The following is a 56145-nucleotide window of genomic DNA, read 5'->3' on the forward strand; positions in this document are numbered from 1 at the left end:
GGGCGAGCCGGATCAGGCGAAGCACGGCTTCGCCCCGGCGAGCGCCAGCACATGGATGTGCTGGCCGGCGGGCGCCACAGGGATGTGTGCTCGCGGGGCACCGTCCGAAGCCGCGTCGGGCAAGCAAAGAAAAGTAACCCGGCCGCCGGCAGGCGGACGGAACATCCGGCCTGAAAGGCCGGCCAGTTCGCGAGAAACCCGCAAGCGCACGGAACACCCGGCGCAACGCGCCGGCCAGTTCGCGATCAAACCACACGCTGCAAGGCGCAGCTTCAGCCGCGAACGGACAACCACACAGGCCACCGGTCGCGGCTCACACCGTCAGCCCCGGCAAACGACCACGTCGTTCCCGCGACAGTCCGGCGGCGGTTCCTGCATCTGGCTTGACCTGCGTCAACCGGCCGCCATCGCCCCCCCGACGCCCGACGCGCCTTGACCTGCGTCAGGGAAGCCCCTTCCTGGCAGGTCGAGCATTCGTGTCGATTCCCATCGGGAGAACCGTCGCCATGAGTGCAACACGCAAGCTGTGGACGGGCCTGGCGGTACTGCTGGCCGCGTCCTTCGCCGTCCTGCTCTGGGTCGGCAACGAGATCCACCGGCAGATGCCGCCATTGCCCTCGGCGGTGATCACCAGCGAAGGCGAAACCGTCTTCACCCGCGCCGACATCGAGCGCGGCCGCCAGGTCTGGCAGAGCATCGGCGGCCACCAGCTCGGCTCGATCTGGGGCCACGGCAGCTACGTCGCCCCCGACTGGACCGCCGACTGGCTGCACCGCGAGGCCGAGGCCTGGCTCGACCTGCGCACGCAGGCCGTGTCCGGCCAGCGCTGGAGCGAGCTGGAGCCAGCCCTGCAGGCCGCCGAGCAGGCCCGCCTGCAACCGCTGATCCGCGCCAACACCTACGACGCCGAGCGCGACGTGGTGGTGATCGATCCCCAGCGCGCACAAGCCATCGCCACGGTCGCCGACCATTACGTGCGGCTGTTCGGCAACGACCCCGACTTCGTCGATCTGCGCCGTGCCTACGCGATGAAGAACGGCACCGTCGCCGACCCCGAGCGCGCACAGGCGCTCACCGCCTTCATCTGGTGGAGTGCCTGGGCGGCGGTCACCGAACGCCCCGGCAAGACCATCACCTACACGGCCAACTGGCCGCACGAGCCGCTGGTCGGCAACACGCCGCCGCCGCACCTGCTGCTGTGGACGGTGTTCAGCGTGCTGTTCCTGCTCGCCGGCGTCGGCCTGCTCGGCTGGTACTACGCCACCCAGCGCGAGGAGCATCCCGACAAGCTGCCGGCGAGCGATCCGCTGGCGGCGATCGTGGTCACGCCTTCGATGAAGGCCACGCAGAAATACTTCTGGGTGGTGATCGCGCTGTTCCTGACCCAGATCCTGCTCGGCGCACTGACCGCGCACTACCAGGTCGAGGGCCACGACTTCTACGGCATCGCCCTGTCCGAGATCCTGCCCTACTCGCTGACCCGCAGCTGGCACACCCAGCTGGCCATCCTGTGGATCGCCACCGCCTGGCTGGGCATGGGCCTGTACATCGGCCCGGCGATCTCCGGCCACGAACCGAAGTTCCAGCGCCTGGGCGTGAACGTGCTGTTCGTCTGCCTGCTGATCATCGTGGTCGGCGCCTTCGCCGGCCAATGGTTCGCGGTGATGCAGAAGCTCGGCCTGGAGCACAACTTCTGGTTCGGCCACCAGGGCTGGGAGTACGTCGACATCGGCCGCTTCTGGCAGTGGTTCCTGTTCATCGGGCTCGGCCTGTGGCTGTTCCTGGTGGGCCGCACCCTGGTGCCGGCGATCCGCCGGGGCGGCGAGCACAAGTCGATCACCCTGCTGCTGTTCCTCTCCACGGTCTGCATCGGCCTGTTCTACGGCGCCGGCCTGATGTACGGCGAGCACACCCACCTGTCGATGGTCGAGTACTGGCGCTGGTGGGTGGTGCACCTGTGGGTGGAGGGCTTCTTCGAGGTCTTCGCCACCGCGGTGATCGCCTTCCTGTTCGCCAAGCTCGGACTGGTGCGGGCCGGCACCGCCACCGCCGCGGTGCTGTTCGCCACCATCGTGTTCATGGCCGGCGGCGTGCTCGGCACCCTGCACCATCTGTATTTCACCGGCACGCCGACGGCGGTGATCGCGCTCGGCGCCAGCTTCTCGGCGCTGGAAGTGGTGCCGCTGGCCTTCATCGGCTTCGAGGCCTATCACACCTTCAAGCTCAGCCGCGCCACGCCGTGGATGGAGCGCTACAAGTGGCCGATCCTGTTCTTCGTGGCGGTCGCGTTCTGGAACCTGGTCGGCGCCGGTCTGTTCGGCTTCCTGATCAATCCGCCGCTGCCGCTGTACTTCATGCAGGGTCTCAACCTCACCCCGCTGCACGGGCACACGGCGCTGTTCGGCGTGTATGGCTTCCTCGGCATCGGCCTGATGCTGTTCTGCCTGCGCGGCATGAAGCCGCACGTGCAATGGAACGAGGGCGCGCTGAAGACCGCGTTCTGGGCACTGAACATCGGCCTGATCGGCATGGCCCTGATGACCCTGCTGCCGATGGGCATCATCCAGCTCGTCGCCGCCATCGAGCACGGCTACTGGTACGCCCGCTCCGAGCATCTGATGCAGCAGCCGATCATCCAGCTGCTGGTGTGGCTGCGCGTGCCGGGCGATGTCATCTTCAGCGTCGGCGCGGTCGCGCTGGGCTGGTTCGTGCTGCGGCTGTGGGTGGCCCCGCGCAAGGCGCCGCTGCCGGTCAAGGACGCGCTGCCGGCCGAACACTGATCGTCCCCCTGGGTGTTTGCTTCGCTTGGGGCGGCTCCGGCCGCCCCGTTCTTTTCGTCCGGCCGGCACTTGATCCGGATCAGTACGCGCCCGCGTCAGCGCGCCGATGATGGTGGTGTCCCATCCCTCATGCCTGCCATGACCGACCGCACCGCCCTCGCCCGGCGCGCCCTCGCCGCGCTGGACCTGACCCGCCTCGACGACAGCGACACCCCGGAGCGCATCGAGGCGCTCTGCGCTTCCGCCGACACGCCCTGGGGTCGTCCCGCCGCCGTCTGCGTGTATCCGGAATTCGTCGCCACCGCGCGCGCCGCACTGGCGCGGCATGGCCTGACCGGCGTGCGCGTCGCCACGGTGGTGAACTTCCCCGACGGTGCCGACGACAGCGGCCGCGCGGTGCGCGAGATCCGCCGTGCGCTCGGCGCCGGCGCCGACGAGATCGACGCGGTGCTGCCCTGGCGATCGTTCCGCGCCGGCCACCATGCCGCCGCGGCGCGCTTCGTGCGCGCCTGCCGCGACGCCTGCGGCGAACGCACGCTGAAGGTCATCCTGGAAACCGGCGAGCTGGACGACGATGGCCTGATCGCGCGCGCCAGCGGGCTGGCGATCGCCGGCGGCGCCGACTTCATCAAGACCTCCACCGGCAAGGTGCCGGTCAACGCCACGCCGTCCGCCGCGCGGATCATGCTGGAAACGATCCGTGACAGCGGCGGCCGCTGCGGCTTCAAGGCCGCCGGCGGTATCCGCACGCTCGACGAGGCCGCGCAGTATTTCGCGCTCGCGGACGCCATCCTCGGCCCCGAGTGGGCCACGCCGGCGCGCTTCCGGCTCGGCGCCAGCGCCCTGCTCGGCGATGTGCTGGGCACGCTCGGCGGCACCCGGACATCGACGACCGTCACCTACTGACGCCGCCATGGCCATGCCGCTGCCGCAGGAGCTGCTGCGCCGCAAGCGCGATGGGCTCGCGCTGGGCGAGGCCGAGATCCGCAGCCTCGTCGCCGGGATCGCCGACGGCCGCCTGTGCGACGCCCAGGTCGGCGCCTTCGCGATGGCGGTGTGCCTGCGCGGCATGGACGACGACGAGACCCTCGCGCTGACCCTGGCGATGCGCGACAGCGGCGCGCGCCTGGACTGGCGCGACGCCGGCCTGCACGGGCCGGTGCTCGACAAGCACTCCACCGGCGGCGTCGGCGACTGCACCAGCCTGCTGCTCGGTCCGCTGGTCGCGGCCTGCGGCGGCCACGTGCCGATGCTGTCCGGGCGCGGGCTGGGCCACACCGGCGGCACGCTGGACAAGCTCGAAGCCATCCCCGGCTACGACACCGCGCCGTCGAACGAGCGGCTGTGCCGGGTGGTGCGCGAGGCCGGCGTGGCCATCGTCGGTGCCAGCGCCGACCTCGCGCCCGCCGACCGTCGCCTGTATGCGATCCGCGACGTCACCGCCACGGTCGAATCGACGCCGCTGATCGTCGCCTCGATCCTGTCGAAGAAGCTCGCCGCCTCGCCTGACGCCCTGGTGCTGGACGTGAAAGCCGGCAGCGGCGCGACCCTGCCCGACCGGGCGCAGGCGCGCGCGCTCGCCGACCGGCTGGTCGCCGTCGCCCGCGCCGCCGGCCTGCCGGCCAGCGCCCTGCTCACCGACATGAGCCAGCCGCTCGCGACCGCGGTCGGCAATGCGCTGGAACTGCGACTGGTGCTGCGCCTCCTGCGCGGCGAACGGGCCGAACCGCGGCTGCTCGCCGTCACCCTCGCGCTCGGCGTCGAGATGCTGTTGCAGGGCCGGCTCGCCAGCGACCGCGCCGATGCCGAACGCCGGCTGCGCGACGCGCTGTCCAGCGGCCGCGCCGCCGAGCGCTTCGCCCGCATGGTCGCCCTGCTCGGCGGCCCGCGCGACCTGCTCGAACGCGAGGACGCCCACCTCGCCGACGCGCCCTGCATCGCGCCGGTGTTCCCGCTCCAGGAGGGCGTGGTCGCCGCCATCGATGCCCGCGCGCTCGGCCTGACCGTGGTGGCGCTGGGCGGCGGCCGCAGCCGCGCCGGCGCGCGCATCGACCCGCGCGTCGGGCTGGCGCGGATCGCCGCCATCGGCACCCGCGTCGGTCGCGACGCGCCGCTGGCCTGGGTGCATGCCGCCGATGCCGACGCACTGCCACAGGCCGCGCAGCGACTGCGCGCCGCCTTCCGTCTCGCCGACCACGGCGAGGCGCCACCGCTGATCCATGGCCGACTGGCCACGGCCGAGACCCCGACCCGAACGGCCACCGCATGACTCGCGCCATCCTGCTCGTGCTCGACTCGCTCGGCATCGGTGCCCTGCCCGACGCCGACCGTTACGGCGACGCCGGCGCCGACACGCTCGGCCACATCGCCGACTGGTGCGCACGTCCGCTCGCCGAAGGCGGGCGCGGCCGCGCGCTGACGATTCCCAACCTGTGCCGGCTGGGGCTGGCGCATGCCGCGGCCCGCGTCACCGGCCGCGCGCGTGCCGGCCTCGTGCCCGAGGGCGAACCGCTTGCGCGCTGGGGCTTCGCGCGCGAACGCTCCACCGGCAAGGACACCGTCTCCGGTCACTGGGAGATGGCCGGCCTGCCGGTGGATTTCGAGTGGGGCTACTTCCGCGAGCCCGAACACAGCATGCCGCACGACCTGCTCGACGCGCTCGGTGACGCCGCCGGCCTGCCCGGCTTTCTCGGCAACTGTCACGCCTCCGGCACCGAGATCCTGCGCCGACTCGGTGACGAGCACATCCGCAGCGGCCGGCCGATCATCTACACCTCGGCCGACTCGGTGCTGCAGATCGCCGCGCACGAGGAGGCCTTCGGGCTGGAACGCCTGTACCGCCTGTGCCGGCAGGCGCGCCGGCTCGCCGACGACTACCGCATCGGGCGCGTCATCGCCCGCCCCTTCACCGGCAGCCACGCCGACGATTTCAAACGCACCCCGAACCGCCGCGACTGGGCCATGCCGCCCACCGCACCCACCCTGCTCGACCGGCTCGCCGAGGCGGGCGGCGAGGTCGTCGGCATCGGCAAGATCCCCGACATCTTCGCCGGCCGCGGCATCACCCGCGCGGTCAAGGCGCATGGCCTGCCGGCGCTGATGGCGGCCACCCGCGAGGCCTTCATCGCCTGCGTGGACCAGAGCCTGGTGTTCACCAACCTGGTCGACTTCGACCAGGACTACGGCCACCGCCGCGACGTGGCCGGCTACGCCGATGCGCTGGAACGCTTCGACGCCATGCTGCCGCCGCTGCTCGACGCGCTCGCCCCCGGCGACCTGCTGGTGCTGACCGCCGACCACGGCAACGACCCCACCTGGCCCGGCAGCGACCACACCCGCGAACACATCCCCATCCTCGCCTTCGGCCCCGGCCTCGCGCCCGGCCCGATCGGCGGCCGCGACAGCTTCGCCGACATCGGCCAGAGCCTGGCGCGGCACTTCGGCCTGCCGCCGCTGCCACATGGAGACTGCTTCCTGTGACCACCCCGCACATCGCCGCCCGGCCGGGCGACTTCGCCGACACCGTGCTGCTCCCGGGCGACCCGCTGCGCGCCCGCCACATCGCCGAGCGCTTCCTCGAAGACGCCACCCTGGTCACCGACGTGCGCGGCATGCTCGGCTACACCGGCACCTGGAACGGCCAGCCGATCTCGGTGATGGGCAGCGGCATGGGCATCCCCTCGTGCTGCATCTACGCCACCGAACTGATCGCGCACTTCGGCGTGCGCCGCCTGCTGCGCGTGGGCACCTGCGGCGCGGTGCGCGGCGACGTCGCCCTGGGCGACCTCGTGCTCGGCCTGGCCGCCAGCACCGACTCCAACATCAACCGCCTGCGCTTCCGCGGCCTGGACCACGCCGCCGCCGCCAGTTGGCCGCTGCTGCGCGACATCGCGGCCACGGCCGAAGCGCGGGGCGTCGCGCTGCACGTCGGGCCGATCTTCTCCACCGATCTTTTCCACGCCGACGAACCGGCCCTGCTCGACCATCTCGAACGCATGGGCATCCTCGGCATCGAGATGGAGGCCGCCGGCCTCTACGGCGTCGCCGCCGAGCACGGCGTGCAGGCCGCGACCCTGCTCACCGTCGCCGACCACCTGCGCCACGGCGGCGCGATGAGCCCCGAACAGCGCCAGCGCGGCCTCGACCGGATGATCCGGCTCGCCCTCGACGCGCTGCGGCCGGCGACGGCCGGCGTCGCGGCCGTGCCGACGCGGTCGCCGTCCGGCTGAAGACGCGCGGCCGTCAGCGCACCGCGTCCAGCGCGAACGACTGCGGCAGCAGTTCCTCGATCCCGAACCGCAGCACCTCGCCGTCGCGGCCGAGAAAGGCCACCTCGACCTCGCTACCGAACTCGCGGATCAGTTGCCGGCACGCGCCGCAGGGCGGGATCGCCACCGCCGCGTCGTGCACGTCGCGCGCGCTGATCGCCACCGCGCGCAGCCGCATCCCCGGCCCCTCCGCACGCACCGCCGCCGCGATGGCGTGATGCTCGGCACAACCGCCGATCGGAAACGCCGCGTTCTCCACATTGCAGCCCGAATACACCCCACCGGCCTCGGTCAACACCGCCGCGCCGACGCGCAGCTGCGAATACGGTGCATAGGCGCGCTCCAGCGCCTGCGCCGCCGTCGCCAGCAACAGCCCGAAATCCGTCATCGTCTTCCGCCTCGCGAGGGGAAAGGGACGCCATCATCCGCCGCACCCCGCGGCGGGTAAAGCACCGTGCGCCGCCCAATCCCAATCAGGCGTGGCGGTGGCCCTGGCCGCTGCCACAGGACGGTCCCGCCTGCAGCCGGATCCATGCTTCATGGGTGGAAACGATTCCCATTCCCCAGCCTGGTCTGACCTGGGTCAAGGCCGAGCGACCGGACCGCGCCCACACTGTCGCCATGAACACCATGGCCTACTCCCTGCCCTTCTCCCCGCGCCTGCTGGCGGCCGCGCCGCACCGGCTGCTGTTCTTCGTCGGCGCGGCCAACGTGCTGCTGGCGATGGGCTGGTGGGCGTTGTGGCTGGCGGCGGCACGCTGGCAGGTGCTGCCGATGCCGCAGCCGCCCATTCCGGCCGGCTGGGGGCACGCCTTCGTGATGACCTACCAGGTGCTCACGCCGTTCATCTTCGGCTTCCTGCTGACCGTGTTCCCGCGCTGGATGGGGCTGCCGGCGCTGACCCGCTGGCATTACGTGCCGGTCGGGTTGGGGCTGTTCGGCGGCCAGTTGCTGACGCTGGCCGGGCTGTGGGGCCATCCGCACCTGCTGCATGTGGGCGTGGTGTTCACGCTGGCCGGCTGGGTCGCCGGGATGTGCTTCCTGTTCGGCGTGTTGTGGCGCGAGAACGGCCGCACCTGGCACGCGCTGAGCGCGTTCGCGGCACTGGGGCTTGGCCTGGTCGGGCTGATGCTGTTCGCCGGCTGGCTGCATGGCGCGGAGGCGCGCTGGGTGTTCGCGTCGTTCAAGCTCGGCATGCTCGGCCTGCTTCTGCCGATCTATTTCACCGTCTGCCACCGGATGCTGCCGTTCTTCGCCGGCTGCGTGCTGCCGGGCTACCGCAGCTTCAGGCCGATGTGGATGCTCGGCGCGTTCTGGGCGCTGGCGCTGCTGCATCTGGCGCTGGAGCTGGCGCACGGCTACGCCTGGCTGTGGCTGGCCGACCTGCCGCTGGCGGCGCTGGCCGCCACGCTGCTGTGGCGCTGGTGGCCGCGCGCGCCGATGCCGGGGCTGCTGCGGGTGCTGTTCATCGGCTTCGCCTGGCTGCCGCTGGCGATGCTGCTGTATTCGGCGCAAAGCCTGTGGTTTCTGGCGAGCGGCGAGTTCGCGCTCGGCCGGGCGCCGGTGCACGCGCTGGCGGTGGGCTTCTTCGGCAGCCTGCTGGTGGCGATGGTGACGCGGGTGACCCAGGGCCACTCGGGCCGGCCGCTGGAAATGCCGGCAACGGCGTGGTTCGCCTTCGCAGCGGTACAGGTACTGGCGCTGATGCGGATCGTGGGCGAGGTCCTGCCCGACTACGGCGCCTGGCAGGCGCTGGCCGCGGCCGGCTGGCTGCTGGCGTTCGCGCCGTGGGTGCTGCGCTCGCTGGGCATCTACCTGAGCCCGCGCACCGACGGCAAGGCGGGCTGAAAGCGGCAGAGCAGGAACGAGTGAAGAGGAGTGAGAAGTGAGAGAAGAGCAGCGCTTCGGCGAACCGACGCTTTCCCTCGTTTCTCACTCCTCTTTACTCGTTTCTCGCTTCTCGCTTCTCGTGGTCGCGGCTGAAGCCGCTGCTGCAGAGTGAACGAGACAGGGACATCGAATGATCGAGTACTACCTCCAGATCAAGCACGCGCACATCGGGCTGGTGCTGCTCAGCGGCGGGCTGTTCGCGCTGCGCGGCACGGCGGCGCTGGCCGGGATGCGCTGGCCGCTGGCCGCGCCGGTGCGCTACCTCAGCTACACCATCGACACCGCGCTGCTCACCGCCGCGCTGATGCTGCTGGTGGTGCTGCGGCTCAACCCGTTCGCCACCGGCTGGCTGGTCGTCAAGCTCCTGCTGCTGGTCGCCTACATCGTGCTCGGCGTGCTGGCGCTCAAGCGTGCGCGCACGCGCGCCGGCCGCGCGCTGTGCCTGGCCGTGGCGCTGGCGGCGTTCGGCTTCATGTACTCGGTGGCGCGCGCCCACCATCCCCTCGGATTCCTGCAAGGGCTGCTTTCGTGAGCGATCCCGCACTCCATCCCTGCTTCCTCGGTCCCTACGGCGAGAACGACGCGCTGCTGGAAAAACTCGTGGTCGAGTTCCTGCGCGACCACGTGTACTGGCGCCGCAACGTCCATCCCGAGGATCCGCCGGCCATCCCCACCGACGCGGCCAACCAGCCGGCGTTCCGCGAGTTCGAGGCGCGGCTGCGGCGCGAGCTGCATTCGCTGTCGGCGGCGCTCAAGCGCTCGGTGCCGTTCCACAGCCCGCGTTACATCGGCCACATGGTGTCCGACCTGCTGATCCCCGGGTTGGCGGCGCAGATCCTCACCCTGCCCTACAACCCCAACAACGTCAGCGGCGACGCCGCGCCGGTGACGGTAGACCTGGAGCTGCGCGCGGCGCTGCAACTGGCGCGCATGCTCGGTTACGTCGACGATCCGGCGCGGCCGGATTGCGCCTTCGGCCACCTCACCTCCGGCGGCACCACCGCCAACTACCAGGCATTGCGGCTGGCGCTGGCGCTCAAGGCCTTCCCGGTGGCGCTGCGCGCGATCATGCCGCCCGGGCTGGATCTGCCCGGCGACGACTGGGCCGCCTTCAACCTGCGTCCGGGCGATGCCATCGAACTGCTGCAACGCTGGCAACAGTGGCTGGCGGCGCTGCCGCCCGGACCGCGCCGGCGCTGGCGGCAGCGGCTGGAACAGGCGCGCATCGAGCACCTGGGCCTGGCCGGCTTCCTCGCCGCGCACCCGCAGCTCAAGGCGCCGGTGGTGCTGGCGCCGGTCACCGCGCACTACTCGTGGAGCAAGGGCATGAAGCTGCTCGGCCTGGGCCGCGCGCAACTGCAGCTCATCCCCGAGCGCGGCATGCGGCTGGACGTGGAGGCGCTGGAGGGCATGCTGCGGCGCTGCGCCATCGAGCGCCAGCCGGTGCTGCTCGCGGTGGGCGTGCTCGGCACCACCGAGTTCGGCACGCTCGATCCGATCGACGGGCTGGTGTCGGCGCGCGAGCGCTTCGCCGCCGAGGGGCTGGGCTTTTCGGTGCACGTGGACGCCGCCTGGGGCGGCTACCTCGCCACCCTGTTCCGCGAGCCGGACGGCACGCTGCGCGCGCACGAGGACGTGCGATCGCAATTCGAGTTCTTCCCGAGCCCGGAGGTTTACGCGGCCTTCGCCGCGCTCGGCCAGGCCGACTCGATCACCGTCGATCCACACAAGCTCGGCTACATCCCCTACGGCGCCGGCGCCTTCCTGTGCCGCGACCAGCGCGCCGCGACGCTGCTGGCCGAGGACGCCGACTACGTGTTCGATCCGGGCGAACCGGAAGACTACTTCGCCCGCTACCGCCACCTCGGCCGCTACATCCCGGAGGGCTCCAAGCCGGGCGCGGCGGCGGCGGCGGTGTATGTCACCCATCGCGTGCTGCCGCTGGATCACAGGCACTTCGGCCGTCTGCCTCAGCAGACCATCCGCACCGCCGAGCTGTTCTATCAGCGCGCCCAGAGGCTGGCCGAAACGCTGGCCGACCGGGTGCGGCTGCGCGTGCCCTTCGTGCCCGACAGCAATCTGGTGTGCCTGGCCATCAACCCGGCCGGCAACCGCGACGTGGCGGCCATGAATGCCTTCGTGCGCGGGCTGTACGCCGAGATGCGCGCCGACCCGGGCGAGCATTGGCCGCAGCGCGAGTTCTACGGTTCGATCACCACCCTGCGCCCGGAGGCACTGGGGCCGGAAGACACACTGCGCGTGCTGGGCGAGCTGGATCTGGACCCGGCCAGCCTCGACGAGGACCGCGACGACGCCGACCGGCTGGTGATCCTGCGCCACACGCTGATGAATCCGTTCCTGATCGACAGCGAGAACGGCATCAGCTACATCGAGCGTTACTTCGAGCACCTCGAACGCCGCCTGCGCGCGCTCACCGCGGACCGGCCGGCAGCGGGCGCCATCCATAGCGACGTGGCCTGAGCGGTGATGGGCTTCCCCGACCTGCGCGCCTTCCTGCGCCACCTGGAGGCCAGCGGCCGGCTGGCGCGCGTCGCCGAGCCGGTCGATCCGGACCTGGAAAGCACCGCCTTCTGCCAGCGCAGCCTGCGCGCCGGCGGGCCGGCGCTGCTGTTCGAGCGCATCGTCGGCTCCACGCACCCGATGCTCGGCAACCTGTTCGGCCACCGCGACCGCATCGAAGCCGCGCTCGGCGGCCGTCCGCTGGCCTCGCTGAAGGAGCTCGGCGAACTGCTCGCCGCGATCAAGGAACCGCGCTGGCCGTCGAGCCTGCGCGACGCGCTCGAGGTCTGGCCGGAGCTGGCCCAGCTCGCCCATGTCGCGCCGCGCCGCGTCGGCGAGGCGGCGTTTTCCGAGATCGTGCTCGAAGGCGGGGACATCGACCTGTCCACGCTGCCGATCCAGCGCTGCTGGCCGGAAGATGCCGGCCGCCTGATCACCTTCGGCCTGGTGATCACCCGCGGCACCCGGCAGAAGCGGCAGAACGTGGCGATCTACCGCCAGCAGCTGATCGCGCCCAACCGCGTGATCATGCGCTGGCTGCCGCATCGCGGCGGCGCGCTCGATCATGCCGACTGGTGCGCCGCGCACCCGGACCGACCCTTCCCGGTGCTGGTCGCCATCGGCGCCGACCCGGCCACGCTGCTGGCCGCCGTCGCGCCGGTGCCGGACACGCTCTCCGAATACGAATTCGCCGGCCTGCTGCGTGGCGAGCGCACCCGCGTGTGGCGCAGCGGACTGACCGGGCTGGACGCGCCGGCCGGCGCCGAGATCCTGCTCGAAGGCTTCATCCACCCCGGCGACACCGCGCTGGAAGGCCCGTTCGGCGACCACACCGGCTACTACAACGCCCAGGGCACCTTCCCGGTGTTCACCGTCGAGCGCCTGCGCCTGCGCCGGGACGCCATCTACCACGGCAGCTACATGGGCCGAGCCCCCCACGACGAGCCCTCGGTGCTGGCGATGGCGCTCAACGACGTGTTCGTGCCCATCCTGCGCCGCATCTTCCCCGAGATCGTCGACTTCTTCCTGCCGCCGGAAGCGTGCTCGTACCGCATCGCCGTGGTCAGCATCCGCAAGCAGTACCCCGGCCACGCGCGGCGGGTGATGATGGGAATCTGGTCGTACCTGCGCCAGTTCACCTACACCAAGTTCGTCATCGTCACCGACGAGGACATCGACGTGCGCGACTGGGCGCAGGTGATCTGGGCGGTGTCCACCCGCGTGGACCCGGCGCGCGACAGCCTGCTGGTCGAGAACACGCCGATCGACTACCTCGACTTCGCCTCGCCGGTGCCCAACCTCGGCTCCAAGCTCGGCCTCGACGCCACCCGCAAGCTGCCTGGCGAAACCACGCGCGCATGGAGCCGGCCGATCGTGCCCGACGCCGAGGTCGAGCGACGCGTCGAGGCGTTGTGGGCGCGGGTGTTCGGCGCAGCGTCCTGATGCTCCCCGCCGGCGCATGCGCGGCCCATGCACAAGGTGATGCAGCGGGCGCCGCCGGCTGGCTCCGCCGGCGTGGTGCCACCTGCCCACTGATCACCCGCTGCCGCGATGGCGCCGGCCAGCGCCGGGGATGGACCGCCTGCAGTATGTGCAATCCCCGCGCCGGACCATCCACGGCGCACCGCCCGGGCATGGCCGGGCGGCCAGGGATCACGGGCCAGACAGGGGTGGCTTCGACGGAGGGTTCACTCCCCCTCCCGCTCAGGAGAATCGGCGGCGGTGGCTTGCTCCACGGCCTGCTCCACGGCCTGGCCGGATCCGGGCGCAAGCCCGTCCTCAGCCTGCGCAGCGGTGGTGGCGGCCGGGCCGGCATCCTGCGGCTCGGGGCTGGCGGAACCGGCCAGGGGCGCCACGACCGCGGCCTCCGCCACCCGCCGCGCCGCTGGCGGCAGGCCGGCCAGCCGGCGCAGCCGCGCCTCCTCCTCCTCACTCATGCCTCCGTGGACCAGCCCGCCGGCCAGACGCATGACGTACTTCTCGCGCTTGCCGATGCTCATGTCGCCGAAACCGTAGATGGCCGCGATCAGCTCCCGCAGCGCCATCGGCAGCCCCCAGTGCGACTTCAGGCGTTCGGCGAAAGGCCGGGCGTACTGCGCCAGCGCGCGATCGAGCAGGCTCTCGTCGCACTCACCCTCGCGGTTCTTCCAGGCCTGGGCATGGAACAGCACGCACAGCTCACCCAGCCGGTGCAGCAGGGCGGCGGTGTGGCAAGGCGAAGGGTCGGCGCCACATTGCCGGGCCAGACGCTCGGCGTGCTCGCCGACGCGCTCGCACCGTTCCAGCTCGGCAGCCGCACGCGCCGCCAGCAGCGGATCCTGCAGTTCGCTGGCACGACGCAGGGTCATGCTGGCGGCAATGTTGATGCAGTTGAGCCAGCCCAGCCGGATGATCGCCTCCGCCAGCGTCGTGCAGACTACGCCATTGGGGTTGTACCAACTGTTGTTGGAAACCGCGATCAGGCGGGCGACCAGTGCCGGATCATGACCCCAGCGCTGCACCAGTTCCGGCACGCCCGGTGGCGGCTCACGGTCCAGGTCATCCAGGCCGGCGCGCAGGTCGCGCAGCAACGGCAGATCCAGGGCAGCGTCGCCGAGTCCGGCCAGGTAGCCGAGGAAACCGCCAGCGGCGGCCGGATCCTGCGGCCCGGCGGCAGCCGGCGGCTCGTGGGCTGCCGACCCCAGCAGCTGGCGCAGCACCTCGACCAGCCTCGGCACCCGGAACGGTTTCACCACGAAGGCATCCACGGCAAGCCGGCGCGCGGCAAGCACACTGGCGCGATCGCCGCGCTCGCCCAGCAGGAGCACCGGGACCGGGGCCCCAGACTGACGCAGCCTTGCAATCAGCGACAGACCGTCCATGTCGGCCAGCTGCCAGCCGCAAATCAGCAGTTGCGGCGGCTGCCGGCGCCAGGCCCGCTCAGCCGCTTCCCCGCTGGCAAAGACCTCCACCTTCACATCCTCGCGCAGGCTTTCGGCCAGCTGACGCAACAGCTGGGCCAGCCAGCGGTCGGGATCGACGATCATCACGCGCATGCCCGGCCCCCGGTTTGTGGCGTCCCTTCCGCCAGCCTGGCTGACGGCCGACATGCGGACGATTGTAAGGATTCACGGCCCCGTTCAGCCATCGCAGACCTGCCCGATCCGCGACCGGGCTGATCCCGGTCAAGGTCAGGCGCTGCACCGGCGGGCAGGATATGGCGCACCTGTCTGCGCACCCCATGACTCATGCAACTGGTCTGTCCCGCCGGCAACCTGCCCGCCCTCCAGGCCGCCGTGGACGGCGGCGCCGATGCCGTCTATGTCGGCTTCCGTGATCAGACCAATGCCCGCGCCTTTCCCGGGCTGAATTTCAGCGAGGACGAACTGCGCGCCGGGATCGAGTACGCCCACGCGCGCGGGCGCAAGGTCTACATCGCGCTCAACACCTATCCGGACAGCGCCCGCTTCGGCGACTGGGCGGCGGCGGTGGATCGCGCCGCCGGCCTCGGCGCCGACGCCATCATCGCCGCCGAGATCGGCGTGCTCGACTATGCCGCGCGTCGCCACCCGCTGCTGCCGCGGCATCTGTCGGTGCAGGGCTCGGCCACCACCCAGGCGGCGCTGCGCTGGTACCACGAGCGCTTCGGCATCGCCCGCGCGGTGCTGCCGCGGGTGCTGTCGGTGCAGCAGGTCGAGCGTCTGTGCGCCGCCGCGCCGGTGCCGCTGGAAGTGTTCGCCTTCGGCAGCCTGTGCATCATGGTCGAGGGCCGCTGCCAGCTCTCCAGCTACGTCACCGGCGCCTCGCCCAACCGCCACGGCGTGTGCTCACCGGCGCGCTTCGTGCGCTGGGACGAGTTGCCCGGCGGCGAGCGCAGCGTGCGCCTGAACGGCGTGCTGATCGACCGCTTCGCCGAAGGCGAGCCGGCCGGCTATCCGACCGTCTGCAAGGGTCGCTTCGCGGTCGGCGGCGAAGTCTTCCACGCGCTGGAGGAGCCGACCAGCCTCAATACGCTGGAGCTGATCCCGCGCCTGGCGCAGGCCGGCGTGGCGGCGCTGAAGATCGAGGGCCGCCAGCGCGGCGCCGCCTACATCGGCACGGTGGCCAGAGTCTGGCGTGAAGCGCTCGACCGCCACGCCGCCGCGCCCGAGGCATGGACCGTGCAGCCACAGTGGCAGCAGGCCCTCGCCGCACACGCAGAAGGCCACCAGACCACGCTCGGCCCCTACCACCGTGCCTGGCATTGAGCCCCTCCCGTGGGAGAGGTGAGCCCACCGCCCCACCGTCACGAGCCACGCAAGATGAAACTCACCCTGGGCCCCCTGCAGTACTTCTGGCCGCGCCAGCGCGTACTCGCCTTCTACCGCGAGGCCGCGACCTGGCCGGTCGACACGATCTACCTGGGCGAAACCGTCTGCAGCAAGCGCCGCGAACTGCGCACCCGCGAGTGGCTGGCGCTGGCCGAGGAGCTGGCGGCAAGCGGCAAGCGGATCGTGTTGTCCACGCTGTCGCTGCTGGAAGCCGAATCCGAACTCGGCGCCTTGCGCCGGCTGGTCGGCAACGGCCGTTTCCTGGTCGAGGCCAACGACATGTCGGCGGTGCAGCTGTGCCGTGAACAGGGCGTCGCCTTCGTCGGTGGGCCGACGCTCAATGTCTACAACCACCACGCCCTGCGCCTGCTGCGCGAGGACGGCCTGTGCCGGCTGGTGCTCGGCGTCGAGCAGGGCCACGCGCTGATCGCCGACCTGCACGAGGCCGTATTGAGCGAGGGCGAGACCCTGCCCGAACTGGAAATCATCGCCTGGGGCCGGCTGCCGTTGGCGTACTCGGCGCGCTGCTTCACCGCCCGCGCCCATGACATCGGCAAGGACGACTGCGGCTTCCGCTGCATCGACTACCCCGACGGTCTGCCGCTGGCCACCCGCGAGGGCCGGCCCTTCCTCACCATCAACGGCATCCAGGTGCAGGGCCACGCCATCTGCGACCTCGGCCCCGAACTGCCGGAGCTGCGCGCCACCGGCATCGATCTGCTGCGACTGTACCCGCAGGCCGAGGGCATGGCCGAGGTGGTCGAACGCTTCCGCCTCGCCCTCGACAGCCCGACCCCGCCGCCACGGCTGGGCGCGGACAACGGCTACTGGCGCGGCGAGCCGGGCATGGCCGGCGCGTAGCGCGCAGACGCCGGCGGGATGCCGCAGAAAAGCAACAGCACGCACGGAGTGAGCGGAGAAGAGCGGAGACAGCGGAGAGGAATCGACTTTCTCCCGACGTTCTCCGTTTTTCTCCGTGCCCTCCGTGCCCTCCGTGCCCTCCGTGCCTGCCTTGGCTGTTCCCGTCCTTGCCCTGCAAGCGCGGCCGGCGCTCTCCGGGAGCGGCCATGGCCGCGATCGGATGCCTTGCGGGACTGGGAGGCGCGTGTCAGGCCGTCGCCGCGCGCATGTCGTCGGCATCGCAGCGGAAGTGCGCGCCGAGGCTGGCGGTACGCGCCAACGCGGCGGTCAGCAGCTCGCCGGCGAGCGCGCCCTGCCAGCTCGCGCGCAGCTCTTCGTCGTCCCGCAACTGCGCCAACGCGGCACGCAGCCCGGCGCCGTCGCGCAGCGGTCCGGCGCTTTCCCAGAACAGCCGGCGCAGCCGCGCCAGCGCGGCCGGCGCGGCAGCCGGTGCGCGTGCGACCTCGCGCCAAGGGCCACGCGCCGGCGCCGACGGCAGCGCCGCCCCCAGCCGGGCACCGACGCGACGACCGAACACCACACCCTCCAGCAGCGAATTGCTGGCCAGCCGGTTGGCGCCGTGCACACCCGAGCAGGCCACCTCGCCCACCGCGTACAGGCCGGGCAGGCTGCTGCGGCCGTCGAGGTCCACCGCGACGCCGCCCATGTGGAAATGCGCCGCCGGTGTCACCGGAATCGGCTCGCGACGCGGATCGATGCCGTGTGCCATGCAGGCGGCGAACACCGTCGGAAACTGCGCCGCGAAACCATCACCCAGATGCTGCGCGTGCAGGAAGGCGCCCGCGCCGGTATGCCGCGCCTGCCAGACACGCCGCGAGACGATGTCGCGCGGCGCCAGGTCGCCCTGCGGATGCACGCCGCGCATCAGCGGGCGACCGTCACGGTCGCGCAGCACCGCGCCGGCGCCACGCAGGGCCTCGGTGACCAGCGGCAGCCGGCAGGCCGTCTCGTCCGCCGCCAGTGCCGTGGGATGGAACTGCACGAACTCGATGTCGCGTGCCCGCGCGCCGGCCGCCAGCGCCAGCGCCAGCCCGGCGCCATCGACCGTGGCCGGGTTGGTGGTGGCGGCGAACAGCGCGCCCAGCCCGCCGCTGGCGAGCACGACCGCCGAGGCTTCGACCAGCGCGTCCGTGCCATCGTCCGCGCGGACACGCACGCCGGCAACGTGGCCGTCACGCAGCAGCAGCGCCTCGACCTCCACGCCCTCGCGCCATTCGACATGACCGGCACGGCGCACCGCCGCCGCCAGCGCGAGCACCAGCGCACGGCCGCTGGCGTCGCCGCCGGCATGCAGGATGCGCGCATGCCCGTGGCCGCCCTCGCGGCCCAGCGCCCAGCCGCCGTGCTCGCGGTCGAACGGCACGCCCTGCCGCGCCAGCCAGGCGATCGCCGCCGGCGCCTGCGCGGTAAGCAGGTGTACCGCTTCGCGCGCGTTGTGGTGGGCACCCGCCGCGAGGGTGTCGGCGGCGTGCAGGGCCGGTGAATCGTCCGGCCCCAGCGCGGCGGCGATGCCGCCCTGCGCCAGCGCGCTCGAGCCGTCCAGGCCGCCATGGCCGCGGCTGAGCAGCAGCACCCGCCGCGGCGCCGCCGCCAGCGCCACCGACAGACCGGCCACACCGGCGCCGACCACCACCAATGGTGCGCCGGACAGGCTCATGACGCGCCACCGCGGCCACGGTGGACAGAGGATGACGGGCAGGGAGGGCGGTTCATGCAGGCGGCGTGGTGTGGATCACGGCAGGCGGGCGGACGCGGCGGGCCGCGCGGGGGCGCCTATCCTACGGCGGTGGCGGGTGCCGCGTCGCCGGCCGCGCACGGGATCCGGCAGGCCGGTTCACCCGCCGGCCAGCCGGGGTGCCCGGAATGGCGCGGGTCGCCGCGCGAAAGCCCGCGCAGCGGCGCGTCGGCAACCCGGCACCGGTCGTCATCCAGCCCCATCCGCGCAGACGGGGGCGCGTGCGCGGCGATGTGCGCGGCGATGTGCATGGCATGGCCGTCATGCCGTCGTTCCCCGGCCGCGCGGGCATCACGCCGGCGGCGCTTCGCCGCGGTGCGCCGCGCGCGCGGCGCGGGCGAAGCGGGCGAGCCGGTTGAGCGCGATGCGCAGTCCCAGCGGCACGCGTTCCCACGGCAGCCGGTCGAGCGTGTTGCGCGTGGTCAGGCCCAGTTCGGTGTCGCCGGTCAGCACCAGCCGGCGCTGGAAGAACAGCGTGTCGGCGTCCTCCAGCCGGCTGGCGAGCAGCAGCAGGTCGGTGGCCGAACCGCGCACGGTGGCCTCGGCCTCCTCGCCGCGTGCGCAAGTGTGCAGGCGGCCGTCGTGCAGACTCACCACCCAGCGCAGCTGCAAGTCGGATACTTCGATGCCGAGCCGACGCCCGCGAAGAAAGTCGAGGGCACCCTCCGCCAGCGGACCGGCCAGCACACGCTGCATCACCGCTTCCAGCAGTCGGCACTGCAGCCGGTAGGGGAACAGCTGCAGCGCGGGTGCCAGCCGCGCGGGCGGCGGCAGCCACCGCGGCAGGACGGTGGACGGGAGGCGGGCGTGGGGAGACGGCAGTGGCACGAAGTCGAATGCTGGCGGAGGGGCCCTCGAAGCGAGGATGGTGCGCGAGACCGGCATGGACGCGCCTTGATCCAGATCACTTCCCAGGCCCTGCAGGCGGCAGCCGTCGGCGATCAGCAGCTCGACCAGCCCGCGCACGCTGTCGGGCGACAGTGCCAGCCGCGCGCCGAGCGCCTGCGCGCGCGCATGCACGTGTGCCTCGCGCGCGGGGTCGCGCGCCGGCAGACCGGCCTCGCGCTTGAGCCGGGCGGCAGCGCGCACCAACCCGCGCCGGGCGGCGAAGAGCAGCAGCAGCGCATCGTCGGCACGGTCGATCAGCGCCCGTACCCGGGCGAGCGCGACGTGCTCAGGGCGCATCGGCAGGCTCGGCACCGGCGCGCGCGCCTGCGCGCAAAGCCCGCGCCGACGGCAGCGCCGCGCGCTCATACACCGCGCGAGCCTCGGCGGCATCGAAGTCGGCGTGCCTGCGCTTCTTCACGCCGAAGTCGGAAAGCGTGAGGTGGCGGTCGGCGACGACGCCCGCACGCGCCAGGCAGGCCGCCACGCAATGCAGCACGCAGCCGTCCAGGGCCAGGATCGGCCGGCCCGCGCGCGCCGTGCGCACCAGCCCGGCCACGCCGCCGCCGACGCCGGCGATGCAGGACATCTCGGCCTCACCGGCGCGATCCAGCCACAGCGCCAGCTGGTTGGCCATCTGCGCGGCGCTGGAACAACCCGAACAGGCATAGACGAGCGGGAGTTTCGGTTTCATCGCGCACTCCGGACGACAACGAGGAAGCGATCGGCGCGTCGGCGCACGCCGAGCAGGACGAGCCAGGTCGCCGCGTAGGCCAGCGTCAGGGCCAGCCCGGTCAGCGCCGCCAGCCACGGCCGCGGCCACAGCACCGCCGCCAGCAGCAGCGATCCGGCCAGCCCGTGCAGCACGAGCACGCGCGCCTTGTCGCGCTCGGGCAGCAGCGCGTGCACGCCGGGCAGGCGCATGCCGCGGCCGCATTCGCGGTGCAGCCTGATCCAGCCGAGGAAGGCGACGATCTCCAGCAGCATGCCCAGCACCAGCCAGGGCAGCGCGATGGCGACGACCAGCGCGCCGATCAGCATCGCCAGCCGCGGCCCCGGCAACACCGGCGCGGCGACCAGCAGCAGGGCTGCCGCGGCCAGGGCGCACAGACCGGTGCTCCAGAAACGCAGCAGCGTCGGGTTGCGCCGGTACGGCGCCCGCGCCTGCAGACCGAGCGCGGCCAGCGCGAACGGCAACACCGGCGCCATCGCCACCAGCGGTGCCGCCGGGCCGCCGAGCTCGAGCGCGCGCAGCGCGGCACCGGCGATCAACGCCAGCACCATCACCAGCAGCCAGGCCGCGAAGGCGGCGCGCGGCACCGGCGCCGTGCCTTGCAGCATCGGCATGGTCACGCTGCCGACGCTGGCGGTGAGCAGCAATACCCAGCCGAGCACGCCGAAGGCGGCATGGATGTCGGTCCAGCGTGCCAGCGCGACCGCCCACTGCCCGGCCAGCGTTCCGGCCAGCGCGACCCCGATCGTCACGGTCGCCAGCAGGAACAACAGCGCCGCCACGATGCCGGCGCGCACCAGCCGCAACTCCGCCCGGGCGCGGAAACCGGCCAGCGCCGCCAGCGCGAAGCCGCCCAGAGTGGCGGCCAGCAGCGCCGCGGCGGGCAACAGGATCACCCGCTGGCCACTGGCCAGTCCGGCCACCAGCGCCGCCACGCCGAGGTTGTACAGCGCGTGCAGCGCGGGCGCGAAGCGCGCCCCGGCGATGCGGACGCCCGCCACCACCGGCAGAAACTGCAGCAAGCTGCCGAGCATGGCGTTGCCGAGCACGCCGAGCGTGAACGCATGCACCAGCGCGACCGTGACCGGCGACCAGCGACTGAGCAGCGCGGCCTCGCCATGCGCGAGCAGCAGGCCACCCGCCAGCGCACCCCACAGCGGCGCGGTCAGCAGGAAGCGCAGCGGCCGCGTCGGCGGCGGCGCGCGTTCAATCGCCAGCGCCGTCATCGCGGTGCCGGATGCGGATCTGCCCGCCGCCGCCTTCGGCGTCGAGCAGGTCGTACACGCAGGCGCGCGCATCGAGGATCTCCAGCAGCGGCAGCGGCTGACGACACGGCGTGATCGCGCGCAGACTCTGTCCCGGGGCGAGCGCTTCGAGCGCTTCGAGGATGCGGATCAGCGGCTCGGGCGCCGGCAGATGGCGCAGGTCGAGCTTGATCTCGTCCATGGGGCGCGGTGGTGGTCAGCGGTGAAGGTGAAGGCACTCGCGCTATCACACCCGGTTGCCGGCAAGCGCGCCCTGACCTGGATCAACCCGTCGCATGGGAAGGCCTGAACAAGTCCATCCTGGACTTGCCAGCCCACGCCGCATCCGGCGCGTGTCCGGACGCGGCTTCGATGAATCAGGCATTCGCGTGCTTGATTCGCGGGCCAGCCACCCCTGGCCGGCGGAACCTCTGAATCGATCAGAGGTTCGCTTGGGCTTGCATGGGTGCGCTGGAGCCCGTCGCGATCCTGCCGGCACCTGCGTTGGCGTTTGGCAGGCCTGTGAGCTGGTTTCGCGCAATCTGGCCGACCCTTCCGGCCCGAGCGTTGCGTGCGCCTGCCGGCGCCCGGGTTACCTTGCTTGCCAGGCACGGCTTCGGACGCTGTCTCGCCAGACCGTGCATGACGGCATTGGCGGCAGCAAGAGTCCCTGGCTGCCCGCTTCTGCCGCCGGGAAGGGCGAGCAGGCGCCGCCCCTCTCCAGCGAACGGGGAGAGGGGGTTCGCTCTTGTCCGCCCACTCCCTCTGGGAGAGGGGCCTTGGATTGCTACGCCGCCTGCGCCTCGATCTCGTCGAGGCCGCGCACCTCGTGGTCGGCGCGAAGATGCATCAGGTACTCGTGCAGCGCGTTCTGCCGGAGCTGCAGCTCCAGGTACTGCGCGATGCGCGGGTGCGCCTCCTCGAAGGTCAGCGGCCGGCCGCGCTCGATGGCCTCGAAGCGGACCACGTGATGGCCGTAGCGCGACTCCACGGTCAGTCCGGCCAGGCCCTCGCGCAGCATGAACACCTGCCGCTCGAACTCGGGCGTGGTCTGGCCGCGCGTGATCCAGCCCAGGTCGCCGCCGGCGTCCTTCGACGGGCAGGCCGAAAAGCGCATCGCGTACTCGGCGAAACGCTCTGGGTGCTCGCCGAGCTCCGCGATCAGCCGCTCACCCAGCTCGCGCGCGGCCAGGCGCGCATCGACGTCGTCCGGCGCGGCGGCCAGCAGGATGTGGCTCAGCCGCAGCCGGTCCGGCGCGTGCATGCGCTCGCGGTTGCTCGCGTACCAACGCCGGCAGGCCGCCTCGTCGGGCGTGCGCGGCGCCACTTCGGCGTCGAGCAGGGCACGGATCTCGGCCTCCTCGCGGGTCTCCCCAGCGACCGGCTCGACCCGGCCCGCCAACCCGGCACGGGCGATCTCCCGCCGCAGCAGCTCGCGCACCACCAGCGCGCGTGCGGCTTCGGCACGGGCCTGCTGCGGGGTACGGGCCGGGTGATACTGCATTTCGCGGGCAATCTCGGCCTCGCTGATCGCGGTATCGCCGACCCACAGGTTGACCGGTGCCGGCCCCGGCAATGGCTGACCCGGATCGCCGGCATGGTCGTGCGCGTCGGTGCGGCTCTTCGCCGCCTCCGACAGCGCGCCCGCATCCATCACGATCGGGATCGTGCGGCTCGGCATCGTGCGGCTCATGTCACTTGCCCGCGTAGCGCAGCGTGGCGCCACGGCGGCGCACCACCTGCCAGGGCCGGCGCAGGTAACCCAGCGGCACGCTCCAGATGTGCACCAGGCGGGTGAACGGGAAGATCAGGAACAAGGTCATGCCGAGGGCGATGTGGGCTTTGTAGACCCAGTGCACGTCGGCGACGAAATCGGCGGCGCCCCAGCGGAAGGTCACGATGTGCTGCGCCCAGTGGCCGAGCTGCACCATCACCGCGCCGTCCAGGTGGTCGGCCGAGACGACGATGCTGAACAGGCCGAGCAGCAGCTGTGCGAGCAGCAGCCACAGCACCAGCCAGTCGCGTCCGGCGGTGTTGACCCGCACACGCGGCTGGGTCAGCCGGCGAATGATCAGCATCGACAGCCCGATCAGGCACAGCGCGCCGAAGAAGCCGCCCACCGCCATCGCCAGCAACTGCTTGGTGCCGGAGCTGATGAACGGCTTGTAGGCCCACTCCGGCGTCAACAGGCCGACGAAATGGCCGAGCAGGATGGCGATCACGCCGATGTGGAACAGGTTGCTGCCCCAGAACAGCCAGCGGTCGGACAGCAGCTGGCTCGAGCCGGTGCGCCAGGTGTAGGCATCGCGGTCGAAACGGACCCAGCTGCCGATGAGGAACACCGCCAGGGCGATGTAGGGATAGAGCTGGAAGAAGAACTGGTCGAGGTAGTGCATGGTGTTCACCTGGAAACGGTCATCGCCGCGCCGGGCAGTCGCCGCGGCGCGGGTTCGCAATCCCTGTCGGGGGCCTCGGCAGTGAAGCGCACGGCCTCCTCCTCCCAGACCGCGTCGATCGCCGCCGGCGTGTCGTCGCGGACTTCGCGGGCGACGCGCTGGCGCATCGGCCCGAGTTCGACCGGCCGCCCGGAGTACTCGACCAGCATCTCGAACAACGGCGCGTAGGCGCCGTCGCGCCCGGCCGCGCGTGCGGCCAGCAGCTCGAGGATGTGGGCGACGTGCGAAAGCCACTCGCGCGCCTCCTCATCGGGCCGCGTCGACAGGTACTCCAGCAGCAGCGGCAGGTAGTCGGGCAGCTCGCGCACGGCGATCTCGAAACCGTTGGCGCGGTAGGTCTCCATCAGGTCGACCATCGCCTGGCCGCGGTCGCGCGATTCGCCATGGATGTGCTCGAACAGCAGCAGGCTCATCGAACGGCCGCGGTCGAACAGCGACAGCCAGCGCTCCTGGGCCTCGATCGGATCGCGGGCGAGCAGGTCGGCGATGAACTCCAGCAACTGCGTGGTCCGCGCCGCCGGCAGGCCCGCGTCGCCGCAGGCCGCCATCAGCGCGTCGCCGTGCTGCCACAGCTCGTCGCGCGGGTAGTCGAGCAGCACCGAGATCAGCTTGAGCGCGTTCATGCGATCTCCCGCTCGGCTGCCTGGCGGTTCGGCGGCACCTGGTAGACGGTCTGTTTCTTGCCGCCGAACAGCACCTCCGGCGTCGAGCCGCTGCAGCCGTTGCCGAACGAGAAGCCACAGCCGCCACGCTCGCCGAAGGCATCGCCGGCGTACTCGCGATGCGCACTGGGCACCACGAAGCGGTCCTCGTAGTTGGCGATGGCCAGGTAGCGGTACATCTCCTCGGCCTGCGCCACGCTCAAGCCGACCTGGCGCAGCACCTCGGTGTCCTCGACGCCGTCCACGTGCATGGCGCGGCGCCAGGCGCGCATGGCGAGCATGCGCTCGAGCGCGCGGATCACCGGCGCCTCGTCGCCCGCGGTGAGCAGGTTGGCGAGGTAGCGCACCGGGATGCGCAGCGAGGCCACGTCCGGGATCTCGCCGTTCATGCCGATCCGGCCGGCATCGGCGGCCGACTGGATCGGCGACAGCGGCGGCACGTACCACACCATCGGCAACGTGCGGTATTCCGGATGCAGCGGCAGCGCCAGCTTCCAGTCGATCGCCAGCTTGTACACCGGCGAGGCCTTGGCCGCCTCCAGCCAACTGTCGGGGATGCCCTCGGCGCGGGCGGCCGCGATCACCACCGGGTCGTTCGGGTCGAGGAAGATGTCCAGGTGCGCCGGGTACAGGTCCTTCTCGTTCGCCACCGCCGCCGCATCGGCGATGCGGTCGGCGTCGTAGAGCATCACACCGAGGTAGCGGATGCGGCCCACGCAGGTCTCCGAGCACACCGTCGGCTCGCCCATCTCGATGCGCGGGTAGCAGAAGATGCACTTCTCGGATTTGCCGGTCTTCCAGTTGTAGTAGATCTTCTTGTACGGGCAGCCGGAGACGCACATGCGCCAGCCGCGGCACTTGTCCTGGTCGATCAGGACGATGCCGTCCTCCTCGCGCTTGTAGATCGCGCCGCTCGGGCACGAGGCCACGCACGCCGGGTTGAGGCAGTGCTCGCACAGGCGCGGCAGGTACATCATGAAGGTGCGCTCGAAGGTGCCGTAGATCTCGCGCTGCACCTGGTCGAAGTTCTTGTCCTTGCTGCGCTTGGCGAACTCGGTACCGAGGATCTCCTCCCAGTTCGGACCCCAGTGGATCTTCTGCATGCGCTCGCCGGACACCAGCGAACGCGGCCGTGCAGTCGGCTGGTGCTGTCCCTCGGGCGCCTCGTGCAGGTGCTGGTAGTCGAAGTCGAACGGCTCGTAGTAGTCGTCGATCTGCGGCAGGTCGGGATTGGCGAAGATCTTGGCCAGCATGCGGAAGCGCCCGCCGGCCTTGAGCTGCAGCCTGCCGGAGGCGTCACGTACCCAGCCGCCGTTCCACTTGTCCTGGTTCTCCCACTCCTTGGGATAACCGATGCCGGGCTTGGTCTCGACGTTGTTGAACCAGGCGTACTCGACGCCCTCGCGCGAGGTCCAGACGTTCTTGCAGGTGATCGAGCAGGTATGGCACCCGATGCACTTGTCCAGGTTGAGGACCATCGCGATTTGCGCGCGGACTTTCATCAGGCAGCCTCCTCGTTGGCCGGCACCGGTTCGCCGTCCAGCCAGTCGATCTTGTTCATCTTGCGCACGATCACGAACTCGTCGCGGTTCGTGCCGGTCGTGCCGTAGTAGTTGAAACCGTAGCTGAGCTGCGCGTAGCCACCGATCATGTGGGTCGGCTTGACCACCGCGCGCGTCACCGAGTTGTGGATGCCGCCGCGGGTGCCGGTGACCTCGCTGCCGGGCGTGTTGATGATCTTTTCCTGTGCGTGGTACATCATCGCCATGCCGGGCATCACGCGCTGGCTCACCACCGCGCGTGCCGCGATGGCGCCATTGACGTTGTAGAGCTCGATCCAGTCGTTGTCCTCGATGCCAGCCGCCCTGGCGTCGTCCTCGCTCAGCCACACGATCGGACCGCCGCGCGAGAGCGTCTGCATGATCAGGTTGTCGCTGTAGGTGCTGTGGATGCCCCACTTCTGGTGCGGGGTGATCCAGTTCAGGACGATCTCCCTGTTGCCATTCGGCTTCTTGCCGAGGATCGGCGCGATGGTCTTGGTGTTCACCGGCGGCCGGTACTGCATGAAGCCCTCGCCGAAGGCCAGCATCCACTCGTGATCCTGGTAGAACTGCTGACGCCCGGTGAGCGTGCGCCACGGGATCAGCTCGTGGACGTTGGTGTAGCCGGCGTTGTAGCTGACGTGCTCGTCCTCCAGACCCGACCACACCGGCGAGCTGATGATCTTGCGCGGCTGCGCCTGCACGTCGCGGAAGCGGATGGCCTCATGTTCCTTGCCCTCCGCAAGGTGGGTATGACGCCGACCCGTGGCCTTCTCGAGTGCAGCCCAGGCCTTCACCGCGACATGGCCATTGGTCTCCGGCGCAAGGTGCAGGATCACCTCGGCGGCGTCGATCGCCGACTCGATCCTCGGGCGACCCTGGCTGATGCCTTCCTCGGTCACGGTGTAGTTCAGTTTGCCGAGGAACTCGACCTCTTCCCGGGTATCCCAGGTCAGCCCCTTGCCCCAGTTGCCGAGCTTGTCGAGCAGGGGGCCCAGGGAGGTGAATTTCTTGTACAGGTTCGGGTAGTCGCGCTCGACCACGACCATGCCCGGCATGGTCTTGCCGGGGATCGGCTCGCACTCGCCCTTCTTCCAGTCCTTCACCTCGGGCATGGCCAGCTCGCCCGGGGTGTCGTGCAGGATCGGCACCAGCACCAGGTCCTTCTCGACGCCAAGCACGCCGGGTGCCAGTTCGCTGACGGTGCGGGCGATGCCCTTGAAGATGTCCCAGTCGCTGCGCGCCTCCCACGCCGGATCCACCGCCTTTGACAGCGGGTGGATGAACGGGTGCATGTCGGAGGTGTTGAGGTCGTTCTTCTCGTACCAGGTCGCGGTCGGCAGCACCACGTCGGAGTACAGCGCGGTGGTGCACATGCGGAAGTCGAGCGTGACCAGCAGGTCGAGCTTGCCTTCCGGCGCCTCGTCACGCCATTTGACCTCTTCCGGCGGCGTCTTGCCGCGCTCACCCAGGTCCTTGCCCTGCAGGCCGTGGCGGGTGCCGAGCAGGTGCTTGAGCATGTACTCGTGGCCCTTGCCCGAGGAGCCGAGCAGGTTCGAGCGCCAGATGAACAGATTGCGCGGGAAGTTCTCCGGCGCATCCGGGTCGGCGAAGGCGAAGTCGAGCGCACCGGACTTGAACTGCGAAACCGCGTACTGCACCGGATCGGCGCCCTGGCTTTCCGCCTCGCGCACCAGGCCGAGCGGGTTGCGGTTCAGCTGTGGCGCGCTCGGCAGCCAGCCCATGCGCACCGCGCGCAGGTTGAAGTCGACCAGATGGCCCGTGTACTTCTTCGGATCGGCCAGCGGCGAGAGGATTTCGCCGACCTCCAGTTTCTCGTAGCGCCACTGGTCGGAATTGAAGTACCAGAAGCTGGTGCCGTTCATCTGCCGCGGCGGCCGGCTCCAGTCCAGGGCAAAGGCCAGCGGCAGCCAGCCCGACTGCGGGCGCAGCTTCTCCTGGCCGACGTAGTGCGCCCAGCCGCCGCCGGACTGGCCGACGCAACCGCACATCACGAGCATGTTGATCAGCCCGCGATAGTTCATGTCGTTGTGGAACCAGTGGTTCATCGCCGCGCCGACGATGATCATGCTGCGGCCGCGGGTCTTGTCGGCGTTGCGGGCGAACTCGCGGGCGATCCGGATCACCTGCGCACGCGGCACGCCGGTGATCTTCTCCTGCCAGGCCGGCGTGCCGGGCACATCGGCGTCGTAGTCACGGGTGACGTACTTGCCGCCGAAACCGGCATCGACGCCGTACTGCGCCAGCAACAGATCGTAGACGGTGGCAACCAGCGCTTCGCTGCCGTCGGCCAGGCGCAGGCGGCGGACCGGCACGCGCTTGTTCAGCACGTCCTCGAACTTGCTGGCGGTCCACTTCTCGTGCTCGATGCCGCCGAAGTAAGGAAAGCCGACCTCGACCACCTCGTCATGCACGCCATTGAGGCTCAGCCGCAGGCGGGTGTCGCGGCCACGGCTGTCACGCTGCTCGATGTTCCACTTGCCCTGCTCGCCCCAGCGGAATCCGATCGAGCCGGTCGGCACCACCAGCTCGCCGCTGATCTCGTCCAGGCCGAGCGTCTTCCACTCCGGGTTGTTGCCCTCGCCCAGCGCGCCGTCCAGATCGGCTGCGCGCAGGTAGCGCCCCGCCACCAGCCGGCCGTCGTCGCGCCGGTCCAGCCGCACCAGCATCGGCATGTCCGAATACTGACGGCAGTAGTCCTGGAAGTACGGCGAGGGGTTGTCGAGGTGGAACTCGCGCAGGATCACATGGCCGAAGGCGAAGGCCAGCGCCGCGTCGGTGCCCTGCTTGGGATGCAGCCACTCGTCGGTGAGCTTGGCGACCTCGGAATAGTCCGGGGTGATCGCCACCGTCTTGGTGCCGTTGTAGCGCGCCTCGACGAAGAAGTGCGCGTCCGGCGTGCGCGTCTGCGGGACGTTGGAACCCCAGGCGATGATGTACTTGGAGTTGTACCAGTCGGCCGATTCGGGAACGTCGGTCTGCTCACCCCAGACCTGCGGGCTGGACGGCGGCAGGTCGCAGTACCAGTCGTAGAACGACAGGCAGGCGCCGCCCAGCAGTGACAGGTAGCGCGCGCCGGCGGCGTAGCTGACCATCGACATCGCCGGGATCGGCGAGAAGCCGATCACCCGGTCGGGGCCGTACTTCTTCACCGTGTAGAGGTTGGCCGCGGCAATCAGCTCGTTGGCCTCCTCCCAGCGCACGCGGACGAAGCCGCCCAGGCCGCGCCTGGACTTGTAGCTCCTGGCTTTCTCCGCATCCTCGACGATGCTGGCCCAGGCATCGACCGGCGACATGCTCTTGCGCGCCTGCCGCCACAGCCGCAGCAGCGCGCCGCGCATCAGCGGGTACTTCACCCGGTTGGCGCTGTACAGGTACCACGAATAGCTGGCACCGCGCGGACAGCCGCGCGGCTCGTGGTTGGGCAGGTCCGGGCGGGTGCGCGGGTAGTCGGTCTGCTGGGTTTCCCAGGTGACCAGGCCGTTCTTGACGTAGACCTTCCAGCTGCACGAACCGGTGCAGTTCACGCCGTGGGTGGAGCGCACGATCTTGTCGTACTGCCAGCGGGCACGGTAGCCGTCCTCCCAACTGCGATCGTCGCTGCGGGTGACGCCGTGGCCGCCGGCGAACGTCTCGTCGGCACGCTTGAAGAAGGTAAGACGGTCGAGGAAGTGGCTCATGGGGTCGGTGGCTCCGGCGGTACGCTCACGTGGCGGCAGTCTAGTCAGCGACTTCCGCCGCGCCATTGATATGGATCAACTCCAGCGCCAGTCCTGCACGGGACCGGGGTCCGGACATGGGGAGCACAGCGGGCGGCATGCCCGCAGTTGACTGGGATCAATGCCAGTCGTTGAGCGCAGGCCAACAATCGGCCGCAGTGCATCTCCCTCAAGCAAGGACCATGACCATGTCCATGTCCACCCAAACGCGCCCAGGTCCACTCGCGCTGACGCTCGGCCTGTTGCTTGGCCTGCCATCGGTTGCCTCGGCCAATCCGCTGTTCGAGGACGGCAAGCCGCTGCTCGACCTGCGTTTACGCGCGGAGATCGTCGAGGATGCCGCCTTCCCCCGTGATGCCAGCGCACTGACACTGCGTACCCGTCTTGGCTGGCGCAGCGGCACGGTCAATGGCTTTTTCGTCCTGGTCGAGGCCGAGGACGTGCGGGCACTCGACAATGCCTACAACTCCACCGCCAATGGCCGCAGCGGCTATCCGGTGGTGGCCGATCCCGAGGGCAGCGAGTGGAACCAGGCCTATCTCGGCTGGGATTCGGGTGGCGGCACGCTGGTACAGGTTGGCCGTCAGCGCCTTGGCTATGACAACCAGCGCTTCATCGGCAATGTCGGCTGGCGCCAGAACGAACAGACCTTCGATGCGATCAGCATCCGTCATCAGGTCAATCCCGACGTCACCGTGCAGTACGCCTGGCTGGACAAGGTCCACCGGGTGTTCGGCAACCAGCATCCCAACCGGCTGTTGGCCGAGCACGAGCTGGATGCACACCTGCTCAACCTGGGCTGGAAGGGCGCTCTGGGAAGCTTCACCGGCTATGCCTACCTGATCGAAAACCAGGACCTGCCGGCCAGCTCCAGTCGCAGCCTCGGCTTGCGCCACCAACGCAGCTTCTCGTGGGGTGACAGCCGTGAATGGTGGTATGGCGGCGAGTACGCACGGCAGCGCGGCTGGCGCGATGCGCCAGCACACGGCTCGGTCGGCTATCACCAGCTCGAACTCGGCCTGCGCCTGTCCGGTCACGGCCTGCGTCTTGGGCATGAGCAGCTCGGCAGCAACGGACGCCGCGCATTCCAGACCCCGCTGGCCACCGCGCACGCTTTCAACGGCTGGGCAGACCGCTTCCTGGTGACGCCGGCCGACGGGCTGTCGGATCTGCACCTGAAATTCGATGGGCCGCTCGGACCGATGCGCTATCTGATCGCCATGCACCGCTTCGAGGCCGCCCGGGGCGGCGCTGATTACGGCGATGAGCTCGACGTCCAGCTGAGCTGGCCTTTCGCCAAGGGATGGAACGCCATCGCCAAGTATGCCGACTACCGCAGCGACGGCTTCGGCAGCGATGTGCGCAAGCTCTGGCTCAGTGTCGAGTACCGCTACTGAATCCTGGAGAGCGTGCCATGGAAATCATGATCGCCTACGACCACTCCCGCAATTCGCGCATCGCAGTGGATCTGGTCAAGCGGATGTTCGCTCCGCTCAAGCCGTCGCTGACCCTGATCTCGGTGATCGAGGAGCCAGGCAGTGCGACCGGTGTCGAGGACGAGTTGTTCAGCGCGCAGTACCAGGAGCAGAAAGCCGGTGTCGAGCGGGCTGCCGAGGAGCTCTCGGCGGCCGGCTTTCCGGTCAAGGTGCTGATCGCCGAGGGGGATGCACGCAAGATGATCTTGCGCGCCACCGACGAGCGCAAGCCGGACTTGCTGGTTCTGACCCGCCACTCCCACAAGCCCGACGGCAACTTCGTCTCCCGCCGGCTCAATGCGCTGGTCGAGGAGTTCAACCACATGACTTTCGGGGCGGTCAGTGCGTTCCTGGCGCGGCGTGCGCAATGCCCGCTGCTGATCGTGCCGACCCACGACGAAGACGCCTGACCCGGCCCGATACCGGGCCCGCGGTATCGGCACCGCGCGCCCCTGACGAGAGGTTGACCATGCAAGTCAGCGACCTGTTCCGCTTCAGAACTCCGGAGATCCGGGCATTGCACCTGACCTGGATCGCCTTCTTCATGTGCTTTTACGTCTGGTTCAACATGGCGCCGCTGGCCACCTCGATGCTGGCCTCGGTCGACTGGCTGAGCCGCGACGACCTCAAGCTGTTCGCCATTGCCAACGTTGCCCTCACCATCCCGGCCCGGATTCTGGTCGGCATGGCGCTGGACCGGTTCGGCCCACGGCGGGTGTTCTCGGTGCTGATGGTGCTGATGGCGCTGCCGACCCTGGCCTTCGCCTTCGGCGAGACCAAGACGCAGATGTTCGTGGCGCGCCTGGTGCTGAGCTCGATCGGTGCTTCGTTCGTGGTCACCATCCACATGGTGGCGCTGTGGTTCCCGCCGCGCAGCATCGGCTTTGCCGAAGGCTTCGCCGCCGGCTGGGGCAATTTCGGCTCGGCCGCCGCGGCCATGACACTGCCCACCATCGCCCTGCACCTGTTCGGTGGCGACGATGGCTGGCGCTGGGCCATCGCCACGTCCGGTGTGGTGATCGCGGTGTATGGCGTGATCTATTGGTTTGCAATCACCGACGGCCCCCGTCCCGACTCCCACCGCAAGCCGCGCAAGGCCTCGGCGCTGGAGGTTTCCAGCTGGAAGGACCTGGTCCTGCTGTGCCTGTTCATCGTGCCGATGACCGGCATCCTGTCGATCCTGGTCTATCGCGTGCAGTTGATGGGCTACATCGACGGCCTGACCGCGGCGATCTGCTACTTCGCCATCGCGGTGGCGGTGCTGTACCAGATCGTCCAGGCGCTGCGGGTCAACGTACCGATCCTGCGCCGGGGCGTCCCGGAGGACGACAGGTATCCGTTCAAGTCGGTCGCCGCCCTCAACACCACTTACTTCGCCAATTTTGGGGCCGAACTGGCGGTGGTCTCGATGCTGCCGATGTTCTTCCAGGAGACCTGGGGACTGTCGGCCGTGGCGGCCGGCCTGATCGCCTCGGCCTTCGCCTTCGTCAACCTGTTCGCCCGGCCGATGGGTGGTCTGGTGTCGGACCGCTTCGGCAACCGTCGCTTCGTGATGATGGCCTACATGCTCGGCATTGCCATCGGCTTTGCGCTGATGGGGCTGCTCGATTCCAGCTGGCCGCTGATCGTGGCGATCGCGATCACCATCCTGTGCTCGTTCTTCGTCCAAGGGGCCGAAGGCGCCACCTTCGGCATCGTTCCCTCGATCAAACGCCGCCTGACCGGACAGATCTCCGGCATGGCCGGCGCCTACGGCAACGTGGGCGCGGTGTTCTACCTGTTCGTGCTGATGTTCGTCACCCCGCAGCAGTTCTTCTTCATCATCGCCGCCGGCGCCTTCCTGAGCTGGCTGGCCTGCTACTTCTGGCTGAAGGAGCCGGAGGGCGGGTTCGGTGACGAGTACGTCATCTCTTCGGTCGACCATGCCATTGCCCTGGAGGCGCGGCAGCGCAAGGAGGCCGAGGACGTCCTGGCCCGACTGCTGCCAGGCAAGGTCGAGCTGACCGAACGCGGTGATGGCTACCAACTCAACGCACGCTTCCGCAGCCTGGAGGAGTTGCGTGCCGCCCTCGAGCAGCTGACGGCGCCCGGAATCCCGACCGAGTCGGCCTTGCCCCTGAAATCCAACCCCTGAAGGAGCACTCATGTCCACCCATGACAAGGCCGGACCCACGGCCCATGGCACCTGGCTGGAACGCTGGGAGCCGGAAAACCCGCAGTTCTGGGCCAACGGCGGGTCGGCGCTGGCCTGGAAGACCCTGGTCATCACCACGCTCAACCTGACCATGGCCTTCATGGCCTGGTTCCTGGTATCGGCGCTGGTGGTGCGGCTGCCGCAGATCGGCTTCCAGTTCACCCCCAGCCAGCTGTTCTGGCTGGCTGCCATGCCGGGTCTGGCCGGTGGCAGCTTGCGCCTGGTGCACATGTTCCTGACCCCGATCTATGGCACCCGGCACGTGGTCAGCCTGTCCACCCTGTCGCTGCTGATTCCGCTGGTGGGCTGGTTCTATGCCGTACAGGATCCGACGACACCCTACTGGGCGCTGATGCTGCTGGCCTTCCTGGCCGGCCTGGGAGGCGGCAACTTCTCCAGCTTCATGCCTTCCACCAGCCTGTTCTTCCCCAAGCGTCTGCAGGGCACGGCGCTGGCCATCCAGGCCGGCATCGGCAATCTCGGCGTGTCGATCGTGCAGTTCGTCACCCCATGGGTGATCGGCTTCGCCCTGCTTGGCGGCGCGGCGTTCCTCGGCGAAAGCCAGACCATGGTGCGCAACGGCGTCGAGAGCCAGATCTGGCTGCAGAACGCCCCGGCCGTGCTGATCCCGTTCGTGGCCGTGTTCGGCATCACCGCCTGGCTGATGCTGAAGTCGGTGCCGATCAAGGCCAATTTCCGCGAGCAGCTCGACATCTTCGGTTCCAGGCACACCTGGTCGATGACTTCGCTCTACATCATGACCTTCGGTGGCTTCTCCGGCCTGGCAGCCACGTTCCCGCTGCTGATCCGCCAGGTCTATGGCGGTTTCGAGGGCGCGCCCGACCCGCTCACCTGGGCGTTCTACGGCCCGCTGGTGGGTTCGATCTCGCGGGTCATCGCCGGTCCGATCAGCGACAAGTTCGGCGGCGCCCGGGTCACCCACTGGGCCGGGCTCGGCATGGTCGTCTGCGCCGTGCTGGTGGCCTTGACCACGCAGCCGACGTCGCTCGACAGCTTCCCGCTGTTCGTCGCCGCCATGCTGGCCCTGTTCTTCTTCGCCGGGGTCGGCAATGCCTCCACCTTCAAGCAGATGCCGATGCTGTTCGATCCCCGCCGGGGCGGTGGCGTGATCGGGTTCACCGCGGCGATCGCGGCCTACGGACCGTTCCTGTTCGGCATGCTGTTCGCCTGGAGCTTCGAGAGCTTTGGCAAGGCCACGCCGATCTTCTACGGCCTCGCCGCGTTCTTCGCCTTCAATGTGGCCTTGAACTGGTGGATGTACGCGCGCCGCGGGGCGGCGAATCCCTGCTGAACCGCGGGCATACCTGAGGACTGTCCCGGGCCGCTGCATGGACGCCGGCCCGGGATCCTGCGGGCCGGCGGCGTCTGCCCCCCGCAGTCAATCGAGCAGGGCCACCGCCTTGAGGTGCGCATGCACCCGCATGCCCGGCGCCAGTCCCAGCATGGTCGCGGCGCGGCGGGTGATGCTGGCGAACAGGCGCGCACCGCTGCCGCTGCGACAGGCGACCAGCACGGTGGCGTCGGCGCCGTCGTGCATCGATTCGATCGTCACCGGCAGGATGTTGAGCACGCTCAGATCGCGCGCCGGCGCCAGGCCGAGCGCGACGTCGCGGGCCATGATCCGCAACCGCAGCGATGCCGGTGGCGCGGCGCCGTGCCAGGGCAGCCACAGCCGATCCGCACCGAGCGCGACCGCGAGCAGGCCGTCCTCGATGCCCGCCGGCACGCCGTCGAGCACACTGGCCGGCCCGGCCCCGGCATGCAGTGGCGAATCGGGGTCGGCCACGGCCTCGGCCAGGCTGCGCGGCGCGTCGTTGCGCCCATCGCGCATCAGCACGACGCGGTCGGCGAGGCGCTCGACCTCGGTGGCCGAGTGGCTGACCAGGATCATCGGCAGGCCGAGATCGCGCGCGAGCCGACGCAGATCGAGCGCGATGCCGCGACGGGCCGGGTCGTCGAGCGCCGACAGCGGTTCGTCGAGCAGCAGCAGGCGCGGATGGGAGAGCAGCGCGCGGGCGATGGCGACGCGCTGGCGCTGGCCGCCGGAGAGCGCGTCGGTGCGGCGGTCGAGCAGATCGGCGATGCCGACCAGCCGCGCCGCCTCGTCCAGCCCGAGCGCGGGCGATGCGCAGCGCGACAGCGCATAGGCGAGGTTGCCGCGCACGTCCAGGTGCGCGAACAGCGTCGGCTCCTGCGGCACCAGTCCGACCCGGCGACGGTGCGGCGGCAGGTGGAAGGCGTCGTCCTGCCACAGCTCGCCGTTCCATTCGATCCGCGCCCGCCGCGGCCGTTCCAGGCCGGCCAGGCAGCGCAGGGTGAGCGTCTTGCCGCAGCCGGACGGGCCGAACAGCGCGGTCACGCCGCTGCCCGGCAGGTCGAAGTCCACCGCCAGCGTGAACGCGCCGACACGATGCCCGATGCGCGCCGACAGGCTCATGCGCCCACCGTGGCGACGCGGCGGCGGCGCGCGAACACCAGCCACAGGATGACGAACGACAGCGCCAGCAGCAGCGCCGACAGGATGTGCGCGCGGCGATAGTCGAGCGCCTCGGCGGCGTCGTAGATGGCGATCGACAGCACCTGGGTCTCGCCGGGAATGCTGCCGCCGATCATCAGCACCACGCCGAACTCGCCCATCGTGTGCGCGAAGGCGAGCGTGGCCGCGGTGAGCACGCTGCCGCGCGCCAGCGGCAGGGCGACGGTGAAGAAGCGGTCGAGCGGCCCGGCGCCGAGCGTGGCGGCGACCTCCAGCGGCTGCCGGCCGATGGCGCGGAAACCGTCCTGCAAAGGCTGCACCGCGAACGGCAGGGAGTACAGCACCGAGCCGATCAGGATGCCGCTGAAGCTGAAGGCCAGATGCGTGCCGCCGAGCGTTTCCAGCAGACCGCCGACCGGTCCGCGCGGCCCCAGCGCCACCAGCAGGTAGAAGCCGAGCACGGTCGGCGGCAGCACCAGCGGCAGCGCCACCAGCGCCTCCACCGCGGCGCGGAAACGGCTGCGCGTGTGCGCCAGCCACCACGCCAGCGGCGTGCCGAGCAACAGCAGGATGACGGTCGTCCACAGGCACAGGCGCAGGGTGACGCCGATCGCCTGCCAGTCCTGTGGGGCCAGCATGGTGCTCAATCCTCCCGGTCCGGCAGCACGAAGCCATGGGCCGCCAGCACCGCACGGCCCGCGTCCGACAGCACGAAGTCGGCAAAGCGCGCCGCACGCGCGTCGCCGGCGGCGCGGCGGGTGACGATGAAGGCCTGCCACAGCGGCGCGTGCAGCGATTCTTCGACCAGCGTGTAGCCACCGCGTCCGCGCAATTCGTCGCCGAACATCAGCGCCAGCGCGACGATGCCGGCGTCGGCCGCGCCGCTCTGTACCATCTGCGCCGCCTGGCTGACGTTCTCGCCGAACACCAGCCGTGGTCGCAGTGTGGCCAGTCCGGCGCGGTGCAGCGCCTCCTCCGCGCGCTGGCCGTAGGGGGCGTGCAGCGGGTTGGCGATGGCGATACGCGCGTAGCGCGGTGCGGCAAGGTCGGCCAACGCCGGCGGTGCGTCGTCGCCACTCACCCACACCACCAGCCGCCCGAGCGCATAGCGGCGCGGCGCCCCGGCGGCGTGACCGCGCGCGTGCAGACGCTGCGGATAGGCCTCGTCGGCGGAGAAGAACAGGTCGAACGGCGCGCCGTGCTCGATCTGCGCCGAGAACTTGCCGGACGAACCGTAGACCACGCGCACCCGCTCGTCCGGATGCCGCTGCGCGTACTCTACCTGCAACGCCTGCATCGCATGGCGCAGGTCGGAGGCGGCGGCGACCGTCAGCGGCCGCGTCTGCGCGGAAACCGGCGTGGCGAGGCAAAGCAGCAGCAACAGCAGGCGCATGGTCCGGGAATCGGGAATCGGGAATCGGGAATCGCGCAAGAGCATCACAGACTCGTCGTTCCGGCGAAAGCCGGGATGACGGCCATCGGCGCGCCGGCGGCCGCTGCGTCGCGCCGGGTGCCCTACTCCACGCTCCGCCGCCGCGCGCCGCGCACGCGCACGCTGTCGCGCACGTCCACCTCGAAATCGATATTCAGCCGCTGCCCGGCGGCGACTTCGACCTCGCCGGCCACGCCGTCACGGCATGGCAGCCGCTCCCGGTAATCGAGCAGGACCGCGCGCGGCAGCAGCACGGCCAGCGATTCGGGCATGCCTTCGACGGCGAAGCACTCGCCATCGACGGCATCGGCGCGGATCACCCAGGCGGCACCGGGCAGCGGCGTGCGGCAGCACACCGAGGCGCCGTCCAGCAGCCGCGCGAATTCGGCCTCGTCCAGCCGCAGGCGGATCTTGCCGTCGGCGAGCTGGACCTTCATGCCGTCGCCTCCGCCTCGTCGCGCCCGCACAGCGAACAGCCCTGGCTCCACACGCTGTCGCCGTCGGCGTAGTGCTCGCGCTTCCAGATTGGCGCGCGGTGTTTCACCGCCTCGATGACGTGCCGGCAGGCCTGGAAGGCCTCGTCGCGATGCGGCGTGCCGACGGCGACCACCACGGCGATGTCGCCGATGTCGAGCCGGCCATGGGCGTGGCTGACGTGCACGCGGAGGCGCGGCCCCCACTTGGCGCGCGCCTCCTCGCAGATCGCCGCGAAGGTGGCCAGCGCCAGCGGCGCGAAGATGTCGTAGCTGACGCCGGTCACGGCGCGGCCGTGGTTGAGGTCGCGCACGCGGCCGACGAACATCGCGATGCCGCCGAAGGCGGGATCGGAGACGAAGTCCAGCGCGGCGGCCGCATCCAGCGGCTCCCGCGCGATGTCGCGCACGTCCAGTTCTCGCCACACGATGTCGGCGTGCATGCTCAGCCCCCGCTCACCGGTGGCAGCACCGCCAGCTCGCCGAGCCCGGCGACCGGCGTGCGGTCGTGCAGCACCTCGCGCTCGCTGGCGAAGGCCGACACCGCCAGCAGGCCGGGCTGGAACCGCTCGCCCCAGGCACGCAGCCCGAACGCGGCGAAGGCCTCGCGCACGCTGGCGACGGTGGCGTCGTCGGCCACGTCCAGCCGTACGACGCCGGACGGGTCGAGGTCGCGGAAAGCGCCGAACAGGCGCAGGTCGATTTTCATGTCAGTCGTCTCCGTAAGGGATGAGCGTGTCCGGCTGCAGGCCGAAGACCTCCACCGGCGTACCGGCGGGAAGCAGGTCGGCGTCCTCGGGCAGCACCGCCCAGGCGTTGGCGTCGAGCAGCGGGCGGATGCGGAAGGATTCCTGTCCGGGCAGCAGCGTCACGCCGGCGCGGCCGTCGCGGTCGATCCGCAGCGCGGCTTTCTGGAACAGGCGGAAGCCGGGCTTCTTGCGCACTGCGTTGGCGAGCGGGACGCGCAGCGGTCGTTCGCGCGGGCGGCCGAGCATGGCGCGCAAGGCCGGCTCGACGAAGAAGCGCAGGCCCACCGCCGCCGACACCGGATTGCCCGGCAGGCCGAAGTACAGCGCGCCGCCGGGCAGCACCGCGAACAGCAGCGGCTTGCCCGGCCGCATGGCCACCTTGTGGAACACCGGCTCGGCGCCGATCCGCGCCAGCGCGTCGGGCACGAAGTCGAACTCGCCCATCGACACCGCGCCGGTGCTGATCACCACATCGCAACCGGTCGCCATGCCCGCCTGCAGGGTCGCCAGATAGTGCCCGGGGTCGTCCAGGATGGTGACCTGGCCCACCAGCTCCGCACCGGACTGCGCCAGCGCCGCGGCCAGATACGGCCCGTTGGCGTTGCGGATGCGGCCGGGCGCCAGCGGCTGCGCCGGATCGTCGACCAGCTCGCGCCCGGTGCTGATCACCATCACCCGCGGGCGCCGGCGCACGCCGACCACGCCGACGCCGAGCGCGGCCAGCGCCAGGCGCTCGACCGCGCCGATGCGGGTGCCGGCGGACAGCACGCGGGCGCCGGGCGTCACGTCCTCGCCGGCGCGGCGCACGTGCTGGCCCGGTGACACCGCCTCGTTCAGGCGGATGCGCACCGGCGCGCCGTCCGGATCGCGCGCCAGCACCTCGACCTGCTCGACCGGAACCACCGCATCCAGGCCGGCCGGCAGTGCCGCGCCGGTCATGATCCGGCACACGTCGCCGCACGCAATCCGTGCATCGCCGGCCGCACGCACGCCGACCACCTCGAACTCGCGCCCGGCCGCCAGCACCCCACCGCCGCAGGCGAGCGCGAAGCCATCCATCGCGGCGTTGTCGAACGGCGGCAGGGCGACGTCGGCCAGCACGTCTGCGGCCAGCACGCGACCGAGCGCCTGGCCGGCCGGCACCGTCTCCACGGCCAGCGTGCGGCTGCGTGCGACGATCCGGGCGATGGCTTCATCGACGGCGATCATGCGGGATGCTCCTCGCCGGCGATCATCGCCAGCGCATGGGGAAGGATCGGGGCGAGGATCTCCATGCCCTCGCGCACCGCCTTCGGACTGCCCGGCAGCGCAAGGATCAGGGTGCGCCGGCACAGCACTGCCGTGGCGCGGCTCAGCCAGGCCAGCGGCGTGTATGCGGCGCTGGCGTCGCGGAACAAGTCGCCCAGTCCGTCGATCGTGCGGCCACCGAGCGCGGCCAGCGCCTCGGGAGTGATGTCGCGCGCCCCCAGGCCGGTGCCGCCGGTGCACAGCACCAGGTCGATGCCGTCGTCGATCCACGCCCGCAGTCGCGCCTGCAGCACCGCACCATCGTCGGGCAGCACCTCGCGGGCGAGGACGTCCGCACCGAGTCCGGCCAGCGCCGCGACCAGCAGCGGGCCGGAGCGGTCGTCGTACTGCCCGGCATGGGCGCGGTCGCTGAGCGTGGCGACCGCGGCGCGCTTGCCGTCCAGCCGCGCGGCAGCACGCGGCTTGAAGCGCGCTTCCTCATCCGCGGTCATCCCGGCCGGATGCCGCCACAGACCGGACTTGCCGCCCTCCTTGAACAGCAGGCGCGTCTCGCCCAGCGCCAGCGCCGGATCGACCGGCTTGATCAGGTCGTACAGCGTCAGCAGCGCGGCACTGACGCCGGCCAGCGCCTCCATCTCGACCCCGGTCCTGGCCTCGACCGCGACCTCGCAATACACGTGCACGGCCGGGCCGGTGGCATCAAGTTCGCAGTGAACCCGCACCAGCTCCAGCGGCAGCGGATGGCACAACGGCAGCAGCCACGCCGCCTGCTTGGCGCCGTTGACGCCGGCCACCTCGGCCAGCGCCAGCGCGTCGCCCTTGGGCAAGCGGCCGGCGGCCAGCAGTACGAAGGCATCCATGCCCAGGTGCAGCGTGCCGCGCGCCACCGCGCGGCGCGGCACTGCGCGCTTGTGGCGCACGTCGGCCATGCGGAAGCGACCGACTGGCTGGCGCGTCCCGTCCATCTCAACCTCCCACCGATGCCAGATGCGGCGTGATGCCGGTCTTTCCCTCGTGCAGGAAATGGCCGGCGGCCTTGTGTCCGAGCAGCGCACGGATGCGCTGCATGAGCTCGTCGCGCTGGCCGTCCTCGCGCAGCAGCGGGCGCAGCGGCACGCCGAAGTCGCCGAACAGGCACAGCCGCAGGTCGCCGCGCGCGGTGACGCGCAGGCGGTTGCAGCCGACGCAGAAATCCTTGGAGTACGGCGCGATCAGGCCGATCCGCCCGGCGTAGTCAGGATGCGAATACTCGCGCGCCGGGCCGGCATCGGGGGCGCGCGGGCACGGCGTCCAGCCGGCGGCGCGCAGCCTGTCTTCGATCACGTCGGCGCCGAGGTGATGGCGCTCGAAGTATTCGCCGTTGTCGCCGGTGCGCATCAGCTCGATGAAGCGCAGCGCCAGCGGCCGATCGCGCAGCCAGTCGAGCCAGCGCGGCAGTTCGTCGTCGTTGATGCCGCGCAGCAGCACGGCGTTGAGCTTGACCGCGTCGAAGCCCATCGCCAGCGCCTGATCGACGCCGGCCAGCACGTCGTCGTGACGGTCGCGGCCGGTGATGGCGCGGAAGCGTTCGCGGTCGAGGCTGTCGAGGCTGACGTTGAGCGCGGTCAACCCGGCCGCGCGCCAGCGCGGCAAGTGGCGCGACAGCCGGCAGCCGTTGGTGGTCAGCGCGATCTTGCGCACGCCCGGCGTGGCGGCGACGGTGGCGATGATCGCGGTCAGGTCCTTGCGCAGGCTCGGCTCGCCACCGGTCAGGCGGATCTTCCACATCCCCAGCCCGGCGAACGCGGACACCAGCCGCCGCACCTCGTCGGCATCCAGGAAGCGCGGCCCGCCGTCGGCGCGCCAGCCGTCCGGCAGGCAGTAACTGCAACGGTAGTTGCAAGCCTCGGTCAGCGACAGGCGCAGGTAGGGGAAGGTGCGACCGTGGCGGTCGGCGAGCAAAGTCATTTTTCTTCCTTTCCAGAACGGGAGGCCGGTGCGTTTCCGCGCCGACCCTGGTGGCCCGAAGGCCACGGCCGCGGCGCCGTATCCACGCAGGACTTAGGCACCGTGGCTCGGAGGACGCGCACGGCGAGCCGCGCGCGACGGATGCAGTATCCGGGCTTCGGGCGCGGACCGACTTGACCGGCGTCAATTGCAATCCGATCCGTCGACCCGCGCGGCATCGACTCGCGGTCCGGCCACACGAGTCATCCGCTTGCGCCGTCATCGCGGCTTGCGCCCATGACTGCCTTGGGGAAATGTCCGTGGCGAGGATGCGGGACACGGCCACATGGCCATGCAGTCACGATGGCGCAAGGCTCGATCCGGGACGACGGCAGTGACCGCCCCCCCCCCCCCCCCGGATTCCGGCCTGCGGCCTGCATCCGGGCTACGCGCTGTACGCCACCCATGCACGACAGCCTGAGCAGCGTGCGCTCCGCGCACGATCCGCCCCGCCGTCGAAGCGCGCCGCCCGATGCAGCGAAGCGCAATCCGGGAGTGGGCTAGAACGCCACGTCGATGGACAGCGAAGCGCTGCGCCCCGGCCGCGTGTAGAAGCCGAGGTTGGCCGCGTTCGCGGCGATGCCGCGCAGGCTGCCCCAGTCCCAGTAGCGGCGGTCGGCGAGGTTGAACAGGCCGAGGTGGATCCGCACGCGCTCGTGCGGCGCGTACCAGCCGAGCAGGTCGAAGCTGGCGTGGCCGGGCGGCGCGAACAGCGGCCCGGCGCGCTCGTCCAGGCGCGTCTTGGCGCGCACGCCGGTGCCGACCAGCTCCACGCCCCAGCGGCCGTCGCGGGCGTCGTAACCCAGGCCCAGCACAAGGCTGGCCGGGTCGATGCTGTTGAGCGGCACGTCGCGGGCGGTGTCGTCGCCACGGCTCCACGCGGCGCTGACGCGCAGCCGCCAGCCGTCGAGCGATGCGCGCCACGCGCCGAAGTCGATGCCGGCCTCGGCCTCGATGCCGCGGATGCGCGCGCGGTCGCGGTTCACCGACTGGAACACCAGCGCGCCGCTGGCGGGATCGACGCCGAGGTTGGCGCGCGACTCGATCAGGTCGCGGTAGCGGTTCTCGTACACCGACAAGGCCGCCTGCACCACCTCATCCTGCCAGCGCAGGCCGGCTTCCAGCCCGCGACTGGTCTCGGGCCGGAGATCGGGATTGGGCCGCACCTCGTAGTTGAAGCTGGGCAGGAACAGGCCGATGTTGACGTCAGAGAACGGCGGCGCGCGGAAGCCGCGCGCGTACTGCGCGAACAGGCTGGCACGCGGCGACAGCGACCAGCGCAGTCCCAGGCGCGGGGTGACACTGTCCTCGCCGACATCGACCGTTTCGATGTCGGGGTAATCCTCGACGAAGATCGCGTCGGGACGGGCCTTGAGCCGGTAACGCTCCCAGCGCAGCCCCGGCACGATCGCGACGTCGCCGTAGCGGATCTCGTCCTGCCAGAACAGCGCGGCGCGATGCGCCAGCGAATCGGGGAAGTCGCGCACCGGGAAGCGCTCGCCGAGGATCACCGTGCTGGTGGCGCCGTTGACGAGGTTGGTTTCGATGCCGTCGCGCAGGCCGCTGTAGCGGGTGCGTTCGAGCTCGACGCCGAACACCTGCCAGTGGCGCGCGCCGAGGAATTCGCCGCGCGACTGGCCGACCAGATCGAGGCCGGCCTCGCGCTGGGCGAATTCGAAGCGCCGCCAGCGCAGCGACTCGAACGGCGTGGCGCGATCGGGCAGGCGGTACTGGAAGCTGTCCTGCCGGAACTCGCTGCGCTGGCCGTAGGCGAGCAGCTCCAGCCGTCCCAGCCACGGCAGCGGCGCCTCCCACTCGCCGTGCGCACTGAGGCGGTCGCGCCGCGCGCGATCGTCGGCATCCAGCCGCCAGGTGGTGGCGAAGCGGCCCGGCGCGAAGCGCTGCGAGCGCACGTCGGTCTGCTGTTGCTGGGCGCTGTGGTCGAGCACGAACGTCCAGCGGCCGTAGTCGCCGGCGTCGCGCACGAGCTTGGCGAGCGCGCTGTCGCGACGGTAGTCGGCGGGGTTGGGCGCGTCCTGTTCTCGCCAGGCGCGGTTGCCGGTTTCGTGGCCCTCGCGCCGCGCGGCCAGCGCCATCGCCTGCCAGCCGTTGGCCGAGGCGCCGGCCCAGCTCGCGCCGAGCAGGGTGCTGTCGTCGCGCGTGGCATGGGCCGCGCGCAGGCCGAGATGACGCTCACCGTCGCCGCGCGCGAGCAGGTCCTCCGGCGAGCGCGTGCGGAAGGCGACGATGCCGGCCAGGGCATCGCTGCCGTACAGGGTCGAGGCGGGCCCGCGCAGGATTTCCACCCGCTCGATCGCCTCCAGATCGACCAGATCGCGCCCGGCCGAAGCGAACTGGCCGACCGCGAAGGCATCCGGAATCGGCACGCCGTCGATCTCCACCCGCACGCGGTTGCCGCCGAGGCCGCGGATCGCGAACCCCTGGCGGCCGAAACGGTTGGCGTCGGCGTCGATGCGCACGCCGGGCACGTAGCGCACCAGGTCGGCGATGTCCTGCGCCAGTTCGCGCTCGATCCGCTCGCGCTCGATCACGGCAACGCTGGCCTGCACCTGCGCCAGCGGCTCGGGCGCGCGGCTGGCGACCACCACGATGGTATCCAGCCGCACGGCGGCATCGTCGGCGAGCACGGCGGCGGGCAGGCCCAGCGCCAGGGCGATGCCCCAGGCCAGCCCGCGGGAAGAGGGAGAGCGCGTTTGGATGACCATTCTGTGCTCCGTGACGAATCGGTCGGGATGGCGTGCATGCTGGGCGATCGCGGCCCGCCGGAACTTGATCCGGGTCATCCCGCCGGGCACCGGAGACGGCGGACCTGACCTGGATCAGGCGCAGGCGCACATGCGGGCACGATCGTCGCGGGACTTGATCTGGATCAGCCCGCAGGCCGTGACGCAGGCGCAGCCTGAACGCATCCCGCCCGGCCGTCGTCGGCGCCGCGGGGAAGGCTTCTCACACGATGGGGGTAGCACCATGCGCATCAGCAGACTCGCCAGTGCATTGCTCGTAGTGCTCGCGACCGGCACGGCCTGCGGCAACGATGTGGTGAACGAACGCCCGCCGAAACTCGGCGGGGAGGCCGGCAAGGCCGCCTACCTGGCCAATTGCGCCGCCTGCCACCAGCCCGAGGGCACCGGCCTGAAGGGTGCCTTTCCGCCGCTGGCCGGCGCCGACCGGCTCAACGGCATGACCACCGAGCAGGCGATCGAGGTCGTCCTCAAGGGCGTGTCCGGTCCGATCCAGGTCAACGGCGACACCTACAACGGCGTGATGCCGGCGATGAGCCATCTCGGCGACGCCGACGTGGCGGCGATCCTCACCTACATCTACGGCAGCTGGGGCAACGATGGCCGCACCGTGAGCGCCGAGCAGGTCGCCGCCGTGCGCCGCGGCACCGGCGCGCCGACCGATCCGGCCCAGGGCCAGGCCCATCCTGGCACCAGCCAGGCCGAGGCCGCCTACCAGGGGGCGCCCTCGCCCATCGCCGGCGCCGCGCTCGCGCAGGTCCGCACGCCCGGCGCACCGGACATGACCGAGGCCGAATTCGCCGAGGCCACCGACATCTTCTTCCAGCGTTGCGCCGGCTGCCATGGCGTGCTGCGCAAGGGCGCCACCGGCAAGCCGCTCACGCCCGACCTCACCCAGGCCAAGGGCACCGAGTACCTCAAGGCGCTGATCAATTTCGGCTCGCCGGCGGGCATGCCCAACTTCGGTACCGGCGGCGAGCTGACCGCGCCGCAGATCGAACTGATGGCGAAGTTCCTGCAGCACACCCCGCCGAACCCGCCGGAGTGGGGCATGAAGGAAATGCGCGAGAGCTGGAAGGTGATCGTGCCGGTCGACCAGCGCCCGACCCGCAAGATGAACGATTACGACATCGACGACATCTTCTCGGTCACCCTGCGCGATTCGGGTGAAGTGGCACTGATCGACGGCCGCAGCAAGAAGATCATCAACATCGTCAAGACCGGCTACGCGGTGCACATCTCGCGGCTGTCGCATTCGGGCCGCTACGTCTACACCATCGGCCGCGACGGCAAGGTCGACCTGATCGACCTGTGGATGAAGGTTCCCGACCGCGTCGCCGAGATCAAGATCGGCCTGGAGGCGCGTTCGGTCGAGACCTCCAAGTTCAAGGGCTACGAGGACAAGGTCGCCATCGCCGGCGCCTACTGGCCGCCGCAGTATGTGCTGATGGACGGCCCGACGCTGGAGCCGATCAAGATCGTCTCCACCCGCGGCATGACGGTGGACACGCAGGAGTACCACCCCGAACCGCGCGTGGCCGCGATCGTCGCCAGCCACGAGCACCCGGAGTTCATCGTCAACGTCAAGGAGACCGGCCGCATCCTGCTGGTGGACTACTCCGACATCGACAACCTCAAGGTCACCACGCTCGACGCCGCGCGCTACCTGCACGACGGTGGCTGGGACATGAGCAAGCGCTACTTCCTGACCGCCGCCAACCAGAGCGACAAGATCGCGGTGGTGGACGCGCGCGAGCAGAAGATGGTCGGCCTGATCGACGTCGAGCGCATCCCGCACCCCGGACGCGGCGCCAACTTCCACCATCCCGAGTACGGCCCGGTGTGGGCAACCTCGGCGCTCGGCAACGCCAACATCACCCTGATCGGCACCGACCCGGAAAACCACCCGCAATATGCGTGGAAGGCGGTGGAAGTGCTGCAGGGCCAGGGCGGCGGCTCGCTGTTCGTCAAGACCCATCCCAAGTCGCACAACCTGTGGGTGGACACGCCGCTGCATCCGGACGAGAAGATCGCCCAGAGCGTGGCCGTGTTCGACATCCGCGACCTCGGCAAGGGCTACCAGGTGCTGCCGATCGCCGACTGGGCCGACCTCGGCGAAGGCCCCAAGCGCGTGGTCCAGCCCGAGTACAACAAGGCCGGCGACGAGGTGTGGTTCTCGGTGTGGAACGGCAAGGACCAGCGCTCGGCCATCGTGGTGGTCGACGACAAGACCCGCACGCTCAAGGCCGTCATCAAGGATCCGCGCCTGATCACGCCGACCGGCAAGTTCAACGTCCACAACACGGTCAACGACGTGTACTGAGCCCGGCGACGGACGCTCACCGCGGCGGCCTCCCCGGCCGCCGCGCTTTTGCAGGAGCGGCTTCAGCCGCGACCGCTGTGGCGAGAAACGAGTGAAGGAGGAGTGAGGAGTGAGAGAACGACAAGGCTGCGGCCAGCCGATGCTTTCCCTCGTTTCTCACTCCTCTTCACTCATTCCTTGGCTCTCGCGGTCGCGGCTTCCGCCGCTCCTGCAGAAGCGCAACGCGCGGCGGATCCGCCGCCGATGCTCTAGCATTGGCGCATGCCGAACCGCCGCCCCAGCCCCGCCGACATCGACCAGGCCGTGGCCGCCCTGCGCCGCGGCGAGGCCATCGGCCTGCCCACCGAAACCGTCTACGGCCTGGCCGCCGACGCCGCCAACCCCGAGGCGGTACGGCGGATCTTCGCCCTCAAGGGCCGGCCCGCCGACCACCCGCTGATCGTCCATCTGCCCGACGTCGAGGCCATGCCGGCCTGGGCGCGCGACATCCCCGACGCCGCCTGGGAGCTGGCCCAGCGCTTCTGGCCCGGCCCGCTCACCCTCATCCTCAAGCGCCAGCCGCGCGTGCCCGACGAGGTCACCGGCGGCCAGGACACGGTCGGTCTGCGCGTGCCCGCGCACCCACTCGCGCAAGCCGTGCTGCAATCGTTCGGCGGCGGACTGGCCGCGCCCTCGGCCAACCGCTTCGGCCGCATCAGCCCGACCCGCGCCGGGCACGTGCGCGAGGAATTCGGCGACGCCGTGCCGATCGTGCTCGACGGTGGCGAGTGCGAGGTCGGCATCGAGAGCACCATCGTCGACCTCAGCGCCCGCAGGCCACGCATCCTGCGCCCCGGCATGATCGGCCGCGCCGCCGTCGAGGCGGTGATCGGCCCGCTCGGCGAGAACGGCGAGGGCGACGACGACGCGCCGCGCGCCTCCGGCACGCTGGAGAAACACTACGCCCCACGCACCCCGCTGCGCCTGGTCAGCCGCGCCGAGCTCACCACCGCCGGCCGCGACGGCCGCGTGCTGGCGCTCGCCACCGTGCCCGAGGGCGCGCATGGCCTCGCCCTGCCCGCCCATCCCGACGGCTACGCGCACGGCCTCTACGCCGCCCTGCGCGAACTCGACGCCAGCGGCGCCGCGCGGCTGCTGGTCGAGCGCCCGCCCGACGACCCGCGCTGGCTCGCCGTGCACGACCGCCTGCGCCGCGCCGCCGCCGGCGCCGGTCCGGACGCCGAAACCGGCACCTGAGGCCCGCTCCCTCCCGCAGACACGGCATCGGCCGCGACCGCAGTGGCCAGAAACGAGTGAAGAGGAGTCAGAGGACGACCAGGCTGTCGGCCAGTCGATGCACTCCCTCGTTTCTCACTCCTCTTCACTCATGCCGTGGCGCTCGCGGTCACGGCTTACGCCGCAACGATTCCCGGCACATGATTGACCAAGTCAACCATTTAATTGACTATGGCAACCATATCGCCAGGAGCACCGCCCCATGACCGACACCGACCGCGCCGCCGCCATCGCCGACATCCGCGCCTTCAACCGCTTCTACACCCAGGTCATCGGCGTGCTGGAGGAAGGCCTGCTGGCCAGCGAGTACTCGCTGACCGAGGTGCGGGTGATGTACGAGCTGGCGCACCGCGACGAGGTCACCGCCGCCGACCTGGCGCGCGACCTGGCGCTCGACCCCGGCTACGTCAGCCGCCTGCTGGCCCGCTTCGCCCGCCGCCGTCTGATCGCCCGGGTGGCCTCGCCGCACGACGGCCGCAGCCGGCTGATCCGGCTGAGCAAGGCGGGCCGCGCCGTCTACGAACAGCTCGACCGGCGCTCGAGCGCGAAGATCGGCGAGCTGATCGCCGCGCTCGACGGCGCCGGCCTCGCCCGCCTCACCGGCGCCATGCAGACGATCCGCGCCACCCTCGCACCGGAACAGCGCCCGCGCGACTACATCCTGCGCGGTCACTGCCCTGGCGACATGGGCTGGATCGCCCATCGTCACGGCGTGATCTATTCGCAGGAGTACGGCTGGGACGAGCGCTTCGAGGCGCTGGTGGCGCGCATCGCCGCCGACTTCGTGGACAACTTCAAGCCGCACCGCGAGCGCTGCTGGATCGCCGAACGCGACGGCGAATTCCTCGGCTGCGTGTTCCTGGTCGAAAAGGACGCCAGCACCGCCCAACTGCGCCTGCTGCTGGTCGAGCCGCACGCGCGCGGCCTCGGGCTGGGCAAGCGGCTGGTGGACGAGTGCATCCAGTTCGCCCGCGTCTGCGGCTACCGCTCGATCATGCTGTGGACCAACAGTGTGCTGCACGCCGCGCGGCACATCTACGAGCGCGCCGGCTTCGTGCTCGAGCGCGAGGAGAAACACCACAGCTACGGCGCCGAGTTGACTGGGCAGTATTGGACAATGACCCTGCAACCTGTCGTCCCGGCCCGATCGACACACGCATGAGCCTCGACCGTCGCGACTTCCTCCTGATCGCCGTCGCCGCGCTTGCCTCGACTGTCGGCCGTCAACCCGACGCCAACCCCAAGGAGCCCCCACGCATGCATGGACTGATCGGCAAGATGAAGGCCACCCCCGGCCAGCGCGACGCGCTGGCGGCGATCCTGCTCGAAGGCACCGCCGACATGCCCGGCTGCCTGAGCTACGTGATCGCCCGCGACCCCGCCGATGCCGATGCGCTGTGGATCACCGAAGTCTGGGAAAGCCGCGAGCACCACACCGCCTCGCTGGCGCTGCCGGCCGTGCAGCAGGCCATCGCCCGGGGCCGCCCGCTGATCGCCGGCTTCGGCGAGCGCTTCGAGACGCAGCCGCTGGGCGGGCACGGCCTGGCGCGGAGCGGTCGATGAGGGCCGCACTCGCCACCGTTCTCGCACTCGCGCTGCTGGCCACCGCCTGTGCCGCGCGCGGCCCGCATGCCGTCGCCGACGCGGCGCGCGCCGACCAAGCGCAGGCGCAACTGCTGCAGCGGCAGACTGACTTCTTCGCCGCGCTCTCGGCGCGCGACCTCGATGCGACCCTGGCGCTGTTCGCCGACGACGCGGTGCTGCACGTCGCCGGCATGCCGCCGATCGCCGGCCGCGAGGCGATCGCCCGCTTCTACGGCCACCTGTTCGGATTCCTGCGCGAGTCCCGCGCCTCGCCCACCCTGCTGCGCATCGGCGCCGGCGGCGACCTCGCCTATACCGGCGGCGGTGTCGTCAACGAATTCGCCAGCCCGCAAGGCGGCAGCGCCTTCACCGGCAAGTACCTGCTGGTGTGGACGCGCGGCGACGGCGGCGAATGGCGGATCGCCGCCTACAGCGTCAGCAGCGATTCCTCCGACCCGCGCCGCTGAACCACGCGGCCCTCAGCGCCGGCGCATCCGCGCCGCATACGCGGCCAGCATCCACAGCACGCCGAAGTCAAGTGCCGCAAGCGGCCAGGCGTAATAGTTGCCGGGGATGGCATACCGCAGGTAGTAGACCGCCACGTCGCCGAGTTGGAAGGCCAGCCCGAGCAGCGCCAGCCCCAGCATCGCCGTCGCGCCGCGCCGCGGCCGGGCAGGCAGTACCGCCGCCACCAGTGCGCAGGCCCCGGCCAGCATCGCCGGCGTGACCACCCCGACGAACAGAGCGCCGAACACCGAGAACAGCCCGATCAGCACGCCGCCGAGCCGCGCCAGCACGCCCATCACCAGCGTGCCGTCGCCACCCGCCATGGATTTCGCCGATCCCGGATCGCCCATGCGCCTGCTCCCTGTCTGCCATCGCCGCCAGCCTACCGCCGCCGCGCCGCGCCCACCAGCGCAGCGCGGTGCCGTGCGTCGGTTCGCACGCGCCTCGACGCGCGAGGGTCGAAATCCGCCCTCCCCGTTCGTCATGTGCGTAACGGCGTGAAGCCGAAGGACAGGCGGGATGGCTGCGCCTGGGGCCAGCTCTTGAACGCACGAACCAACTGCGCCGGCCAGACGCACCCGGGCGGGCGGCGGTGACGCCCGCACTGCCACCGCGCTACCCTGCCCGGACACCGCATCGCCCCGCCCGGAGGTCGCCATGCCCAAGGTCGTGCTTGCCTCGGCACTGTCGCGCTGGCTGCGCGAGGCCGACGCGCGCGCCACGCGCGAGTTGGCCTTCGAGATCGAGGCCGCCACCGTCGGCGAGGCGCTCGAGCGCGTGTTCGCCGCCCACCCGAAACTGCGCGGCTACGTCCTCGACGACCAGGGCGTGGTGCGCCGACACGTCGCCGTGTTCGTCGACGGCCATGCCATCCGCGACAAGGCGCGGCTCGCCCAGCCGCTGCACGCGCAGTCCGAAATCCACGTCATGCAGGCCCTCTCGGGAGGTTGACCGTGTCCGACCATCTGCTCGTCTCGACCCGCAAGGGCCTGTTCTCGCTGGTACGCGGCAGCGGCGGCTGGCGCGTCGCCCGGCACTGGTTCCTCGGCGACAACGTCACCCTCGCCCACATCGACCCGCGCGACGGCACCTGGTACGCCGCGCTCGACCTCGGCCACTTCGGCACCAAACTGCAACGCTCCGACGACCGCGGCGACAGCTGGCAGGAAGTCGCCGTGCCGGCCTACGCCGAAGGCGAGGAAGTCGTGATGGGCGACGGCAAGCCGCCGCAGCCGGCCTCGCTGCAACTGTTGTGGTCGCTGGCCTGCGGCGGCGCCGACGAACCCGGCCGGCTGTGGGCCGGCACCATCCCCGGCGGCCTGTTCCGCTCCGACGACCGCGGCGACAGCTGGCAACTGGTGCGCGGCCTGTGGGACCTGCCCGAGCGCAGGGAATGGTTCGGCGGCGGCTACGACTTCCCCGGCATCCACTCGATCTGCGTCGATCCGCGCGACCCGCGCACCCTGCGCGTGGCCGTCTCCACCGGCGGCGCATGGATCAGCCGCGACGGCGGCGAGCACTGGCAGGTCGCCTCGCACGGCATGCGCGCCGCCTACATGCCGCCCGAGCGTCAGTTCGACCCGCTGGTGCAGGACGTGCACCGCATGGTGCAGTGCCCCGCCGCGCCCGACGCGCTGTGGGTGCAGCACCACTGCGGCGTGTTCCGCAGCACCGACGGCGCGCAGCGCTGGCAGGAGATCGCCAACGTCCCGCCCTCGGTGTTCGGCTTCGCCGTCGCCGTGCATCCGCGCAAGCCGGACACCGCCTGGTTCGTCCCCGCCGTGAAGGACGAATGCCGCGTGCCCGTCGACGGCCGCCTGGCCGTCGCCCGCACCCGCGACGGCGGCGAAAGCTTCGACCTGCTCATGCAGGGCCTGCCGCAGGAGCACGCCTACGACCTCGTCTACCGCCACGGCCTCGCCATCGACGCCAGCGGCGAGCACCTCGCCATCGGCTCCACCACCGGCGGCCTGTGGATCAGCGAAGACCAGGGCGACCGCTGGCAGGCCGCCCCGGCGCGGCTGCCGCCCGTGCATGCGGTGAGCTTCGTCGATTGAGCGCGGCACGGCGACTCCGTCGCCAAGCCCCTCACGCGGCGCGATTGCGGGAGCCGCCATGGCGGCGATCAACCCGGCATGGCCACCGCACCGGCCACATTGCGACCACCGCATCGCGGCCATGGCCGCTCCCACCCGAGCCGTCCCCGACCACACACACCGTTCGTCATGTCCGGCATCGCCGACCCGCACGCAGCGCGTAGGTCGGGGTGAGCTTGCGAACCCCGACGATCGGATTCGCGAGCGCGGCGCATGTGGTGCCGGGGGTCGCCATCGCGGCGATCGGCCCGATGCAGCCGCTCCACCACAGTCACCACATCGCCGCAGAACCGCGCCTACCCGCGCCGCGCACCGTCGAGCGGACTGCGCACCGCGCCCGCGCCGCGATTGAGCACATGGGTGTAGATCTGCGTCGTCGCCACATCGGCGTGCCCGAGCAGTTCCTGCACGGTGCGGATGTCGTAGCCGTCCTCGATCAGATGCGTCGCGAACGAATGCCGCAGCGTGTGACAGCTGGCCGGCTTGGCCAGCCCGGCGCGGCGCACCGCGGCCTTCATCGCCCGCTGCAACGCCTGCTCATCGACATGGTGCCGTCGAATCTGCCCATCGCGCGGATCCCGGCTGCGCTCCCGGGCCGGGAACACGTACTGCCAGCCCGGCTCGCGCGACGCATTCGGATACTTGCGCGCCAGCGCATCCGGCAGCCACACCGCGCCGAAACCGGCCGCCAGATCCGCCGCATGCACCCGCCGCGCCTCGGCCATCTGCGCGCGCAGCGGCTCGACCAGTGCCGCCGGCAGCATCGTGCGCCGATCCTTGCCGCCCTTGCCGTCGCGCACGATCAGCTCGCGGCGCTCGCAGTCCACGTCCTTGATCCGCAGCCGCACGCACTCCATCAGCCGCAGCCCGCTGCCGTACAGCAGCGCCGCCATCAACCACGCCCGCCCCGACAACTCGCCCAGCAGCGCCGCGACTTCCGCCCGTGTCAACACCACCGGCAACCGCTCCGGCCGCTTCGCGCGGCGGATGTTCTCCATCCACGGCAACTGCTCGCCCAGCACCTCGCGATAGAGGAACAGCAGCGCCGCCAGCGCCTGGTTCTGCGTCGAGGCCGCCACCTTGTCGCGCGTCGCAAGCCTGGTCAGGAACGCCTCCACCTCGCGCGCCCCCATCTCGCGCGGATGGCGCTTGCCGTTGGCGAGGATGAAGCGCCGGATCCAGCCGACATAGGCCTCTTCCGTGCGCTTGGCGAGCCCGAGCCGGCGCATCCGCCCGCGTACCTCGTCGAGCAGGCGCGGCGGCCGCGCCACCGCCTCCGCTGCCGCCCCGATTGCCGATCCGCCCGACCCGTTGTAGGGTGCCATCACCGCCTCGCAGGCAAGGAAAACCGATGGCGATCTTAGGCCTCAGGATTACGCGTCACGATCAGCGATATGTCGCTGATTGGGGTAGGAAATTTCCTACGCGCGGGCGCGAGGACACGACGTTACGCGTCAGCGTTACACGTCACTTTGACGCCGAATAACCAGTTGGGCGTCACTTTCGCGCCATCGAACCATTCTGCCAGGCACTCGCGCATGTACTGCTCAAACTCACCTTCCTCTCCGCCAGGGTCGTTCTCAACCGTCACCGTCACGGCATCGCTATAGCCCCAAATGCCAGCCCCCATTTCGCCGGGATGGTACACATCGAATTTCAGTTCTTTCGCCATTTCAATCTCCTATAGTTACGCCCAACAATGCGCTTCAACTCGGAACGGACAAAGCTACGCTTTGTCCGTCCGGTTAAGCGCGGCGTTAGGTGGCATGGCGGGGGAACTTCTCTGGAAGAATCTGCTAGTGTCGATATCGCGAGAGCACAGAGGGAAGAGATGAATAGGATCGTGATTGTTCTTGGCGTTGCCATTCTGGCGCTCGCCGCAGTGACGATGTTCGGTTCCAAGCAAGACATTCCTCCCGTATGGAAGTATGCGCTGCTTGGAGAAGCGGTGGGCATGACCTTTGTGCCATTCATTGTGACCCTTATTGTTCTCCGGCCGCGACCGAAACTCGTCGGGATCGCTGCGGCCTTTTTTGTGTCGGTTGTATGTTCTTACCTCGTTCGTTACTACTTCATCCTGATCGATCAAGGTCCACGCGAGTTGTATACAGTTGTGACTGTTATCGTCGCAGTAGTTGCGCCTGTCGCCACGCTCATGGTTGCGCGGTCTGTCTCGCGCAGCCCGTCCTCGGATGGGAGGAGTGGCGATGCGTGAACTTGAAGCCGCGGTCGCAGCACTTCGCGAAATATTCGAGCCAGAGTCTGGCTACGCGCATTCCACGAAAGTATGGCTTCCCGGCGAGTCAGAGCCTTGCCGCGAACTTAAGGAACGGGTGATCCGCAAGGCAGCAAGGCTCCTTTCCGTAGGAGAGCAAGCCCTGGCTGGTGAGCAACCGTCGCTTGCATCCATTGATTTCAGCGAAGCTGACTTCGCATCGGTTCAAGAGGAGCTTGCGCAGGATGTGGAGCAGCGAGACTTCCTTGAGTTGCTTTCTCGGTGTGAGCGTGTGGTTGGTGCCCTGCATCGCGCTGACACCTAACTACTCGTTCAAGCCGACCCCGCTTCGCGGGTCGGCTTAACTCTGGTGTTAGGTCGCAGGAGAAGCAGCATGGCGAGCCCCAAATCTTTGTCAGGCCGTAAGGTGATTTTGCTGTCTGCGCTCTCGCTTTCGGCAGGCATCGTTGGCGCAGTGATCGGCAGGATCTTCGGTGCCGTCCTAGAGACCTCGCCTGCCTGGCTTGGCCCCGCAATTCTTATTGGCTCAATCGCACTTGTGTTGGCTGGCGTTCTCTTGTTACCAGCAGCAATTCGAGAGCACAAGGCTGCCAATCGCGGGCCAGCGTCCTAACCATTCATTCAAGCCGACGCCACTTCGTGGCGCGGCTTAACTCAAGTGTTAGATGTGAGTCCGAGCCTTGCGGCAACCTTCACGTTTCCGTAAGCTCGCAGCCGCGCTGGCATGTACCTACGCGCATTGCGGCAGAAGAACAAACAACTACAACTCACTCTGGAGGAATGACGTGCTACGGACCATGGTACTTGCAGGGGTAGCTTTGTTCTCAGGCTCTAATCTCGCACACGCTTGCGTCGCCCCGAGTGGTAGCGAGCAACCTTCAATCTCGTCGACCTATCAGAACGCGGGTCTTTACGCGTGGAATGGCTCCACTTGGGTACTTGTTTCCGCCTTCTACGACCCATACTTTGAGAGCGAGACGATGCTATCGGACGACATGTACGTCTCGCAAAGCACGTTCTGGGGAACCGGTGGCGATGACGGCGGAGGAGGCTCTTATATGCCGCACGGCGCCGGCGACACGAGCCCGTCACGCGGGAATGGGCGAGGTCGTGGCCAAGGCTCTAACGACCCGAGCATCTCTTGCAGCACTCCTACGATGCCGCAAACGACTGTAGTCGGGCACAGTCTGTCGTACGGTGGCACCTTGCTGCAGCTTGCTTGGCGCGGACAGATGCTGTCTAACAGTCACGGTAGCGGTGTCGCTGTCCGCCCAGTTCAGCAAGCACTCAACAACCCTAACAATCCTGTTCCGGCAACGTGCAGCTCCGACGCAATGACGCGAGAAGCCCACGCCCAGGAAGACGGACGTTATGTACGTGCCCAATGGCTCGCAACGGGACGCGGCGTTCCCCGGGCCGGACAAGCTTTTAGAGTGGAGTTCGATGACGGCGGTACCGAGGTTTACATATGGAGTGGAATGAGCGCTCCCTTCAGTCATGCATTGCCAGGATCATTGAAGTGCCCGTGAGGCTGGTGCTATTTGGCGCTATGACCGCGACCCTTATTGGGGTCGCGATCGTCTTCATTCAGGGAACCGAGAGTCCACTCTACTTGGATCACAGCTCGGATTCGCCTGGAGACGC

General features: G+C 70.2%; 49 protein-coding genes and 1 riboswitch. Of the genes, 24 read left to right on the forward strand and 25 right to left on the reverse strand.

Annotated elements, in window-relative coordinates; translation table 11 throughout:
* The first annotated feature begins 506 nt into the window (after nt 1-506).
* From HNQ58_RS11460 to deoD, 5 genes are all read left to right on the forward strand, one after another.
* Nucleotides 507-2780, forward strand: a complete 2274-nt coding sequence (locus HNQ58_RS11460; protein WP_183949065.1) for a nitric-oxide reductase large subunit — start codon at nt 507-509, stop codon at nt 2778-2780.
* Between the two features lie 138 nt (nt 2781-2918).
* The gene (gene deoC, locus HNQ58_RS11465) at nt 2919-3686 is read left to right on the forward strand and encodes a deoxyribose-phosphate aldolase (RefSeq protein WP_183949066.1); all 768 of its coding nucleotides are present in this window, start codon (nt 2919-2921) and stop codon (nt 3684-3686) included.
* A gap of 7 nt (nt 3687-3693) precedes the next feature.
* A complete protein-coding gene (gene deoA, locus HNQ58_RS11470) occupies nt 3694-5049 on the forward strand; it encodes a thymidine phosphorylase (protein WP_183949067.1) in 1356 nt (451 codons plus the stop codon).
* Complete coding sequence (locus tag HNQ58_RS11475) at nt 5046-6260, forward strand: phosphopentomutase (RefSeq protein WP_183949068.1); 1215 nt, start codon at nt 5046-5048, stop codon at nt 6258-6260. Before deoA ends, HNQ58_RS11475 begins: the two co-directional genes overlap by 4 nt.
* Nucleotides 6257-7009, forward strand: a complete 753-nt coding sequence (deoD, locus tag HNQ58_RS11480) for a purine-nucleoside phosphorylase (RefSeq protein WP_183949069.1) — start codon at nt 6257-6259, stop codon at nt 7007-7009. Before HNQ58_RS11475 ends, deoD begins: the two co-directional genes overlap by 4 nt.
* Nucleotides 7010-7022: 13 nt before the next feature.
* Here the strand turns inward: deoD and cdd are convergent, their stop codons facing one another.
* Nucleotides 7023-7436, reverse strand: coding sequence for a cytidine deaminase (gene cdd, locus HNQ58_RS11485; protein ID WP_183949070.1), 414 nt, complete (start codon nt 7434-7436; stop codon nt 7023-7025).
* A gap of 233 nt (nt 7437-7669) precedes the next feature.
* On the opposite strand from cdd, the gene HNQ58_RS11490 reads away from it, so the two are divergent.
* The 4 genes from HNQ58_RS11490 (at nt 7670) to HNQ58_RS11505 (ending at nt 12901) form a co-directional block, all read left to right on the forward strand.
* A complete protein-coding gene (locus HNQ58_RS11490; protein WP_246417322.1) occupies nt 7670-8896 on the forward strand; it encodes an NnrS family protein in 1227 nt (408 codons plus the stop codon).
* Between the two features lie 172 nt (nt 8897-9068).
* Nucleotides 9069-9470 carry a SirB2 family protein gene (locus HNQ58_RS11495; protein WP_183949071.1) on the forward strand — a complete coding sequence of 134 codons (402 nt, stop codon included), beginning with the start codon at nt 9069-9071 and terminating at the stop codon, nt 9468-9470.
* Nucleotides 9467-11419: a pyridoxal phosphate-dependent decarboxylase family protein gene (locus tag HNQ58_RS11500; protein WP_343057301.1), complete on the forward strand. Its 1953-nt coding sequence runs from the start codon at nt 9467-9469 to the stop codon at nt 11417-11419. The genes HNQ58_RS11495 and HNQ58_RS11500 overlap by 4 nt, the downstream gene beginning before the upstream one ends.
* A gap of 6 nt (nt 11420-11425) precedes the next feature.
* Entirely contained in the window at nt 11426-12901 is a 1476-nt protein-coding gene (locus HNQ58_RS11505; protein WP_183949072.1) for a UbiD family decarboxylase, read from the forward strand.
* Between the two features lie 245 nt (nt 12902-13146).
* Here HNQ58_RS11505 and HNQ58_RS11510 read toward each other — a convergent pair whose 3' ends face one another.
* Complete coding sequence (locus HNQ58_RS11510) at nt 13147-14493, reverse strand: HDOD domain-containing protein (protein WP_183949073.1); 1347 nt, start codon at nt 14491-14493, stop codon at nt 13147-13149.
* A 192-nt stretch (nt 14494-14685) separates the two neighbouring features.
* Between HNQ58_RS11510 and ubiU the strand changes: the two genes are divergently transcribed.
* A complete protein-coding gene (ubiU, locus tag HNQ58_RS11515; RefSeq protein WP_183949074.1) occupies nt 14686-15684 on the forward strand; it encodes a ubiquinone anaerobic biosynthesis protein UbiU in 999 nt (332 codons plus the stop codon).
* Nucleotides 15685-15738: 54 nt separating this feature from the next.
* Nucleotides 15739-16608, forward strand: coding sequence for a U32 family peptidase (locus HNQ58_RS11520; protein ID WP_183949075.1), 870 nt, complete (start codon nt 15739-15741; stop codon nt 16606-16608).
* A gap of 247 nt (nt 16609-16855) precedes the next feature.
* Here the strand turns inward: HNQ58_RS11520 and nadB are convergent, their stop codons facing one another.
* The 10 genes from nadB to HNQ58_RS11570 form a co-directional block, all read right to left on the reverse strand.
* Nucleotides 16856-18325: an L-aspartate oxidase gene (gene nadB, locus HNQ58_RS11525; RefSeq protein WP_183949076.1), complete on the reverse strand. Its 1470-nt coding sequence runs from the start codon at nt 18323-18325 to the stop codon at nt 16856-16858.
* 369 nt (nt 18326-18694) lie between these two features.
* On the reverse strand, nt 18695-19588 hold the full coding sequence (gene ubiT / locus HNQ58_RS11530) for a ubiquinone anaerobic biosynthesis accessory factor UbiT (RefSeq protein WP_183949077.1): 894 nt from the start codon (nt 19586-19588) through the stop codon (nt 18695-18697).
* Nucleotides 19578-19982 carry a putative zinc-binding protein gene (locus HNQ58_RS11535; RefSeq protein ID WP_183949078.1) on the reverse strand — a complete coding sequence of 135 codons (405 nt, stop codon included), beginning with the start codon at nt 19980-19982 and terminating at the stop codon, nt 19578-19580. Before HNQ58_RS11535 ends, ubiT begins: the two co-directional genes overlap by 11 nt.
* Nucleotides 19979-21247, reverse strand: a complete 1269-nt coding sequence (locus HNQ58_RS11540; protein ID WP_183949079.1) for a hypothetical protein — start codon at nt 21245-21247, stop codon at nt 19979-19981. The genes HNQ58_RS11535 and HNQ58_RS11540 overlap by 4 nt, the downstream gene beginning before the upstream one ends.
* On the reverse strand, nt 21228-21467 hold the full coding sequence (locus tag HNQ58_RS11545) for a DUF2249 domain-containing protein (protein ID WP_183949080.1): 240 nt from the start codon (nt 21465-21467) through the stop codon (nt 21228-21230). Before HNQ58_RS11545 ends, HNQ58_RS11540 begins: the two co-directional genes overlap by 20 nt.
* Nucleotides 21468-22052: 585 nt before the next feature.
* The gene (locus HNQ58_RS11550) at nt 22053-22958 is read right to left on the reverse strand and encodes a peptidylprolyl isomerase (protein ID WP_221301280.1); all 906 of its coding nucleotides are present in this window, start codon (nt 22956-22958) and stop codon (nt 22053-22055) included.
* 1 nt (nt 22959) lies between these two features.
* Nucleotides 22960-23661: a respiratory nitrate reductase subunit gamma gene (narI, locus tag HNQ58_RS11555; RefSeq protein WP_183949081.1), complete on the reverse strand. Its 702-nt coding sequence runs from the start codon at nt 23659-23661 to the stop codon at nt 22960-22962.
* Between the two features lie 5 nt (nt 23662-23666).
* Entirely contained in the window at nt 23667-24344 is a 678-nt protein-coding gene (gene narJ, locus HNQ58_RS11560) for a nitrate reductase molybdenum cofactor assembly chaperone (protein WP_183949082.1), read from the reverse strand.
* Complete coding sequence (gene narH / locus HNQ58_RS11565) at nt 24341-25885, reverse strand: nitrate reductase subunit beta (protein WP_183949083.1); 1545 nt, start codon at nt 25883-25885, stop codon at nt 24341-24343. The genes narJ and narH overlap by 4 nt, the downstream gene beginning before the upstream one ends.
* Entirely contained in the window at nt 25885-29625 is a 3741-nt protein-coding gene (locus HNQ58_RS11570) for a nitrate reductase subunit alpha (RefSeq protein ID WP_183949084.1), read from the reverse strand. Before HNQ58_RS11570 ends, narH begins: the two co-directional genes overlap by 1 nt.
* A 233-nt stretch (nt 29626-29858) precedes the next feature.
* Here HNQ58_RS11570 and HNQ58_RS11575 point away from each other — a divergent pair, with 233 nt between their 5' ends.
* From HNQ58_RS11575 to HNQ58_RS11590, 4 genes are read left to right on the forward strand one after another with little or no spacing between them, the layout of a single operon-like run.
* A complete protein-coding gene (locus HNQ58_RS11575; protein ID WP_183949085.1) occupies nt 29859-31061 on the forward strand; it encodes an alginate export family protein in 1203 nt (400 codons plus the stop codon).
* Nucleotides 31062-31078: 17 nt separating this feature from the next.
* Nucleotides 31079-31549, forward strand: a complete 471-nt coding sequence (locus HNQ58_RS11580; RefSeq protein ID WP_183949086.1) for a universal stress protein — start codon at nt 31079-31081, stop codon at nt 31547-31549.
* Nucleotides 31550-31608: 59 nt separating this feature from the next.
* Nucleotides 31609-33273, forward strand: coding sequence for an MFS transporter (locus HNQ58_RS11585; RefSeq protein ID WP_183949087.1), 1665 nt, complete (start codon nt 31609-31611; stop codon nt 33271-33273).
* A gap of 10 nt (nt 33274-33283) precedes the next feature.
* Nucleotides 33284-34645: an MFS transporter gene (locus tag HNQ58_RS11590; protein ID WP_183949088.1), complete on the forward strand. Its 1362-nt coding sequence runs from the start codon at nt 33284-33286 to the stop codon at nt 34643-34645.
* 87 nt (nt 34646-34732) lie between these two features.
* Here the strand turns inward: HNQ58_RS11590 and modC are convergent, their stop codons facing one another.
* The 10 genes from modC to HNQ58_RS11640 form a co-directional block, all read right to left on the reverse strand.
* A complete protein-coding gene (gene modC, locus HNQ58_RS11595) occupies nt 34733-35791 on the reverse strand; it encodes a molybdenum ABC transporter ATP-binding protein (RefSeq protein WP_183949089.1) in 1059 nt (352 codons plus the stop codon).
* Entirely contained in the window at nt 35788-36468 is a 681-nt protein-coding gene (gene modB / locus HNQ58_RS11600) for a molybdate ABC transporter permease subunit (RefSeq protein ID WP_183949090.1), read from the reverse strand. Before modB ends, modC begins: the two co-directional genes overlap by 4 nt.
* A 5-nt stretch (nt 36469-36473) precedes the next feature.
* Nucleotides 36474-37223, reverse strand: a complete 750-nt coding sequence (gene modA, locus HNQ58_RS11605; protein ID WP_183949091.1) for a molybdate ABC transporter substrate-binding protein — start codon at nt 37221-37223, stop codon at nt 36474-36476.
* Between the two features lie 122 nt (nt 37224-37345).
* On the reverse strand, nt 37346-37699 hold the full coding sequence (locus tag HNQ58_RS11610; protein WP_183949092.1) for a hypothetical protein: 354 nt from the start codon (nt 37697-37699) through the stop codon (nt 37346-37348).
* Nucleotides 37696-38178, reverse strand: a complete 483-nt coding sequence (locus HNQ58_RS11615; RefSeq protein ID WP_183949093.1) for a molybdenum cofactor biosynthesis protein MoaE — start codon at nt 38176-38178, stop codon at nt 37696-37698. The genes HNQ58_RS11610 and HNQ58_RS11615 overlap by 4 nt, the downstream gene beginning before the upstream one ends.
* A 2-nt stretch (nt 38179-38180) precedes the next feature.
* Nucleotides 38181-38444, reverse strand: coding sequence for a MoaD/ThiS family protein (locus HNQ58_RS11620; protein ID WP_183949094.1), 264 nt, complete (start codon nt 38442-38444; stop codon nt 38181-38183).
* A gap of 1 nt (nt 38445) precedes the next feature.
* A complete protein-coding gene (locus HNQ58_RS11625; RefSeq protein WP_183949095.1) occupies nt 38446-39693 on the reverse strand; it encodes a molybdopterin molybdotransferase MoeA in 1248 nt (415 codons plus the stop codon).
* Nucleotides 39690-40697, reverse strand: a complete 1008-nt coding sequence (gene moaCB / locus HNQ58_RS11630; RefSeq protein ID WP_183949096.1) for a bifunctional molybdenum cofactor biosynthesis protein MoaC/MoaB — start codon at nt 40695-40697, stop codon at nt 39690-39692. The genes HNQ58_RS11625 and moaCB overlap by 4 nt, the downstream gene beginning before the upstream one ends.
* Nucleotide 40698: 1 nt before the next feature.
* Nucleotides 40699-41679: a GTP 3',8-cyclase MoaA gene (gene moaA / locus HNQ58_RS11635; RefSeq protein ID WP_183949097.1), complete on the reverse strand. Its 981-nt coding sequence runs from the start codon at nt 41677-41679 to the stop codon at nt 40699-40701.
* Nucleotides 41669-41803, reverse strand: a riboswitch (molybdenum cofactor riboswitch). It overlaps the preceding gene by 11 nt.
* A 415-nt stretch (nt 41804-42218) precedes the next feature.
* Entirely contained in the window at nt 42219-44444 is a 2226-nt protein-coding gene (locus HNQ58_RS11640) for a TonB-dependent hemoglobin/transferrin/lactoferrin family receptor (protein WP_183949098.1), read from the reverse strand.
* 262 nt (nt 44445-44706) lie between these two features.
* Between HNQ58_RS11640 and HNQ58_RS11645 the strand changes: the two genes are divergently transcribed.
* From HNQ58_RS11645 to HNQ58_RS11665, 5 genes are all read left to right on the forward strand, one after another.
* Nucleotides 44707-46803 (forward strand): cytochrome D1 domain-containing protein, encoded by a 2097-nt coding sequence (locus tag HNQ58_RS11645; protein WP_183949099.1) that lies wholly within the window; start codon nt 44707-44709, stop codon nt 46801-46803.
* Nucleotides 46804-47064: 261 nt separating this feature from the next.
* Entirely contained in the window at nt 47065-48039 is a 975-nt protein-coding gene (locus HNQ58_RS11650) for an L-threonylcarbamoyladenylate synthase (RefSeq protein WP_183949100.1), read from the forward strand.
* Nucleotides 48040-48280: 241 nt separating this feature from the next.
* Nucleotides 48281-49240: a bifunctional helix-turn-helix transcriptional regulator/GNAT family N-acetyltransferase gene (locus HNQ58_RS11655; protein ID WP_183949101.1), complete on the forward strand. Its 960-nt coding sequence runs from the start codon at nt 48281-48283 to the stop codon at nt 49238-49240.
* Entirely contained in the window at nt 49237-49641 is a 405-nt protein-coding gene (locus HNQ58_RS11660; RefSeq protein WP_246417323.1) for a putative quinol monooxygenase, read from the forward strand. Before HNQ58_RS11655 ends, HNQ58_RS11660 begins: the two co-directional genes overlap by 4 nt.
* Entirely contained in the window at nt 49638-50129 is a 492-nt protein-coding gene (locus HNQ58_RS11665; RefSeq protein ID WP_183949102.1) for a YybH family protein, read from the forward strand. The genes HNQ58_RS11660 and HNQ58_RS11665 overlap by 4 nt, the downstream gene beginning before the upstream one ends.
* A 12-nt stretch (nt 50130-50141) precedes the next feature.
* Here HNQ58_RS11665 and HNQ58_RS11670 read toward each other — a convergent pair whose 3' ends face one another.
* Nucleotides 50142-50492 (reverse strand): hypothetical protein, encoded by a 351-nt coding sequence (locus HNQ58_RS11670; protein ID WP_183949103.1) that lies wholly within the window; start codon nt 50490-50492, stop codon nt 50142-50144.
* A 334-nt stretch (nt 50493-50826) separates the two neighbouring features.
* On the opposite strand from HNQ58_RS11670, the gene HNQ58_RS11675 reads away from it, so the two are divergent.
* Both HNQ58_RS11675 and HNQ58_RS11680 read left to right on the forward strand, forming a co-directional pair.
* Complete coding sequence (locus tag HNQ58_RS11675) at nt 50827-51120, forward strand: MoaD/ThiS family protein (protein WP_183949104.1); 294 nt, start codon at nt 50827-50829, stop codon at nt 51118-51120.
* A gap of 2 nt (nt 51121-51122) precedes the next feature.
* Complete coding sequence (locus HNQ58_RS11680; RefSeq protein WP_183949105.1) at nt 51123-52226, forward strand: beta propeller repeat protein; 1104 nt, start codon at nt 51123-51125, stop codon at nt 52224-52226.
* 335 nt (nt 52227-52561) lie between these two features.
* Here the strand turns inward: HNQ58_RS11680 and HNQ58_RS11685 are convergent, their stop codons facing one another.
* Both HNQ58_RS11685 and HNQ58_RS11690 read right to left on the reverse strand, forming a co-directional pair.
* A complete protein-coding gene (locus HNQ58_RS11685; RefSeq protein WP_425504178.1) occupies nt 52562-53536 on the reverse strand; it encodes an integron integrase in 975 nt (324 codons plus the stop codon).
* Between the two features lie 176 nt (nt 53537-53712).
* The gene (locus tag HNQ58_RS11690) at nt 53713-53937 is read right to left on the reverse strand and encodes a hypothetical protein (protein ID WP_183949107.1); all 225 of its coding nucleotides are present in this window, start codon (nt 53935-53937) and stop codon (nt 53713-53715) included.
* A 159-nt stretch (nt 53938-54096) separates the two neighbouring features.
* Here HNQ58_RS11690 and HNQ58_RS11695 point away from each other — a divergent pair, with 159 nt between their 5' ends.
* Both HNQ58_RS11695 and HNQ58_RS11700 read left to right on the forward strand, forming a co-directional pair.
* On the forward strand, nt 54097-54480 hold the full coding sequence (locus tag HNQ58_RS11695) for a hypothetical protein (RefSeq protein ID WP_183949108.1): 384 nt from the start codon (nt 54097-54099) through the stop codon (nt 54478-54480).
* Nucleotides 54473-54805 (forward strand): hypothetical protein, encoded by a 333-nt coding sequence (locus HNQ58_RS11700; protein ID WP_183949109.1) that lies wholly within the window; start codon nt 54473-54475, stop codon nt 54803-54805. Before HNQ58_RS11695 ends, HNQ58_RS11700 begins: the two co-directional genes overlap by 8 nt.
* The last annotated feature ends 1340 nt before the right edge of the window (nt 54806-56145 follow it).

It is taken from the genome of Rehaibacterium terrae (genome assembly GCF_014202935.1).
GTDB classification, from domain to species: domain Bacteria; phylum Pseudomonadota; class Gammaproteobacteria; order Xanthomonadales; family Xanthomonadaceae; genus Rehaibacterium; species Rehaibacterium terrae.

What these genes read in the sequence shown, in the direction of transcription:
- narI (WP_183949081.1), bottom strand. Translation starts at nt 23,661, where the DNA reads ATGCACTACCTCGACCAGTTCTTCTTCCAGCTCTATCCCTACATCGCC.
- cdd (WP_183949070.1), bottom strand. Translation starts at nt 7,436, where the DNA reads ATGACGGATTTCGGGCTGTTGCTGGCGACGGCGGCGCAGGCGCTGGAG.
- deoA (WP_183949067.1), top strand. Translation starts at nt 3,694, where the DNA reads ATGGCCATGCCGCTGCCGCAGGAGCTGCTGCGCCGCAAGCGCGATGGG.
- HNQ58_RS11460 (WP_183949065.1), top strand. Translation starts at nt 507, where the DNA reads ATGAGTGCAACACGCAAGCTGTGGACGGGCCTGGCGGTACTGCTGGCC.
- HNQ58_RS11655 (WP_183949101.1), top strand. Translation starts at nt 48,281, where the DNA reads ATGACCGACACCGACCGCGCCGCCGCCATCGCCGACATCCGCGCCTTC.
- HNQ58_RS11640 (WP_183949098.1), bottom strand. Translation starts at nt 44,444, where the DNA reads ATGGTCATCCAAACGCGCTCTCCCTCTTCCCGCGGGCTGGCCTGGGGC.
- ubiU (WP_183949074.1), top strand. Translation starts at nt 14,686, where the DNA reads ATGCAACTGGTCTGTCCCGCCGGCAACCTGCCCGCCCTCCAGGCCGCC.
- HNQ58_RS11675 (WP_183949104.1), top strand. Translation starts at nt 50,827, where the DNA reads ATGCCCAAGGTCGTGCTTGCCTCGGCACTGTCGCGCTGGCTGCGCGAG.
- HNQ58_RS11540 (WP_183949079.1), bottom strand. Translation starts at nt 21,247, where the DNA reads ATGACGGCGCTGGCGATTGAACGCGCGCCGCCGCCGACGCGGCCGCTG.
- HNQ58_RS11700 (WP_183949109.1), top strand. Translation starts at nt 54,473, where the DNA reads ATGCGTGAACTTGAAGCCGCGGTCGCAGCACTTCGCGAAATATTCGAG.
- HNQ58_RS11550 (WP_221301280.1), bottom strand. Translation starts at nt 22,958, where the DNA reads ATGAGCCGCACGATGCCGAGCCGCACGATCCCGATCGTGATGGATGCG.
- HNQ58_RS11620 (WP_183949094.1), bottom strand. Translation starts at nt 38,444, where the DNA reads ATGAAAATCGACCTGCGCCTGTTCGGCGCTTTCCGCGACCTCGACCCG.
- ubiT (WP_183949077.1), bottom strand. Translation starts at nt 19,588, where the DNA reads ATGCGCCCTGAGCACGTCGCGCTCGCCCGGGTACGGGCGCTGATCGAC.
- deoC (WP_183949066.1), top strand. Translation starts at nt 2,919, where the DNA reads ATGACCGACCGCACCGCCCTCGCCCGGCGCGCCCTCGCCGCGCTGGAC.
- HNQ58_RS11475 (WP_183949068.1), top strand. Translation starts at nt 5,046, where the DNA reads ATGACTCGCGCCATCCTGCTCGTGCTCGACTCGCTCGGCATCGGTGCC.
- HNQ58_RS11670 (WP_183949103.1), bottom strand. Translation starts at nt 50,492, where the DNA reads ATGGCGGGTGGCGACGGCACGCTGGTGATGGGCGTGCTGGCGCGGCTC.
- modA (WP_183949091.1), bottom strand. Translation starts at nt 37,223, where the DNA reads ATGCGCCTGCTGTTGCTGCTGCTTTGCCTCGCCACGCCGGTTTCCGCG.
- narH (WP_183949083.1), bottom strand. Translation starts at nt 25,885, where the DNA reads ATGAAAGTCCGCGCGCAAATCGCGATGGTCCTCAACCTGGACAAGTGC.
- moaCB (WP_183949096.1), bottom strand. Translation starts at nt 40,697, where the DNA reads ATGGACGGGACGCGCCAGCCAGTCGGTCGCTTCCGCATGGCCGACGTG.
- HNQ58_RS11615 (WP_183949093.1), bottom strand. Translation starts at nt 38,178, where the DNA reads ATGCACGCCGACATCGTGTGGCGAGAACTGGACGTGCGCGACATCGCG.
- HNQ58_RS11520 (WP_183949075.1), top strand. Translation starts at nt 15,739, where the DNA reads ATGAAACTCACCCTGGGCCCCCTGCAGTACTTCTGGCCGCGCCAGCGC.
- HNQ58_RS11645 (WP_183949099.1), top strand. Translation starts at nt 44,707, where the DNA reads ATGCGCATCAGCAGACTCGCCAGTGCATTGCTCGTAGTGCTCGCGACC.
- HNQ58_RS11585 (WP_183949087.1), top strand. Translation starts at nt 31,609, where the DNA reads ATGCAAGTCAGCGACCTGTTCCGCTTCAGAACTCCGGAGATCCGGGCA.
- HNQ58_RS11535 (WP_183949078.1), bottom strand. Translation starts at nt 19,982, where the DNA reads ATGAAACCGAAACTCCCGCTCGTCTATGCCTGTTCGGGTTGTTCCAGC.
- HNQ58_RS11545 (WP_183949080.1), bottom strand. Translation starts at nt 21,467, where the DNA reads ATGGACGAGATCAAGCTCGACCTGCGCCATCTGCCGGCGCCCGAGCCG.
- HNQ58_RS11695 (WP_183949108.1), top strand. Translation starts at nt 54,097, where the DNA reads ATGAATAGGATCGTGATTGTTCTTGGCGTTGCCATTCTGGCGCTCGCC.
- HNQ58_RS11495 (WP_183949071.1), top strand. Translation starts at nt 9,069, where the DNA reads ATGATCGAGTACTACCTCCAGATCAAGCACGCGCACATCGGGCTGGTG.
- HNQ58_RS11510 (WP_183949073.1), bottom strand. Translation starts at nt 14,493, where the DNA reads ATGCGCGTGATGATCGTCGATCCCGACCGCTGGCTGGCCCAGCTGTTG.
- HNQ58_RS11580 (WP_183949086.1), top strand. Translation starts at nt 31,079, where the DNA reads ATGGAAATCATGATCGCCTACGACCACTCCCGCAATTCGCGCATCGCA.
- narJ (WP_183949082.1), bottom strand. Translation starts at nt 24,344, where the DNA reads ATGAACGCGCTCAAGCTGATCTCGGTGCTGCTCGACTACCCGCGCGAC.
- HNQ58_RS11665 (WP_183949102.1), top strand. Translation starts at nt 49,638, where the DNA reads ATGAGGGCCGCACTCGCCACCGTTCTCGCACTCGCGCTGCTGGCCACC.
- nadB (WP_183949076.1), bottom strand. Translation starts at nt 18,325, where the DNA reads ATGAGCCTGTCCGGCGCACCATTGGTGGTGGTCGGCGCCGGTGTGGCC.
- HNQ58_RS11610 (WP_183949092.1), bottom strand. Translation starts at nt 37,699, where the DNA reads ATGAAGGTCCAGCTCGCCGACGGCAAGATCCGCCTGCGGCTGGACGAG.
- HNQ58_RS11575 (WP_183949085.1), top strand. Translation starts at nt 29,859, where the DNA reads ATGTCCACCCAAACGCGCCCAGGTCCACTCGCGCTGACGCTCGGCCTG.
- modC (WP_183949089.1), bottom strand. Translation starts at nt 35,791, where the DNA reads ATGAGCCTGTCGGCGCGCATCGGGCATCGTGTCGGCGCGTTCACGCTG.
- HNQ58_RS11690 (WP_183949107.1), bottom strand. Translation starts at nt 53,937, where the DNA reads ATGGCGAAAGAACTGAAATTCGATGTGTACCATCCCGGCGAAATGGGG.
- HNQ58_RS11505 (WP_183949072.1), top strand. Translation starts at nt 11,426, where the DNA reads ATGGGCTTCCCCGACCTGCGCGCCTTCCTGCGCCACCTGGAGGCCAGC.
- HNQ58_RS11570 (WP_183949084.1), bottom strand. Translation starts at nt 29,625, where the DNA reads ATGAGCCACTTCCTCGACCGTCTTACCTTCTTCAAGCGTGCCGACGAG.
- HNQ58_RS11590 (WP_183949088.1), top strand. Translation starts at nt 33,284, where the DNA reads ATGTCCACCCATGACAAGGCCGGACCCACGGCCCATGGCACCTGGCTG.
- HNQ58_RS11625 (WP_183949095.1), bottom strand. Translation starts at nt 39,693, where the DNA reads ATGATCGCCGTCGATGAAGCCATCGCCCGGATCGTCGCACGCAGCCGC.
- HNQ58_RS11650 (WP_183949100.1), top strand. Translation starts at nt 47,065, where the DNA reads ATGCCGAACCGCCGCCCCAGCCCCGCCGACATCGACCAGGCCGTGGCC.
- HNQ58_RS11490 (WP_246417322.1), top strand. Translation starts at nt 7,670, where the DNA reads ATGAACACCATGGCCTACTCCCTGCCCTTCTCCCCGCGCCTGCTGGCG.
- modB (WP_183949090.1), bottom strand. Translation starts at nt 36,468, where the DNA reads ATGCTGGCCCCACAGGACTGGCAGGCGATCGGCGTCACCCTGCGCCTG.
- moaA (WP_183949097.1), bottom strand. Translation starts at nt 41,679, where the DNA reads ATGACTTTGCTCGCCGACCGCCACGGTCGCACCTTCCCCTACCTGCGC.
- HNQ58_RS11660 (WP_246417323.1), top strand. Translation starts at nt 49,237, where the DNA reads ATGAGCCTCGACCGTCGCGACTTCCTCCTGATCGCCGTCGCCGCGCTT.